The organism is Pedobacter sp. MC2016-14 (assembly GCF_020991475.1).
GTDB lineage: Bacteria > Bacteroidota > Bacteroidia > Sphingobacteriales > Sphingobacteriaceae > Pedobacter.
This window is the reverse complement of sequence record NZ_JAJMPA010000001.1, coordinates 2,479,872-2,537,542: the sequence shown is the minus strand read 5'-3', so window position 1 is coordinate 2,537,542 and position 57,671 is coordinate 2,479,872. Positions and strand designations below refer to the sequence as shown.

42 protein-coding genes and 1 tRNA gene (2 of these 43 cut by a window edge) are annotated in these 57,671 nt (G+C 40.0%); 10 read left to right on the top strand and 33 right to left on the bottom strand.

Going from position 1 to position 57,671, the window contains the following annotated elements; translation table 11 throughout:
• The 3 genes from LPB86_RS10510 to pta all read right to left on the bottom strand — a co-directional run.
• On the bottom strand, positions 1 to 1,353 hold the 5' portion of the coding sequence (locus LPB86_RS10510; RefSeq protein WP_230643377.1) for a hypothetical protein. 39 nt of this gene lie to the left of the window's left edge; 1,353 of the gene's 1,392 nt are visible here — the first part of the coding sequence; the start codon lies at positions 1,351 to 1,353; the stop codon falls past the left edge of the window.
• An 80-nt stretch (positions 1,354 to 1,433) separates the two neighbouring features.
• Entirely contained in the window at positions 1,434 to 2,573 is a 1,140-nt protein-coding gene (locus LPB86_RS10505) for an acetate/propionate family kinase (protein ID WP_230643375.1), read from the bottom strand.
• A gap of 32 nt (positions 2,574 to 2,605) precedes the next feature.
• Positions 2,606 to 4,699, bottom strand: a complete 2,094-nt coding sequence (pta, locus tag LPB86_RS10500; protein ID WP_230643372.1) for a phosphate acetyltransferase — start codon at positions 4,697 to 4,699, stop codon at positions 2,606 to 2,608.
• A 339-nt stretch (positions 4,700 to 5,038) separates the two neighbouring features.
• Between pta and LPB86_RS10495 the strand changes: the two genes are divergently transcribed.
• Positions 5,039 to 5,122, top strand: a tRNA-Leu gene (locus LPB86_RS10495).
• A 76-nt stretch (positions 5,123 to 5,198) separates the two neighbouring features.
• On the opposite strand, the gene LPB86_RS10490 is transcribed toward LPB86_RS10495, so the two are convergent.
• Together LPB86_RS10490 and LPB86_RS10485 are read right to left on the bottom strand one after the other, a co-directional pair.
• On the bottom strand, positions 5,199 to 5,627 hold the full coding sequence (locus LPB86_RS10490; protein ID WP_255695514.1) for an EamA family transporter: 429 nt from the start codon (positions 5,625 to 5,627) through the stop codon (positions 5,199 to 5,201).
• A 106-nt stretch (positions 5,628 to 5,733) separates the two neighbouring features.
• Complete coding sequence (locus LPB86_RS10485) at positions 5,734 to 6,282, bottom strand: hypothetical protein (RefSeq protein ID WP_230643365.1); 549 nt, start codon at positions 6,280 to 6,282, stop codon at positions 5,734 to 5,736.
• Between the two features lie 163 nt (positions 6,283 to 6,445).
• On the opposite strand from LPB86_RS10485, the gene LPB86_RS20855 reads away from it, so the two are divergent.
• From LPB86_RS20855 to LPB86_RS10450, 8 genes are all read left to right on the top strand, one after another.
• The gene (locus LPB86_RS20855) at positions 6,446 to 6,574 is read left to right on the top strand and encodes a hypothetical protein (protein WP_255695512.1); all 129 of its coding nucleotides are present in this window, start codon (positions 6,446 to 6,448) and stop codon (positions 6,572 to 6,574) included.
• 1 nt (position 6,575) lies between these two features.
• Positions 6,576 to 7,205 carry an ABC transporter ATP-binding protein gene (locus LPB86_RS10480; protein WP_230643362.1) on the top strand — a complete coding sequence of 210 codons (630 nt, stop codon included), beginning with the start codon at positions 6,576 to 6,578 and terminating at the stop codon, positions 7,203 to 7,205.
• Positions 7,202 to 8,407, top strand: a complete 1,206-nt coding sequence (locus tag LPB86_RS10475) for an FtsX-like permease family protein (RefSeq protein WP_230643359.1) — start codon at positions 7,202 to 7,204, stop codon at positions 8,405 to 8,407. The genes LPB86_RS10480 and LPB86_RS10475 overlap by 4 nt, the downstream gene beginning before the upstream one ends.
• A gap of 1 nt (position 8,408) precedes the next feature.
• Positions 8,409 to 8,846: a DUF3299 domain-containing protein gene (locus LPB86_RS10470; protein ID WP_230643356.1), complete on the top strand. Its 438-nt coding sequence runs from the start codon at positions 8,409 to 8,411 to the stop codon at positions 8,844 to 8,846.
• Position 8,847: 1 nt separating this feature from the next.
• Complete coding sequence (locus LPB86_RS10465) at positions 8,848 to 9,270, top strand: Fur family transcriptional regulator (RefSeq protein WP_230643353.1); 423 nt, start codon at positions 8,848 to 8,850, stop codon at positions 9,268 to 9,270.
• Between the two features lie 538 nt (positions 9,271 to 9,808).
• Positions 9,809 to 11,350: an ankyrin repeat domain-containing protein gene (locus tag LPB86_RS10460; RefSeq protein WP_230643350.1), complete on the top strand. Its 1,542-nt coding sequence runs from the start codon at positions 9,809 to 9,811 to the stop codon at positions 11,348 to 11,350.
• Between the two features lie 3 nt (positions 11,351 to 11,353).
• The gene (locus LPB86_RS10455) at positions 11,354 to 11,845 is read left to right on the top strand and encodes a DUF2271 domain-containing protein (protein ID WP_230643347.1); all 492 of its coding nucleotides are present in this window, start codon (positions 11,354 to 11,356) and stop codon (positions 11,843 to 11,845) included.
• Between the two features lie 14 nt (positions 11,846 to 11,859).
• Positions 11,860 to 14,061 carry a PepSY domain-containing protein gene (locus LPB86_RS10450; protein WP_230643344.1) on the top strand — a complete coding sequence of 734 codons (2,202 nt, stop codon included), beginning with the start codon at positions 11,860 to 11,862 and terminating at the stop codon, positions 14,059 to 14,061.
• A gap of 11 nt (positions 14,062 to 14,072) precedes the next feature.
• Here LPB86_RS10450 and LPB86_RS10445 read toward each other — a convergent pair whose 3' ends face one another.
• Complete coding sequence (locus LPB86_RS10445; protein ID WP_230643341.1) at positions 14,073 to 15,059, bottom strand: FAD:protein FMN transferase; 987 nt, start codon at positions 15,057 to 15,059, stop codon at positions 14,073 to 14,075.
• Between the two features lie 60 nt (positions 15,060 to 15,119).
• Between LPB86_RS10445 and LPB86_RS10440 the strand changes: the two genes are divergently transcribed.
• Entirely contained in the window at positions 15,120 to 16,382 is a 1,263-nt protein-coding gene (locus tag LPB86_RS10440; protein ID WP_230643339.1) for a sodium:proton antiporter, read from the top strand.
• 188 nt (positions 16,383 to 16,570) lie between these two features.
• Here LPB86_RS10440 and LPB86_RS10435 read toward each other — a convergent pair whose 3' ends face one another.
• From LPB86_RS10435 to LPB86_RS10305, 27 genes are all read right to left on the bottom strand, one after another.
• Positions 16,571 to 17,335, bottom strand: coding sequence for an SDR family oxidoreductase (locus LPB86_RS10435; protein WP_230643337.1), 765 nt, complete (start codon positions 17,333 to 17,335; stop codon positions 16,571 to 16,573).
• Positions 17,336 to 17,403: 68 nt separating this feature from the next.
• Entirely contained in the window at positions 17,404 to 17,796 is a 393-nt protein-coding gene (locus tag LPB86_RS10430; protein WP_230643334.1) for an AraC family transcriptional regulator, read from the bottom strand.
• 36 nt (positions 17,797 to 17,832) lie between these two features.
• Complete coding sequence (locus LPB86_RS10425; RefSeq protein WP_230643332.1) at positions 17,833 to 19,251, bottom strand: TlpA disulfide reductase family protein; 1,419 nt, start codon at positions 19,249 to 19,251, stop codon at positions 17,833 to 17,835.
• Positions 19,252 to 19,294: 43 nt separating this feature from the next.
• Entirely contained in the window at positions 19,295 to 20,677 is a 1,383-nt protein-coding gene (locus LPB86_RS10420) for a RagB/SusD family nutrient uptake outer membrane protein (protein WP_230643329.1), read from the bottom strand.
• Positions 20,678 to 20,689: 12 nt separating this feature from the next.
• Entirely contained in the window at positions 20,690 to 24,052 is a 3,363-nt protein-coding gene (locus tag LPB86_RS10415; RefSeq protein ID WP_230643326.1) for a SusC/RagA family TonB-linked outer membrane protein, read from the bottom strand.
• A 182-nt stretch (positions 24,053 to 24,234) separates the two neighbouring features.
• Positions 24,235 to 25,260 carry a FecR family protein gene (locus LPB86_RS10410; RefSeq protein ID WP_230643322.1) on the bottom strand — a complete coding sequence of 342 codons (1,026 nt, stop codon included), beginning with the start codon at positions 25,258 to 25,260 and terminating at the stop codon, positions 24,235 to 24,237.
• A gap of 65 nt (positions 25,261 to 25,325) precedes the next feature.
• Entirely contained in the window at positions 25,326 to 25,919 is a 594-nt protein-coding gene (locus tag LPB86_RS10405) for an RNA polymerase sigma factor (RefSeq protein WP_230643318.1), read from the bottom strand.
• A 203-nt stretch (positions 25,920 to 26,122) separates the two neighbouring features.
• Complete coding sequence (locus LPB86_RS10400; RefSeq protein WP_230643315.1) at positions 26,123 to 28,417, bottom strand: Gldg family protein; 2,295 nt, start codon at positions 28,415 to 28,417, stop codon at positions 26,123 to 26,125.
• A gap of 6 nt (positions 28,418 to 28,423) precedes the next feature.
• Entirely contained in the window at positions 28,424 to 29,362 is a 939-nt protein-coding gene (locus LPB86_RS10395; RefSeq protein WP_230643312.1) for an ABC transporter ATP-binding protein, read from the bottom strand.
• 29 nt (positions 29,363 to 29,391) lie between these two features.
• Positions 29,392 to 30,882 carry a RagB/SusD family nutrient uptake outer membrane protein gene (locus tag LPB86_RS10390; protein ID WP_230643310.1) on the bottom strand — a complete coding sequence of 497 codons (1,491 nt, stop codon included), beginning with the start codon at positions 30,880 to 30,882 and terminating at the stop codon, positions 29,392 to 29,394.
• 18 nt (positions 30,883 to 30,900) lie between these two features.
• Positions 30,901 to 34,392 (bottom strand): SusC/RagA family TonB-linked outer membrane protein, encoded by a 3,492-nt coding sequence (locus tag LPB86_RS10385; protein WP_230643307.1) that lies wholly within the window; start codon positions 34,390 to 34,392, stop codon positions 30,901 to 30,903.
• Between the two features lie 223 nt (positions 34,393 to 34,615).
• Positions 34,616 to 35,800 (bottom strand): FecR family protein, encoded by a 1,185-nt coding sequence (locus LPB86_RS10380; RefSeq protein ID WP_230643304.1) that lies wholly within the window; start codon positions 35,798 to 35,800, stop codon positions 34,616 to 34,618.
• Between the two features lie 108 nt (positions 35,801 to 35,908).
• Positions 35,909 to 36,484, bottom strand: coding sequence for an RNA polymerase sigma-70 factor (locus LPB86_RS10375; RefSeq protein WP_230643302.1), 576 nt, complete (start codon positions 36,482 to 36,484; stop codon positions 35,909 to 35,911).
• The gene (locus tag LPB86_RS20960; protein WP_230643300.1) at positions 36,485 to 37,750 is read right to left on the bottom strand and encodes a TonB family protein; all 1,266 of its coding nucleotides are present in this window, start codon (positions 37,748 to 37,750) and stop codon (positions 36,485 to 36,487) included.
• Positions 37,740 to 38,315: an RNA polymerase sigma factor gene (locus LPB86_RS10365; RefSeq protein ID WP_230643297.1), complete on the bottom strand. Its 576-nt coding sequence runs from the start codon at positions 38,313 to 38,315 to the stop codon at positions 37,740 to 37,742. The genes LPB86_RS20960 and LPB86_RS10365 overlap by 11 nt, the downstream gene beginning before the upstream one ends.
• Positions 38,316 to 38,357: 42 nt before the next feature.
• Positions 38,358 to 41,033 (bottom strand): hypothetical protein, encoded by a 2,676-nt coding sequence (locus LPB86_RS10360; RefSeq protein ID WP_230643294.1) that lies wholly within the window; start codon positions 41,031 to 41,033, stop codon positions 38,358 to 38,360.
• Positions 41,034 to 41,035: 2 nt separating this feature from the next.
• Positions 41,036 to 43,441, bottom strand: a complete 2,406-nt coding sequence (locus LPB86_RS10355) for a Gldg family protein (RefSeq protein ID WP_230643292.1) — start codon at positions 43,439 to 43,441, stop codon at positions 41,036 to 41,038.
• A 10-nt stretch (positions 43,442 to 43,451) separates the two neighbouring features.
• On the bottom strand, positions 43,452 to 44,390 hold the full coding sequence (locus tag LPB86_RS10350) for an ABC transporter ATP-binding protein (protein ID WP_230643290.1): 939 nt from the start codon (positions 44,388 to 44,390) through the stop codon (positions 43,452 to 43,454).
• Between the two features lie 72 nt (positions 44,391 to 44,462).
• Positions 44,463 to 45,905, bottom strand: coding sequence for a RagB/SusD family nutrient uptake outer membrane protein (locus LPB86_RS10345; protein WP_230643287.1), 1,443 nt, complete (start codon positions 45,903 to 45,905; stop codon positions 44,463 to 44,465).
• Between the two features lie 10 nt (positions 45,906 to 45,915).
• Positions 45,916 to 49,257, bottom strand: a complete 3,342-nt coding sequence (locus tag LPB86_RS10340) for a SusC/RagA family TonB-linked outer membrane protein (protein ID WP_230643285.1) — start codon at positions 49,255 to 49,257, stop codon at positions 45,916 to 45,918.
• A 246-nt stretch (positions 49,258 to 49,503) separates the two neighbouring features.
• Positions 49,504 to 50,643 carry a FecR family protein gene (locus tag LPB86_RS10335; protein ID WP_230643282.1) on the bottom strand — a complete coding sequence of 380 codons (1,140 nt, stop codon included), beginning with the start codon at positions 50,641 to 50,643 and terminating at the stop codon, positions 49,504 to 49,506.
• Positions 50,644 to 50,710: 67 nt separating this feature from the next.
• Positions 50,711 to 51,280 carry an RNA polymerase sigma-70 factor gene (locus tag LPB86_RS10330; protein ID WP_230643280.1) on the bottom strand — a complete coding sequence of 190 codons (570 nt, stop codon included), beginning with the start codon at positions 51,278 to 51,280 and terminating at the stop codon, positions 50,711 to 50,713.
• Between the two features lie 147 nt (positions 51,281 to 51,427).
• On the bottom strand, positions 51,428 to 52,267 hold the full coding sequence (locus LPB86_RS10325) for a TraB/GumN family protein (RefSeq protein ID WP_230643277.1): 840 nt from the start codon (positions 52,265 to 52,267) through the stop codon (positions 51,428 to 51,430).
• 27 nt (positions 52,268 to 52,294) lie between these two features.
• Entirely contained in the window at positions 52,295 to 53,722 is a 1,428-nt protein-coding gene (locus LPB86_RS10320; protein ID WP_230643275.1) for a TlpA disulfide reductase family protein, read from the bottom strand.
• Between the two features lie 10 nt (positions 53,723 to 53,732).
• Complete coding sequence (locus LPB86_RS10315) at positions 53,733 to 54,869, bottom strand: DUF4369 domain-containing protein (protein ID WP_230643273.1); 1,137 nt, start codon at positions 54,867 to 54,869, stop codon at positions 53,733 to 53,735.
• Positions 54,870 to 54,874: 5 nt separating this feature from the next.
• Positions 54,875 to 56,365, bottom strand: coding sequence for a RagB/SusD family nutrient uptake outer membrane protein (locus LPB86_RS10310; RefSeq protein ID WP_230643269.1), 1,491 nt, complete (start codon positions 56,363 to 56,365; stop codon positions 54,875 to 54,877).
• A gap of 14 nt (positions 56,366 to 56,379) precedes the next feature.
• On the bottom strand, positions 56,380 to 57,671 hold the end of the coding sequence (locus tag LPB86_RS10305) for a SusC/RagA family TonB-linked outer membrane protein (RefSeq protein ID WP_230643266.1). 2,257 nt of this gene lie beyond the right edge of the window; the window shows 1,292 of its 3,549 coding nt (coding positions 2,258-3,549); its start codon lies off the right edge, out of view; the stop codon is at positions 56,380 to 56,382.

Below are 57,671 nucleotides of genomic sequence, written 5' to 3'. Positions count from 1 at the left end.
GTGAACAAACCGGACTACTCTTTTGTACAATTGCTGTTCATTTCCTTTTTCCTCCATCAATATACCATCGCACAGTAGCTCCTTGTAAGCATTTTTAAACATCTCTAAACCACTGATTAAATTTTCTTTTAAAACCGGGTGAACTGTAGGGCCGGAGCCGGTAAGTTCAACTAAACGCTTTATGAAATATATTTTTTCTGTAGAATAACTTGAGCTGTAGACCTTATTATACATAAAAAAGGGCGTCAAACTCACTGCCACGGAACTTTCTATATGGCCGTATTCAGAATTATCACTCAACATCTCAATATATGGTTGCATGTAAAATGGAAAACTTAACTGTGTCCTTAATTTAGGTTGCAAATCCGCTAATGCAGCCAGGCCCAAACCTGACAAAACCTGATCAATTTCGTCTTCGGTCAACAATGGAACGTTACTAATTTCGTTTTCATTGTAATGAGCGCCCTTAAACCATTTTTGCTCAAGCCCATGTTGTTTTAGCATACAGGACTTAAAATTAGTCCAGGTATTTGAACGCATGCTCATCACCAGCTTGATACTTTTTTGCTGACCAATTTTAACAATGAAATTGATGATTGTATCAAAAAGTGCCGTAATTTTATCCTGTTTTAGTGCAAGTTCAACCAAGCCATCAATAAAAACAATCAATTTACCTCCAGTGGCCTCATAATGCTCATTGGCATACTTGATTAAGCTATCCTTCTTTGCAATCCCCAACTGACTTTTAAGCTGATCTTCAAAACTTTCGCAGATCCCAAATTCATCGACAATATTTCTTACCGAAAGAAAGAGCAATGTAGACCTGGAAGTAATACTAAGTTTTTCCTGCAGGATTTTTTTTGCCAGACGCCCCATAATTAATGTTCTGCCTAAACCTGGAGGAGAGATAAAACTCATAAAGCTGCAGTCGCTGCTAAAGAATTCTACGAAGTCTTTTTCAGCAAAATTCCTGTTCACCGTATGTTCAAAGGGAATTTCGGATCGGTTTTTTATACATTTTATAGCCAGCTCAGTATGTCGTGTTGCAGCTTCATGTATATTTCTCCAACTAAACGGAAGATTTTCTACACCAGCAGAGCCATCCAAGCCATTACAGCCAACAAAGGTTTTGCCAGCATACTCAGATAATGCAGTTAGCGTATAACTGGAAAAATGATGCTGCATGCAAGCAAATCCAAACAGACGTTTTAGCGTGGTTTCACTTACGCTTTTATTTAAATTTTTACTGATTTCCCTTGATATACTTTTACAATCGCCAGGTGTTATTGCCGGGATCTGAGCTTTGTGTAATATCAGGTTTTTTAATTCGGATAGTGTTGAGATATGTTCCATAATGGCGTTAATTAAACATTACAGACATATATACGGAATAAAATAACCCTTGGTTTCTGAAAATTACACTTTAATTTATTTTATTTCAGCTGCTCATAGCACTGGCTCGCAATTTCGTATTCCTCATTAGTGGGCACCACCAAAATCTTAACCCTGGATCCGGAAGTACTGATGTCCGAGATTTCACCTTTGTACTCTTGATTCTTCTCCTGATCCAGTATAATATTCAGATAGTCCATTTCTGCGCAAACTGCATCCCGCATCGCCTTGTCATTTTCACCCACTCCTGCAGTAAATAAAATAGCATCAACACCATTTAGTACTGCGCTGTAGGCACCAATAAACTTTTTGATGCGATAGGCATACAGTTCTAATGCAAGCTTAGCTTCCTCGCTGCCTTGCTCCAATCGACGGCGAATGTCGCGCATATCACTGGAACCGCCAACACCAAGTAAGCCCGATTGTTTATTAAGCAACGTACTCAGTTGTTCTAGTGTATAACCAGAATGCTCCATCAAATGAAAAATTACCGAAGGATCAATATCTCCTGAACGGGTCCCCATCATTAATCCGCTTAAAGGGCCAAAACCCATACTGGTATCTACAGACTTACCTGCGTTTACTGCCGATATACTGCAACCATTACCTAAATGTATACTGATTATCTTTGCATCTGGCTTATTCAGCCATTGCATAGCCTGTTCAGTAACATACTTATGGCTGGTACCATGAAAACCATACACACGGATACCATGATCTTTATAATAGGGTTCTGGAATTGCAAAACGATAGGCTTTTTCTGGAATACTTTGATGAAATGCGGTGTCAAATACAGCAATTTGTTTTGCCTTTTTAAAAGTATCCTCTGCCACCTCTATACAGGTATAATTTACGGGGTTATGCAAAGGTGCTAATGAAAATAGTTTCCTGATTTGCGCTTTTACGGCTTCAGTAATCAACGTCGCTCCTGAAAAATGTTCACCACCGTGTACAACTCTATGTCCAACAGCATCAATTTCATCAGGACTCGCTATTACCGCCTGTTCTCCTTCAGTAAGTAAACTCAAAACCTGATTTAAAGCATCATTATGGTTGGCAACAGGTGATCCTTCAAGACCTATTCGTTCTACTAATCCACTACTTACAGGATTTTTTGAAGGCATTTTAAACAGCTGATATTTGAGGGAGCTGCTCCCGGAATTGATCACTAAAATATTCATATCTCAAAAGAAAGCATTGAATTAAAAAAGAATTAAATGTCCTGGCACTGGATAGCTGTAATGACCACCGTATTAAAAATATCATCAACCGTACAACCACGACTCAAATCATTAATTGGCTTGTTGAGGCCTTGCAACATTGGCCCAATGGCTAAAGCACCAGTTTCACGCTGTACAGCTTTATAAGTATTGTTCCCTGTATTTAAATCCGGAAAGATCAATACACTGGCTTTGCCAGCTACTTCAGATCCCGGAAGCTTTTGCCTACCTACTAATGGATCTACCGCCGCATCGTATTGTATTGGGCCTTCAATCTTTAAGTCAGGTCTTCTTTCTTTTACGATCATTGTAGCTTCCCTAACCCGTTCCACATCTTCTCCTTCGCCAGAACTTCCAGATGAATAAGAAAGCATAGCAATCCTCGGTTCAATACCAAAACGCTGACTTGTTTCTGCAGAGGATATGGCAATTTCTGCAAGCTGTTGCGCTGTAGGATTTGGGTTTACTGCACAATCTCCAAAAATAGCTACCCGCTCTGGCAGACACATAAAAAATACAGAGGATACCACTGATACTCCTGGTCTGGTTTTGATGAATTGCAAAGCAGGACGTATTGTATGCTGTGTGGTATGCACCGCTCCCGATACCATGCCATCTGCATCTCCTTTATACACCATCATAGTCCCGAAATAGGATACATCAGTCATCATATCTCTGGCCATTTCCTGATTTACATTTTTATTTTTACGCAGTTCATACAGGGTATCTACATAATCATAATACTGGGCTGAGGTAGCTGGATTATGGATATGGATGGCATTGACGTCCAGGTTTAACCCAAGCCTTTTGATGCTGTTGCCAATTTCCTGTGGATCTCCCAGCAAGGTTAGCGATACCACGTCCTGGCTAATTAGTTTTTCAGCTGCCTTTAAAATCCTTTCATCGTTACCCTCAGGTAATACAATATGTTTTTTCTGACTTTTAGCCCATTTAACCAACTGATACTGGAACATATGCGGAGTAATCCCCTGATATTGGAAGGTAATAATTTTATCATCCAGCCCCTTACTATCTACATATTTTTCAAAAAGATCAATGGCAAGGGCTATCTTCTTTTTATTTTCTGCTGTAATTCTGGAATGTATTGCCCCTATTGCCCTGGTCGTTTCAAAAGTTCCTTTTTCTACAGAAATAATGGGAATTACCGATTGCAAACCCTCAATTAAACGAATCATGGGTTCATCTGGCAAACTGCCTGCCGTGAGCACAATCCCAGCAACTTTAGGATAATTTGCAGACAGGTTTGCTTGTAAAGACCCAATGATGATGTCTCCCCTGTCGCCCGGCGTCACAATGAGTACATTGTCCTTAATGTGCCTTAAAAAATTGGGTAGCATCATTGCACCAGTAACAAAATTATCTACCTGGTTATCCATCAAATCCTGCCCAAACAAAATTTTCGCATCCAATGTGCTCGCAATTTCTTTCATGGTTGGACTTTGAAGACCGCTTTCCATTGGGATCGCAGTTACCATCAGATCTTGTGGCACCTGCGAACTAAGCATTGATTTCACCTGCTCTAAATCTGCCTGACTAACCATGTTGGCTACGATACCAATTACCTGAACATCCCTTAGTAAAAAATTTCGGTAAATGTTTACAGCTGTATTCACCAACTGACCCACCGTTTTATTTTCTCCGCTAACCACTACCATCACAGGTGCGCCCAGATTTTTTGCGATGAGCACGTTTGACTCAAATTCAAAAGCAATTCCTTCTCCTAAAAAGTCACTCCCTTCAATCACCGTAAAATCATAGTTATCTTCCAGTTTTTTATATTTACTGATGATGGTATTAATCATCTCCCCACTATTTTCAGATTCAAACTGATGCAAAACCTGTTGTCTGGTGAAAGCAAATGTATCGTTATAGTTGATGGGCAGGGCAAAATAATCCAGTATCGCTTCAATGTGTTGCTCTTTCTGTAGCGGATCATCCTGAGCTATAATAGGCTTAAAATAACCTACTTTCTGAGTTTTCCCCAAAAGCATATTGACCATTCCGAATGCAATTACTGATTTTCCGGTATAGGGCTCTGCAGAGGCAATAAAGATATTTTTTGTCATGAATTCAGGCGTGCTTATTGATACTATAACGCACATTGCCAAATTAAGTTATTAAATATTAAAATTTGCTAAAAAAAACAGAAATAGCCAAACTCAATTCTTTTTTTAATCAATCCCACATAAATCACACATGTATCGCACATATATCGCACATCAATCACACACAAAGACTGTGATTGATGTGCGATATATGTGCCTTTGATCTGAGATTTATATGTGATTATATGAAACTTGATTCGAACAAATCGAGAAAAATTCTCAGAGATTTTTCAATAGGTAATGATCGAAAAAATACTATCTTTGCCACCGAAACAAGGAAAACCTTCGAAATTTGTCAATGCCCGGATGGCGAAATTGGTAAACGTTGCGGTCTCAGAAGCCGTTGGAGTACAATCCTTGAGAGTTCGAGTCTCTCTTCGGGCACACGAAGTTTTTAAGCAAAAAACCCTGAAAATCGATGATTTTCAGGGTTTTTCATTTCTCAACCTGACCAACCAAATTATTCATTTTCTGCTGACAAGGCAATTAAAATTGCTCCGGATAATATCAGCACTGCACCAGCAATCAATTGCCAGGTTAATTTTTCTTTAAGAAATACAACGGATAATATTAATGTAAAAACGAGTGAAGTCCTCTCTATTGTCACCACCATAGATGATGGCCCCATAGACAGTGCCTTATAAGAGAATAAAGTAGACAACGAAGTTGCTACTCCTGCTAAGATGAGTATGATCCATGTTTTTTGATCGATATTTTTTACATTGCCACTGTTACCCTGTGTAATCACCACAGTCCAGGTAATAGCTAAAATAAGTACCGATTGAATGGCAAAAGCCAGACTGGAGTCTACATTCTTCAAACCCACTTTCGTTAATATCATAACAGTGGCCGCTGTTAAGGAAGCCAGAATTGCCCATAAAATCCACATATAATAATTCAGTAAGTTAAGTAGTGATTGTAGAATTGCCAAGGTATTGCAAAGCATTAACGTTTTGGGTTACATTTTGTTTGTCCCATTCAAGTTAGATTTCTATTTACTGATGACTTCCCAAAGCTTCTATTTCGTTCATATATCCTATGTAAATTTCCTTATAGGTCAATCCCTTACGAAGTGGGTCAGAGATGTAAATTTTCAAGTCATCGAGATCGTTTACTGTAAAGCCCATTTTTACAAAAAATGCTTTATCTGTCTCCCAGTCTTTCAGGTCCACTTGTTTATTTTCCAGTCTTTTGTAAAGCATTAAGCCCTCAATAAAATCTCTGTAAGCCGCCGTTTTTTTATAGTTATTGATGTATTCTATTAGTGTTCTGTAGGTAGCAGGCTTACCGCCCCTAACTTGATCCAGCATCAAAGTACCAAGAATGGTTCCCTTTAGTAAAACCGTATCTACACCTTCAAAATTTCCACATTGCTTCAAAATCCTGATATCGCGCATAAAAAGAGAATCGTGTGGCTTGGGCTTATGTGTAACAAAATAAGGTTCTTGATCAAGCAGCGATGCACAATCTATTTTTTGCTGACCAAATGCAGCTAAACTAAAGACGAGTGACCATACAAACAGTAGTATTCTAAAATGCTTCATTACTTCCTTGCTAATTTTACAAATAGCGTTAATTAAAATGAAAGTACATAATCCAATTTTCTAGTATACCAATTGTATCCTACACTTCTTAATCTATGAAAACGTTACGCAGGCATTATGCAATGTTATTGCATTTACTCCGTTTATCTTATAACTTTACACCATGAAAAGGAAAATCACATTTGGTCTTTTACTCTTAAGTGTTTCCGTACTGAGTCCGGCTTGCAAACATGAACAGCCAGATGCGGCAAAGCTGTATCTTAAATATCTAAACGGCCATATTAAAAAATAAGATGATTCATTTAAAAGCTGTAGCTCATAGTTATGCCGATGCACATCCGATTGACTTTAAAGATTGGGAAATAAACAGCGGTGAAAAATGGTTGTTATTGGGTGCATCAGGAAGCGGAAAAACCACCTTGTTACACATATTATCTGGCTTATTGAGGCCTAAAAAAGGAGAAGTAATTGTTGATGGAACATCGTTGTATACTTTAGAACCAAAAGCGCTTGACCATTTCCGGGGTCAAAAGATTGGTATTGTTTTTCAACAGCCACATTTAATCAAAAGTCTTACTATCGCAGAGAATCTTTTGCTTGCGCAAAGTTTCGCAAAGTTACCAGAAGATCAGCAACGGATTACTGAAGTTTTGGAATCACTGGACATGGTACAAAAACGCAATGCCTACCCCTCTCAGCTTAGTCAGGGTCAATTACAACGCATATCAATTGCGAGAGCAGTGATCAATAAGCCCGCTTTACTCATTGCAGACGAGCCTACGTCTAGCTTAGACGATAAAAATGCAACGGCTGTGCTTAACTTGCTTTTAAAACAATCAGAATTAAATACAACTACCCTCCTTGTGGCTACCCACGATCAGCGGGTTAAAGATACATTTACCAACAGGTACGAATTGACATGAGTCCATTAAAAATTAGCTGGAAAAGCCTTTGGGCTAAGCCGCTTTCTACAGCCTTAAATCTACTATTGGTAGCCTTTGGAACGGGCATTTTCACCATTCTGGTACTGGCATCAGCGCAAATTAGTGCAAAGCTGGATAACAATGCTAAAGATATTGACCTTGTTGTGGGCGCAAAAGGCAGCCCGCTGCAACTCGTGCTAAGCAGTATTTATTACATAGATTTTCCTACAGGAAATATTCCTTTAGAAGATGCACAACAGCTTGCCCACAATCCGCTGGTAAAACGAGCCGTGCCGCTGGCCCTTGGCGATAATTATAATGGTTTAAGAATAGTAGGAACGGATAGCAATTTTGTAAGCCTTTATGCCCTAAAAACCAATACTGGCAAGTTCTGGAAAGAAGATTTTGAAACCACCATAGGTGCTTCCGTTGCAGAAAGTCAACATTTAAAAGTAGGAGATGAATTTTTCGGTGCCCATGGCCTGGCCAGTACTTCTGACGTACACAAGTCTCATGCCTATAAGGTAAGCGGAATATTGGAACCACAGCACAACGTAACGGATAACCTAATCCTAACCAATATTTCCAGTGTTTGGAAAATGCATGACCCTGAAGAGGAAGGTCATGACCGTCATGAAAAGGGAGCATCAGAAATAGAGAATAAAGAGATTACTTCCCTGTTAATCCAGTACCGCTCACCCATGTCTGTAGTACTTTTCCCAAGAATGGTAAATGAAGCGACAAACCTTCAGGCAGCATCGCCCGCCGCAGAAAGTACAAGGCTATTTTCCCTGATTGGCGTTGGCGTAGATACATTACAATGGTTTGCCATCATTATTATGCTCATTGCAGCGATTAGCGTTTTCATTAACCTTTACAATTCACTGAAAGAAAGGCGTTACGACCTTGCTATTATGCGTACCCTTGGCGCTTCCAAAGCAAAGTTGTTCTTTATTGTCATTTGTGAGGGTATGCTCGTAACACTAACCGGTACTTTAATTGGAATGGTATTTGGACACTTGTCTCTGCAGCTTATAGGTCATTTACAGGAAAGCAACCAAGCCAGGTTAACTGGAATAAACTTTGTAACAGAAGAAATATACCTGTTGCCCGCAGGAATAGCAATTGGTATATTTGCTTCCGTACTGCCGGCCCTACAAGCCTACCAGTCTAACATCTCTAAAATTTTAGCCCGTAACTAATATGAAACATATCATCATTGCCCTATTTTTATTTGCTGGATTTTCTGCGAAAGCACAACACGATGGAAGCGATCAGATTAAATCTGCAAACTGGAGCGTAATTGGAAAAGTAGAATTTCAGCTTAAAGATGATAATTCTATGCTGGCAATCTTTACGCCTGAAATTAAAAAACTTGCCAATAAACCATTTGAACTGGAGGGCTACATAGTGCCTATAAAAAGCGGAATGAAACAAACCAAGTTTATGCTTTCTACCCTGCCTATTAACCAGTGTTACTTTTGCGGACAAAACGGAATACCGGCCATGATCCTTGTAGAACTTGCAGCACCGATAAAATTCTCTTACAATCCGGTAACCATTAAAGGAATTCTTAAACTAAATACGGGCAATACTTTAGATAATCCTGCTATTGCATTAACTGAAGGTAAATCAATATAAAATGAGACATTTAGATCCTGTACATATCTTAAAAGACCACGAGCTAAAGCATACCAGGCAAAGAGTAAGGGTATTGGAAGAGATTGCAATGGATACCGCTGCAATTTCTCAACCAGAGCTTGAAAAAAAACTTGGTAAGGAGATTGACCGTGTAACTTTATACAGAATTCTAAATATATATGAAGATAAAGGCATCCTTCATAGGGTGATGGACAGCAATGGAACTGCCAACTACGCCATCTGCTCCTCCGCTTGTACCTCGGGGCACCATCATGATGAGCATGTACATTTTAACTGCAATAATTGTCACAAAATTTATTGTCTGGAAGTAATGGTTCCTGCTATTAAAATGCCTGCGGGCTTCAGCTCAGATTCCTTAAGCCTAACCGCCTATGGCATTTGCGATAAATGTAAAGTAAAATAACTTCCAGAACCCTCATCAGAAAGTTAAATTATGCTACTGCTTTCTTCTTTTTAAAATGAACATGTATGATATGGCAAACAAGATCATTATTCCAGCATATCCTGAGAAAAGCGTTAAACTCGCATTAGCGAAAAAACCTTTTTCGAAAAACAAATAGTCCACAGTATTAGTTGCAAGGAGCAGAATAATATAGAGTATACACCCTCCGACAAAGTATTTCCAACTCATAAAACTATTTTTAGAAGCAGAAGAATTGTTTTTTAGCAGCATATCTTTAGATTTATTAGATTTGATTGCAATATACAACAAATCTGTTTAATTCGCTACCTCTCAACCCCATACCTCTTCCGCTAGTTGTGATGCCAAGCCGCTCAATTACAAATTATAGATGTAATAAATCTATGACCTTTTGTAAAAATAACATTATAGTCCAATAATATCTTTGGATTTAATCTTTATCTAGAATGATTCTTACTAGATTCGTCCCTCAAATAAACAAACTCCTGGATAGCATCACAGCAGGTAAAACAAACATTAAATGAAAAAACTATTTATTGCCCTAACGGCATTCATTTCTTTCTCTGCACAGGCACAGAAAAACACACTTCTGGAACAATCTTTTTGGCAAACAAAGCCTGATGTAGCTCAGATTAAAGCGGAAGTCGACAAAGGAAACAGCCCATCTGAATTGAACAGAATGAGTTTTGATCCCGTTGTGATGGCTATAAATGCTGAGGCACCTACTGAATCCATCAAATATCTTTTGGCACAGCCTGGAAATGAGATCGGAAAATTAACACATGACGCCAGGACCTATCTGCACTGGGCTGCTAACAGAGGTAATGTTGAGGTGATGGAATACCTGGTTTCTAAAGGAGCCAAACTAAATATAGAAGACAGCCATGGTACAACTCCGATGCTTTTTGCAGCTGGAAGCGGTCAGCAAAACACTAAAGTTTATGATGTATTTATTACCAATGGCATAGATCTAAAAAAAGAACTTGGCCAGGACGGCGCAAATATATTGCTCTTGTCAGTTGCCGGTGATAAAGACTTTGCTTTAACAAATTATTTTGTGTCTAAAGGTTTGAAGTTGAGTGATACCGATGCCGAAGGCAATAATGTTTTTAGTTATGCTGCAAGATCAGGGAACATTGAAATGCTAAAAGCACTCATTCAAAAAGGCGTAAAACCAAATGCTAATGCAATGCTTATGGCTGCCCAGGGCTCACGCCGTAGCGCTAATACTTTGGAGGTGTATCAATATCTGGAAAGCCTAAACCTTAAACCTACAGTAATAGGCAAAAACGGAGAAAACGTGCTGCATTCAATTGTACGTAAGCAGAAACAAAACGAAATCATTTCCTATTTTTTAGCTAAGGGAGTAGATATTAACCAGGCTGATGAGGAAGGTAATACTGTATTTATGAACGCTTCGGCCGCTAACCGCGACATTGACGTTATAAATATGCTACTTCCAAAGGTAAAAAACATCAACCAGGCTAATGAAAAAGGAATTACTGCACTGGCTTTTGCATTACGAAACAACTCTCCCGAAGTAGTAAACCTGCTTATTGCTAAAGGTGCAGCTATTAACGTTTCTGACAAAGCTGGCAATGGTATGGCCTATTATGTACTGGAATCGTATCGTACACAGAATGCTCAGGGATTTGGCGGGCAGGGTCCTGCTGCAGGACCCCAAGGCGGAAGAGCTGCCAACGGACCTAAAGCAGAAGATTTTGACACCAAATTAAACATCCTTAAAGAAAAAGGCCTTAACATAGCTGCACAACAAAAAAATGGCAATACACTATATCATTTAGCTGTAGCTAAAAATAGCCTGCCTTTACTGAAACATCTTAAGCCTTTGGCAATAGATGTTAATGCAAAAAATGCAGAAGGGATGACCGCTTTACACAAAGCTGCGTTAATTGCGAAAGATGATGTAATGCTAAAATACCTGATTTCTATCGGTGCAAAAAAAGAAATAGCAACTGATATGAAAGAAACCGCCTTTGATTTGGCTTCTGAAAACGAATCTCTTTCTAAAAACAACGTACCTGTAAACTTCTTAAAATAATATATGATGTCTAATTTATATAAAATTGCCTTTTTTTTACTGGCACTTACTTTTGCCAGGCCTGCTTCCTCATCTGCACAAAGCACCAGCAAATACAAATGTATGATCCAGATGACCAATTACATCGGCGAAGGCGCCTATGTTGTCATCTCCCTGATTGATAGCAAGGGAGCTTACGAGAAAACACTTTATGTACTTGGATCTGATAAGAAATGGTATAAATCTTTAAAAGAATGGAATAAATTTTATGCTAAAAAACCTGTAAATATCAGTGCCATTACGGGTGCTTCAGTTACGGGAGGCGACCGCAGCGTAAATGTTATTGAAATTGAAAGCGCTAAGATCAATGCAGGCTATAAATTGCGCTTTGAAAGTGCAGTAGAAGACAAAAACTACAATGTAAAAGACCTTGAAATTCCGCTAACCACAGAGGCACTTTCTGCTAAAAATGAAGGCACAGGTTACATCCGTTATGTAAGGTTCAGCGCCAACTAAACCTTAAAACTTATATGACCATTTCCATATGGAGATACAGCCATTTAGCTTTGGCTGTATCTTCTTTTTTATTGCTGATACTGGCTTCCATAACCGGAATCATACTTTCCTTTGAACCTATTTCCGAAAAGCTTCAGCCTTATCGTGCTGCGCAATTCAACCAGTTAACACTTGCAGAAACGCTTCCTGCATTGCGCAAAACTTACCCCGACATCAGCGGTCTTAGCGTAGATGCCAATGAATTTGTTCAGGTTACCGGCAGCGATAATGATGGTAATAAGTTACTGGCTTATGTTGATCCACAAACTGGTAAAATCCTTGGTGTTCCAGGTAAAAAAAATCCATTTTTTCAATGGGTAACCGCACTACACCGTTCTCTTTTTTTACACGAAACAGGGAGGTTTTTCATAGGATTAACTGCTTTTCTGCTGTTATTAATCACAGTTTCCGGAACTATTTTGATCATTCAACGGCAACGGGGAATTAAACGGTTTTTCACAAAAATAGTAAGGGACAATTTTGCACAATACTACCATGTGGTGCTTAGTCGTTGGTCACTCATCCCCATACTGATCATTTCCATAACCGGTACCTACTTGTCACTTGCGCGCTTTGGTTTTGTAAACATTGAAAAAACCTCTCCAAAGATTGATTTTGATTCCATCAAAGATCAGCCGGAAAGAAAAGCAACTGATTTTGAGATCTTTAAAAACACTAAACTTTCAGAGGTTGAATCCGTAGAATTCCCTTTTTCTGAAGATGTTGAAGACTACTATACCCTGAAGCTGAAGGATGCTGAAATAGCGGTAAACCAAATCACAGGCGACATAATTGCCGAAGTGAAATACCCTGCCGCCATAAAACTTACCAACCTGAGTTTAAGCCTCCATACCGGAAGAGCAAGCATTTTGTGGGCAATTGTCCTCGCAGGGGCATCGGTTAACATCCTGTTTTTCATCTATTCTGGTTTTGCTATGACCCTAAAAAGAAGGGCAAGCAGAACAAAAAACAAGTATACAGCAGCAGAAAGTAAGTTTATTATCCTGGTAGGATCCGAAAACGGCAGTTCTTTTGCTTTTGCAAAAGGTATTCATCAAGCCCTGATTAAAGCAGGTGAAAAATCTTACCTCACAGAACTCAACAACTATACTGTATTTCCAAAAGCAGAATACATGCTGATCCTGACGGCTACTTACGGTTTAGGGGATGCACCCACAAATGCATCAAAATTCAAATCATTGCTTGAAAAATACCCCCAGTCACAGTTTATTCGTTATGCTGTACTCGGATTTGGCTCGCACGCTTATCCAGACTTCTGCAAATTTGCTTTTGAGGTAAACAACCTGCTGTCTCACCAAAACTGGACTACCCCACTTACAGATATCCATACAGTTGATGACAAATCGCCCGCCGATTTTAATTTATGGATAGAAACGCTTTCGCAGCAGGAAGATATGCCGGCAATGGAACTTTCTGCTGAATTGTATACGATTGACAAAAGGCAGTTAGAAACGCTAAAAGTAAGTGCTAATACACCTGCGAATGAACTTATTGAAGGTACTTTTACCTTAAGTATGCAATTCAGGAAAAGGCTGCGCGTAACTTCAGGAGATTTACTGGCAATTTATCCTGCAAATGATCATCGGGAAAGATTGTATTCTATTGGAATTGTAGATAAACAAATCCGCTTAAGTGTACGGTTGCAGCCGGAGGGACTTGGATCAGGATTTCTACACCGACTACAACCAGGCGAAAAAATCACTGCAAAGGTAATTAAGAATGAACATTTTCATTTCCCGCTTGAGGCACCCGAAATTTTGCTCATTTCTAACGGTACAGGGATAGCGCCATACCTGGGCATGATCAGTCAGAATAATAAAAAAATACCATGCTGGCTCTATTGTGGCTTCCGTCAACAAGCCTCTTACAACATGTACAAAAGCCTGCTGGAAACCAACGCTGCTACAGGAAACCTAACAGGCATTCATACAGCTTTCTCGCGCGAGGGCGAAAAACTATACGTTAGCCACCTGCTCTCAAAAGATCAGGATAAAGTAGCAGCCTTACTCCAAAAAGGTGGGGTGATTATGATTTGCGGCTCACTTGCCATGGAAAAAGACGTTATGGATGTACTGGAAGTTATCTGCCAAACAAAAATGGATAGGGGGATTAGCTTTTACCAGTCACGCAATCAAATCAGAACAGATTGTTATTAGCTATATAACTGCTATAAGATATACTTTTTAAAGTTCAGCTCTGGCGAGGAAATCAGCTTTCCATCATCGGTGATCATGATGTAATGATAAGCTGGAAACTTTTTTATAAAGTGCAGACCAGCATCTTTTCCCAACACCATCATTGTGGTGCTTAACCCATTTGCTTTTTCGGCACTTGGTCCAAAAATAGTTACACTACATAAGCCAGTTGCCGGATAGCCGGTAGCTGGATTAATGATATGCGAATAACGCTTTCCATCAAAAACTACATATTTCTCATAACTCCCGGAAGTTACAACAGCACCCTTTTTTAGCGGCATCACCGCAATTATCGTATCTTCCTTCATAGGGTTAGTAATGCCAATGGACCAGTCTTTACCATTAGGTTGTTTGCCCCAGGTGCTCATATCTCCAGAGCCATTTACAATTCCCGCCTTAATCCCCCGGCTCAGCATTAGTTCGCGGCATTTGTCTGCCGCATAGCCCTCACCTAATGCGCCAAAGCCTATTTTCATGCCGGCTAACTTTAAAAAAATAGTAGAGTTGGCACGATCAAGAACAATATTCTTATAACCTACTTTCTCAACTGATTTTTTAATCCTGTCTGCAGATGGCATCTCCGTCATGGAGCCATCAAATTTCCAAATCCTGTCCATCGCCGCAAAACTAATGTCAAACGCCCCATCGCTAATCTCCGATAGCTCTAGTGCGCGTTCAGTCAGTTCAAATACCTCTCTGTCTACCTTAACGGGACGAATCCCGGAATTGCTGCTAACCTGAGATACCTGCGATTCTGGCTTCCAGTCGGAGATCAGGTTTTCTATTCGACTTACTTCCGCAATTACCACATCAATATTGTGCTCCGCTTCAGCAGTATCTTTGGCCACTATGGTTATATCCCACCTGCTCCCCATCAACTTTACGGTTCTCTTTTTCAATACCTGGGCGTTTGCGTTAAAACCCAGCAGGAGCATTAGTATAAGTAAAGCACATTTCATGGTATAAAATTATAAAATTCCCGATAAATCCATCAATTTGTACATTTCTCAATAGCAGGCATGATTAATGTGCAAGTGCAATTTATGGATACCTTTACCACTATTGCCGCACTTTTTACTGTTAGTTCCCTCATATCTTACATCAACCAACGATACGTTAAACTTCCCGGAACTATTGGCATTATGGTCATCTCCATCGTGCTGTCCATCATCATCCTAATTGCGGGTAAATCTCTCCCTACAGCTTTTCATTTCATTAAAGAGCTAAATGCGAGTGTAGACTTTACCCGGACGCTACTCGATGTTATGCTTGCCTTTCTTCTTTTTGCAAGTGCCTTACATTTCGATTTTGAAAAATTAAAACAACAAAAGTTCCCGGTACTCATATTAAGTACAGTTGGTGTTGTAGGTTCTACAACAATATTTGGCTTCCTATTTTACTATACACTCCCATTTTTCGGAATAGATGTCCCGATACTATATTGTTTACTTTTTGGGGCGCTCATCTCTCCTACCGATCCTGTGGCAGTACTTTCTGTATTAAAGAAATCAAGAATCCCCAAATCTCTTGAAACCATTATTGGCGGAGAATCTTTGTTTAACGATGGTGCCGGAATTTTGCTATTTGTAATCCTGCGCGAACTTACAGAAGATTCCAGCGTAGTTTTTACCTGGTCGCATACCCTTCAGCTGTTTACCCAGGAAGTATTTGGTGGTGTGTTGCTGGGTTTGGCTTCGGCATTAATTTGCAGCTACCTGATCAAAAGAATTGCAGATCTTCAAACTATCCTCATGATCACCATTGCCATGGTAATGGGTATAGCCGTATTAGGTGGCTTACTTCATGTATCCATTCCACTTGCCGCTGTTGCAGCTGGATTAATGCTGAGCAATGTTAAGCTGGCCAGTACAGATGATGCAGTACCATTAAACACAATTTTAAACAAAATCTGGGGTCTGATAGATGATCTTTTAAATACCATTCTTTTTGTAATGATAGGCCTGCAAATTGCAGTAATACACTTTTACGCTGCCTATTGGCTAATCAGTTTACTAGCTATTGTATTCGTTTTAATAGCCAGAGCAGTCAGTATAACTGCTCCTGCAATGCTGTTAGGTCGTCGCCTGGCTTTGCCGAACAAACGCATCATTATAGTCATCTGGGCAGGTTTAAGAGGAGGCATTTCCGTTGCTTTAGCCTTATCACTTCCTGATTCAGAATTTAAGCCGATGATTGTATCCATAAGCTACATTATCGTTGTATTTTCTATTATTGTGCAGGGTTTAACACTTAACAAAGTGGTAAATAAACTAACAGATTGATGAAAAGAAGTTCAATTCTGCACAGCAAAGCTAGTATAAGTCGGCAAATAAATCTGACTATCCAGCACATGTAATAGAGAGTAAAGGCAGGTTAAGTGAAAATGCTTATCATGTTATAATTGCCAATCAGACAAAAAACTCAATTAGATTTTCACCCAAACTGCCTTTAAAATAAATTTAGGATGGATCTACAAAAACATCCCGCCAGAAACTTCTATGCGCTGTGCATTGATCCACCTGGCTTCTTCAGTACACAAAAAGGCAACTACACCTCCAATATCATCTGGCAAACCAACTCTACCAAGAGAAGTTACAGAGGCAAGATGTTTGTTTACGTGTTCATTATCGCGTACCATTCCACCACCAAAATCTGTTTCAATTGCACCTGGTGCAACAACATTTACCGCAATACCCTTTGCACCTAATTCTTTTGCCTGATATTTTGTTAAAGTTTCTATCGCACCTTTCATCGATGCATAAGCGGCATACCCCGGCGTGGCAAACCTGGCCAATCCTGTAGAAATGTTTACAATCCTTCCTCCATCGGCTATAATGGCCAGTGCCTTTTGAGTTAAAAAGAATACCCCTTTAAATTGGATGTTTAATAAAGCATCAAACTGTTCTTCGGTTGTTTCTGCAAAAGCTGCGTTGATTCCGATACCTGCATTGTTGATCAGAAAATTGATTTGATTTGCAGAAAAAGTATCTGCTAATACTGTTTTCAGCTCCGAAATGAAGCTATCAAAGGTCTTTACCTCTCCTACACTGAGTTGTAATGCTGCCGCTTTGCGACCCAATTGCCTGATTTCAGCAACCACTTCCTCCGCTTCTTCTTTTTTACTGTTGTAAGTAATTACAACATCAATACCCTTATTTGCAATGGCCAATGCCATGTTTTTACCTAAACCGCGACTACCGCCGGTTACCAATGCTATTTTAGTTGAACTTTCCATGTCTTATTTTTTGTTGATACAAATTTGCACAATGTAAAGCCCTCAAAAATGGTGCAGTCTTCAGTATTTTATGTCGATAATTTTTCTTCCCTTATGCTTTTGCGGTATTTAAGTGGAGTGGTTCCCGTCATAGATTTATAGAACTTCACAAAGTTAGTGGGTTCAGTGTAGGCAAAGCGGTAGCCTATCTGAGCTATCGAGAGTTCTGTTTCCCTTAACAGTTGCTGCACTTCAGCGATCACCAGTTCCTCTCCCCAGTCACAAGGTGATTTCCCTGTAGTCAGTTTAATGGTATTCGTAAGGTGTCGCGGGTGTATAAAAAGGAGCTTTGCGTAATCGCTGGTATGACACATGTGGTTGACCTGCCCATTTTTCAGATCAGCCACATGGTCATGCACTAGCTTTATGAAATCATTGGTAATTTCATCTTTTCGGGATACGATTTTTTTAGGTAACGGCATGGCTCAGGATTTTAATCCAAAGATACAAATGCAAAATTATTTACCACTTTTTATCATATCTATCATCATAGATAATTCTTCAACAGCAGCTTCGTTACTACCATCAAAACCCATTAACTGAAATCGTATATCGCCATTACCATCAATCACAAACTTAGCAGGAATGCCCTTAACCTTGTAGTCACTTATCGTTTTGTTAATTTTTGTAACAGGATCTTTCAAATCCATCAGCACCTGAAAGTTATAGTTATTAGCTTTAATGTAATCTCTTGCATCTTTAACAGCCGTCTGAGTTTTCTCCCAAGTATGTATAAACAGAAATTTCACATTAGGATCCTTTTCATATTTATTTACCGCCATTTGCATGGCAGGAAAAGAAGCTTTACAGGGCGCACACCAAGTGGCCCAAAAATCAAGGATAACAATTTTTCCTTTTAAATCAGCCAGCGAGACTAGCTGCCCATTTAAGTCCTTAAGTGAGAAATTCGTCGCAGGTTCTCTAACCATCTTTTTCTCCAAATCCGCTCGCAATTTAGCTTTCAATGATGCGTAAAGTTCCGCTTCAAATTCCGTAAAACCATCATCAGTACCTTTTTCGGCAACATACGCATTTCTAAAACCTCCTTTTATTTCCGCAGATGCGGTGCCTTCTTTAATTCTAGCTACAATTAATGGATATGCATCCTTATATTGCTTATTCGAGATTAAAAGCTTCAGGAATGTATCATCAAAGGGTTTATCTTCCTTTTTATCAGCCTCCTTTACTTCCCGGGCATACTTCAAGCCCTCTTTAAACTTACTGTTTGCATATAATACCGCTGCTAATTGTTTGGCATAGGCATAGTAGGCAGGGGTCTTTTCTGAATTCCGATTACTTTCCTCAGTTATGGCTTTTCTGATCAAAGTTTCTGCCAAAGCATATTCTTTACGCGCGTATGTTTCCCGTGCTGCATAAGAGTAAGATTGAGTTTTGTATAAGCTATCCTGAACCAAGTTAAGGTAATAAATTACCTTTTTCGGGTTATTTCTAAACGTAAGTGCTACAAAGTGCCTGGAAAAATCAAAATATTTGTGACCAGCAAGTTCCGGAACTTTACCAAACTGGGAGATGAGTTGTTTATAGTTAGCTTCATTCTTTACAGGATCTGTTTCATAATATATTTTATCTGATAGTGCATCGAAAGCAGCAAAACCATTGGGGAATTTTTGAATGGCCAGTTTACGGATGGAATCTATCTTAGCTGGATTTCGTTTAGTAGTATAAAAAGAAATCAATAAGTTAAGGTTCGCCTCTTTATCCGTTGAAACAAGTGAATCAAGTATTTTATTGATTTGACTGGCATCCTTACCATCGATTAGTTTTTTTAGTTCAACAGGAACTGGTTGTTGTTCCTGAGCCACAACTGACACTGAGAAAAAGAGCAATAAGATGAAGTATAAAATTTGTTTTTTCATGAAGGTAGGGTGAAAGGAGAGTCATTTCTGACCCTCCGTAGATCTAATTTTCGTAGCCTAGATTTTGAGTCAAAGTTTTATTAATTAATCTTTGCTGAGCGGGTATTGGGTACAGCACGGCCGTAGATTTCCAGCCAGGCTTTTTGGGACCTAGTACGGCAGTAGCCCTGCCTGTGCGTTTCAAATCAAACCAGCGGTGTCCTTCTGTAAAGAGTTCATGGTAACGCTCATTTTCAATAGCTAGTAACATTCCGGGCTCATCAGTAGCTGTAACATTTCCTAAACCTGCCCTTGCGCGGACTGCCAGAAGATCTTCTGCAGCGCTGCCAATTCCCGTTAATTTTGACTGATGTGCACGGGCTTCCGCACGAATCAGGTATTGCTCAGACAACCTAAACATTACCAGATATTCGTTTCCTGCTGTAGTGGATGCTGGAAGTTTATACTTAAATGGATAATACGCCGGAATACCAGAAGCGGTTCCAGCTTTCATCCATTTTACCTTTCGCTGATCTCCTGCCTCGAAACTTGTTTCCAGAGAAACATAGATTACATTTTCAATAGCAGTACCAGCTGGAATATAATTCCTGCCATATATATTATATCCAAAGGGCGTAAATAACTGCCAGATCGTTTCCGAACTGGTATTAATAAAGGTGTTATCTATATTTGCTAGACCATAATTGGTATTGTTGATGATAGAAGAAGCCTGGCTTTCTGCAGCAGCCCAGTTTTGCTGATAAAGATATACCCTTGCCAGCAATGCTGTAGCAGCCGTTTTATTAATCCTTACCCTTAAAGCCGTAGGATACGCATCTGTGAGCAAAGATTGGGCGGTAGTAAGATCTGCAACCATCTGTGCATAAACAGCAGTCTGTGCGGTTCTTGGCATCGTTGCATTTGTAGCTACTGAAGAAGTTAGCACTAAAGGCACATCGCCATACATATTGGTCAGGTAAAAAAAGCACAATGCCCTCAATGTATAACATTCACCCAGCAATTGTTTTCTTGAAGCTTCACTAATGCCGGTACTTGCTGTCAAACCTTCTATTGCCACATTAATAAAATGAATCTCTTTATAGGCAGAATTCCACATATTATTGTTAAGGTTATCTGCTGCGGGAATTGTATTTGTCCTGAATGATTCATAATAAGGATAAACATCATATACTTCGTCAGCAGCCATTCCAGTGAGATAAGATACTGCCGATACAAGAGGATACTCAGGGTATCCGGTATGAGCTACAAAGTTTGGGTTATTATATAGACCGGATACAGAACTTAAGGCCGCAACCTCAGTGGAAAACGCAACCTTACTATCTACCTGATTGATAGGCGCGCCAACTTCCAAGTATTTTTTACAGGAAGAAAATAAAGTGATGCTGATTAAACAGCTTGCAAAAATGACTTTTATAAAAATTTTCATAAAGCTTTAAGATTAAAATGATGCATTTAAACCAATAACCATTGTTCTAAGGGCAGGCATGGATGTACCTGTTTCCGGATCATATACATATTTATTTTTTGTAATGGTCCATAAGTTCTGTGCTTGTCCGTAAACTCTTAAATTCGAAACTTTGATTTTTGAAGTTAGTCTTGAAGGAAATTGATAAGCTACATTTACGTTTCTAAGTTTTAACCAGGATGCATCCTGATAGAAAAACGTGGAGCTGTTATAATAAAATCCATAAGAATTGTAAACTGGATTAGCAGTCTGTGACGGTGCAGGGAATACAGCCTGATTTCCATCATTTCTCCAATGGTTTAATGTTGAAGAGTTTTGATTACTTAAGGAACCCAAAGTTCCTGTCACACTATTTACGCTACCATATGAATGGCTAAATTGAAGAAAAAAACCTAATTCAAATTGTTTATAGTTGAATGTATTGGTTAAGCCTCCATAGTATGGATGCCCCACTCTGGCCACAACCTGATCAGTAACAAAACTCGGTATACCATTGGCATTGGAAGTCTGATATAAAATTTTGCCTGTAGCAGGATCTATTCCGTTATAAACATACAATCTGCGCAGAGATGGAGATTCTCCAACAACAAATTGATTTTTGTAGGCTGTTGAAGACTCTAGATCAGGGAAAGATAATAGTTTTGTACTAGACTGCGTGTAATTGAATGAGCTGGTCCAGGTAAAATTATCAGACTTTATATTGGTGGTGGTAAACTCAAATTCAAGCCCTTTATTTTCTACTTTAGCATCAAAATTGCCCAAATACTCAGAAAATCCAACTTGACCTGCAGTATTGATATAAATGATCTGGTTATCTGAAATGTTTCTATAGTAAGCTGCGGTTAATAAAATTCTGTCTTTAAAAAAGCCAAGCTCTAATGCACCTTCAAACTTTTTAGTCCGCTCCCACCTGATGTCTGGATTTGCTAGTCTTGCGGGATATTGAATTGAAGTTCCCTGATACGCAGAGGAATTTCCAGCCGTTAAATACGTATTAATACCCTGATAATTACTTATTTGATCATTTCCAGTTACCCCGTAACTAGATCGTAATTTTCCATAACTCAAAAATGGAAGTTTTTCTTTAACCAGTTCTTCTTCAGAAAAAACATAGGCGGCACCAACTGCACCAAAAGTTCCAAATTTATAATTTTCTCCGAATTTTGAAGAGCCGTCCCGACGAAGTGTACCACTAAGTATATACTTACCATCCCAATTATAATTCAAACGACCGAATATGGAATTGTATCGATAAAAATCGTAGCTATTACCTAAACTAGTGGTAGAAGCTGCTGATAATACACCCAATAAACCATCATTACTGTACCCTGTGCCTGTATTGCTATATCCCTTTGCCTCATTTTGCTGCAAAGTAGTACCAATTAGTGCATTTAATTTGCCCTTTAAAATTTGCCTGTCATATTCTAATTGAGGCTCTATAATATAAGACCTTGAAGAATTATTTGCAAACGATGCAGAACTTACCTGAACAGCAGTAGCATTGTTTTTGGATGACGCCGGGAATCTTGAGTTTTGATCTAACGTGATGGTAGCATAACCAAGACTTGCCTTTAAATTTAATCCTTGCAAAATTTCATATCGCATATTTGCGTTAGTATTGAAATGAACAGTGGTTCCTTTATATTGCTGCTGTAAATAAGAAAATGGGTTGGTTATGCCACGAACATAATTTAAATCACCATTAGGTTTATAAGCATTATAATTTGGTGGCAGGTTATATAATCCCGCCAAATCTGTAGATGGCAGATCGGTTACATCATTTGAATATGTTGTAGAAAATAAAGCATAAAACTTTTTATTCGTTGAAGTATGCTGTACATTCATTCTACCTGAAAAGCGATCCTGACCACTATCACCGGGGTATACTGTCGACTCCTTATGATAACCTGTTCCAAAAGTAAAATTCGTATTTTCATTACCACCAGACAGGGTCGCCTGAGCGTCTGTATATTTCGCAGTGCCACCAATTAAAGTTTTTTGCCAGTTTGTAAATTCAGTTTGGCTCCAGGAAAGCAGGTCGGGTGCTGAGGTGATATTCGGTGCAACATTATCATTGGCAAAAGCTTCTTTTCTTAAAGCCAGATATTCTTCTCCACTAAGCATAGGAATATAATGTCCAACTTTTCCAATCCCGGAACTCACATTTAAATCAAGTTTGGTTTTTCCGGCCTTACCTTTTTTAGTCGTTATTAGCACTACGCCATTGGCTCCTCTGGCACCATAGATTGCTGTAGCATCTGCATCTTTCAATACACTAATGCTTTCCACATCGTTTGGATTTAAGCTATTGAAAGGGCTTATACCGCTGCTTGCAGCGTAAATTCCCGTTCCATTCAAGTTATCTGATGGAGGAGAGACAATGGAATTGTAAAAAGTAAAGGGTACCCCATCAACGATATATAATGGTAAATTACCGCTAAGTAAGGAATTACGACCTCTAATCGTAATAGATACACCAGAACCTGGCAAGCCATTGGATTGCGCAACTTGCACACCAGCCATTCTTCCTTGCATACTATTTAGCACATTACCTACGGGTTGTTTTGCTATAGTCTCTGCAGATATGCTGGAAACAGAACCTGTTAAATCTTTACGAACTGCGGTGCCGTATCCAATCACAACTACTTCATTTAAGCTTCCTGCAGATGCCTTCAACTCAACTTTTAAGGAAGTTTGATCTCCAATAACTACTTCCCTGCTGATGAAACCAACATAACTAAAAATAAGTACTGTACTTTTATCAGCGACATTAATGTTAAAATGACCATTTAAATCTGTAGCTGTACTAATAGAATTGTTTCCTTTAACTCTAATGGTTACTCCCGGCAAAGGTCCACCATCTTCATCTGTTACCATACCTGTTACCCGCACTTGTTGCAGCTCATTAGCCATGGCAGCAGGAGTTTTTGATTTAGAGATTAAAATCTGACTGCCAACTTGTTCGTAACTAAAACCATCCTTAACCAGGATAAGGTTTAAAAGTTCTTCTACAGAACGGCTTTCGGAAGATAAACTGATGCTTTTTAATGCTTTCAGTTCTGTATTTCTGTACATGAAACGGAACGGCGTAGATTGTTCAATCTTTTTTAACACAGACAATACGCTCTCGTTTTTAAATTCGAGTGTGACCTGAACCTTGCCCAGCGACTGGGCTTTACTATCCAGGGCAAACAGGCAATTTATTGAGGTTGACCATAGAATTGCTGTGATTAAGCTAATGCGCATAAGCTGACGAATTAAAAATCGTGACTTGGTGGAAGCAGCAAAGAATATACAATTCTCCCTACCCTCTGCTGTTATTGCAGAAAATTTCATAAATTTAAAAGTTTTAAATGATCATCGAAAAGTTGTTTAAACGGTTGTCTTACAGTTAGAGCTGCAAGCAACAGCATCAGGCTCCTTGTTTAGCGACAAGGAGTCTTTTCTTTTAAATACGTAGTTGGTAGTTTTTTTTCATTCTGATTGGGTTTTTGGTTGATTGATTAATTAATTATTATTTAGGATTCACATCCTTCGCCTTTGATGGTTATTCCTCCAGCGATGGTTCGGTATTGTGCATTGTTATATGAACAGATTAATCTTAGAATTTCATCAAGTGATTCTCCGTTTAAAAAGGTAGCCGTAAAACGGCAGTTTTTTGTTTTTTCATTCGCAAAAGTAATCTTTGTACCAAAGCGTGTAGACAGCATCGACATCGCTTGTTCCATAGAAACATCATCAAAGAATAAATCCTTTTCCTGCCATTGCACCACAGATAACGCCTTTACAGGTACAAGTTTAGACTTTTTAACATCCTTACTAAATACGATTTGCTGGTTAGGAACAATGATACCCAGCAATTGCTGCTCATTTTGAACACTCACCTTTCCCCTGGTTACGGTAACCACTACATCTTTGTTCTTGGTGTAAGCCTTTACATTAAAAGCAGTACCTAAAACTACTGTCTTAATTTTGCCGGTATGCACAATAAAGGATTTACTACTATCGTGAATAACATCAAAATAACCTTCGCCTCTAAGTGTAACCTCTCTTGTGGTACTTGTAAATTGGGCCGGATATTCTAATGTACTTTCATTGTTTAAAATCACTGTACTACCATCCGGTAGTTTTATCTTTTTATGTTCTTTTGCCGATGCCGCTACTAACGTTGCTCCACTTTCCTTAACTTGATTTTTAACCATAAACTGTGCAGCAGGTTTACTTGAAAAATTGTTAAAGAAAAACAACCCAGCAGTAAGCAAGATGATAACAGCAGCAGCCCAGGGTAACCACAACCTATATAAGGAAATACGTTTTTCTTTGATCTCCGGTTCTGCGGACAAAACTTTTCTTAAAATTTCATCGGCTTCTGCCTTAGCCATAGGAACAGGACCAACGGTATTCCAAAGATCGTCCATCAAGAGATCCAGGGGAGCAGCATATTTGCCCTCCTTCAACAGGCTCATTAATTCCGCTTGTTCTTTAGAAGAAGCCTCTTTATTTACATAGGCTTGAAATAAATACGTAAATCGCTGTTGTTCCATGATACAATTGTAATTAAAAGCTGAGCCCCTGTGATACCCCCTTTATTAACATGACAACTCAAAAACTAAAAGGGAGTAGTGAAGATTAAAAAAAATATAAAAGGTACGCCGTGCTGTTGCAAAAAGTTACGGATGTATTTTACGGCTTCGCGCAAATGTACTTTTACTGTTAATGGAGAAATGTTTAGTTGTTCAGCTACTTCTTTTTGTTTCATACCCTGCATCTGGCAAAGTTGATAGACTATTTTTTGCTGCGGAGACAAATTCGCAATCGCCTGATCAACCAATTGTTTGGTATCCCTGTATTCAATAGAATTTTGGGTATCTGAATTGACTTCTGTCCAATCTTTTTGGCTCAAACTAAAGTTTTTTTGTTCTATAGCAATCCTTTTTAGCTCATTTAACGTTTCGTTTTTAGAAATGACACGCAAATAACCGCCAAAATTGTCAACATTAGGCAGTACTTCTCTTTTTATCCAGATTTTAATAAATATTTCCTGAACAATCTCCTTAGATAGTTCTTCTGAATGGAGCAGTTTTAAGGCGTAAGCATAAACTTTGTTTCTGTAAAAATCAAATAGTATACTGAAAGCATGCTGATTACCCGTAGCGATTTGCGCCAGGATCAACTTTTCATCTTTCAGTTCCTTATTTTCCATATGGCTAATATATCAAATTAAGTGAACTTGCCATTCAATCTTACACAATCCTGCAGAGTCATGTAAAGACCTCAACTATATTTTCTGCTGTGGCAACAAAATGAATTAGCTAAAGAGATAAATGTTGACGCTAAGGTACATTTAATATAAAAGACCAGGACAGTTAACTGATCTGGTCTTTTATATTTAGTTGCGGTATAATGCTAATTCCTTTTCCTTCGGATCAGTAAAATGGCTCCAAAAACCCCAATTAGACCAGGGATGATGCCAAGGTAAATGATTTGAAAAATAGAAATATCTCCCCTACTTACGGTGAGTAGGTTGTCTATGGTTCTCGGTCTGCTTACATCTACAGGAAAACTTCCGCCAGTAAGCCAGCTAAATATATTGTGTGTAAATACATAATTTGCCTTGTTAATATTTTGCTTACTCAATTCTCCGTTACTGAAAAAAGAGGCATCACCAATTACCAGTATGTTCTGATTTTTCCCATTAACTTCCCTGTTTAGGGCATAAGCCAAAGGAATAACCCCTTTCTGATCTCCTTCATTGGGATTGTAACTTAACCTAAGCGAGTCTCCCAGCAAAGGGCTAATCCTGTTCCAGTTTTTATCAGGATCTGTTACCAGCATTGGCGCAACCTTAAAGGCTTTACCGGCTTGAGGTGTCGGAGTGCTATAACTAAGCGCCGCAGCATTAGGCAAGGCAACCGGAATTCTATAGCTCACCGTCTCTCTAAATGCAGGAATCACTCCGGCTTCGGCAGAAAACTGAGCCAGAGCGTAAGTAAGACCTATATCTTTTGTATTTTGGATGATGATTCCTTTTTTCAACTGAACACCCAATGGCGCAATTACCGGATTAATAAAAGACTGTCTACCCGGTTCACCTGCAATTAACATAGAGCCTCCTTTAGCAATAAAATCGTTTATTTTATCTAGTTCGGCAGCTGTAAAGGCTTTCCATGGGTCAGCAATTACCAGCACATCTACATCAGCAGGAATGTCTTTAGCCAGCGAAAGTGTAAATACACCATAACCAAGATTGATTAATGAAGAGCGGGAACCGAGATAAGAAACAATATCCTGATAGTCCTGTTCGGCCATTCCATCTATATTTGGTTCATCATGTCCGGCAATAAACCCTATTTTCGGCGCCTTAACCAACAACTGCTTTAGGGCAACAGAAATTTCCTGCTCACCTGGGTATGCCTGCGGATCATTAAACATCCGTAGAAAGGTAGTTTTGCCCTCGTAGTTTAACTGACGCACAAAGCGGTTTTTTTCGGAACGTAAATCAATGATTTTACGGATCTCTACCGGCGACAGGATATTTGAAAAGTTCATCCGTTCTGCTTCTGCTTTCCGCTTTGCCTGTTTCAGTAACTCGGCAGCATCTGCAGTTGAACGAGGATCTTCCAATGGCTGGTCATAATAATAAACATATTCCATCTCCATATCAGGTTTAAAACGGATAAACTTTTCAAAATTCTCCATGTCACTGATCTGGTTTGATGGCAAGCCTAAATATGCTGTAGGCTCTAGAATGTTCACATATGCCGTAATTTTTAAGGGCTTATCAAACTGCTCAATCAAATCCCGGCTGGTCTTGGTGAGTGTATTAGTTTTTTGAGCAGTTACATCACTATAAATTGTAAAAGCAGGCCTGGAGCTGACATAACCTAAAATAAGTACAGTTGCAATAAGCCCCACATAACGGCTCACAGCAGAAAACATTCCCCTGGCTCTTCTGTCATCCTGCAATTTTATAATGGCAAGCAATAAGAACAAGCCAATTACCAAGATAAAATACACTAGATCTTTACTGGATATTAAGCCAAAAAACAAGCGCCCGGCCCGGCCATTAATAGAAAGAAAATACGTCAAGTCTCTAACAAAAGCCACATTTTGCCATACTCCACCAATATAGCTAAGCACACCCAGTACCACCAAAGTACTTAGTGCAGCAATCATCTGATACGAAGTAAGGCAAGACATGTACAATCCTATTGCAGCGTAAGCACAGATCAATAAATACAGACCCAGCAGACTCGAAAACAGTATTCCATAATCTATATTCTGTATGGAGTAAATCCCGCCAACGCAAATCGTCATCATAATGATAACCAGCAGCAGGCCATATATCATCATGGATAAATACTTACCAAGAATAATAGAAGTTAGCTTAACTGGCGAAGAGAAAAGCAGTTTTATAGTCCCACTACTTGTTTCCCTGCTCATTAATCCCATGGTAACCAATGGAATATAGAGGTATAAATATTTCTGAAGCTGCGCAAAAAAACTACTGCTGCTACTAAACATATAAATGGTCAAATCTGACAATTGCGTACCACTATATTGACTAGACTCAAATATGGCCAGTTTATCAGTAAAGCTAATCCCACATTGCAGGGAAAAGATAATGAGGATTAACCAGGCTATAGGCGAGAAGAACAGTGTCTCCAACTCCTGCCTGGCTATTTTTAAAATTACTTTCATCGTTATTTAAGATTCAGATTTCTTTGATTTATTGGATAGTTGGGCAAAAATGGCTTCTAGGGAACTTTTCTCCAGACTAATTTCCCTAAGACGCCAATCATGGGCAGCACTTGTATCAATTACCATTTCGGTGATATCAGGGTCTTCAAGGAAATGCAATCGAAACTGCCCGTTCATTAAAGCTTCTGCTTTTGTAATGCCTGGGATGGCCAGCATTTCAGCAAGTGCTGGTGGCCTGCGCCAGCTCACCAGCAAACTATCTGGCTGGATGTAGTTGTTAAAAGCATCCATACTGTCTTCAAATACCATTTTCCCACCTTCTATCATTCTGATATGTTTACAGGTGGCCTGCACCTCAGAAAGAATGTGTGAGGAGAAGATTACGGAACGTTCTTCGGCAATCTCTGTAATCAATGCCCTAACTTCCAGGATCTGATTAGGATCTAAACCGTTGGTAGGCTCATCCAGCACCACTAATCTGGGTGTGTGCAAAATGGCCTGCGCAATACCGGCCCTCTGGCGGTATCCGCCAGAGAGGTTACTGATTAATCGTTTGTGAAAGTGCGCCACGCCACATTTTTCCATGGCCCTGTCTACAGCTTCACCTATTTGTTTTTCGGGAATGAGTCTAAGGTGTGCGCAATAAGTAAGGTACTCTTTTACTGTAAAATCAAAATACAGCGGTGGGTTCTGAGGCAAAAAGCCCAATAACTTTTTCGCTTTTTCAGGCTCTTTGGCCAGATTTATCCCACCAATGAAAATGTTTCCCGTAGTTTGCGTAAGTACACCACAAAGGATGTTCATGATGGTAGATTTTCCGGCGCCATTGGCACCTAATAATCCAAGGATTCCTTCATTTTCCTTAATTTCGAAATTGATGTCTTTTACAGCCCAATCCCTGCCATATCGGTGTGATAGGTTCTCTATTTTAACAATACTGTCCATTTAATATCTATTCTGCTCTATCGTGTTTGTTATGGATTATTGGGCATTCCTGGGTTGGCGGTGATGTACGGACTTGGCAAGCGCAGCGTCAACCTGGCTTCGCGTAAGGGATGTGTTGCGGATACATTTCCTTCGCTGTCATATTCAACATGCGACTTTAACGTATAACCCAACAATGGGTCATTGTGCAACCTGCGCATATCAAACCAGCGGTAGCCTTCTGCAGCAAATTCACGCACACGCTCATCAATTATAAATTGGAGTAAAGCAAGCTTATTGGATGCCGTAGCTGAAGGCACAGTTGCATCTGCCGCTGGCATTCGGTTATTTCGTAAAGTCATCAAATCCTGCAACCCACCGCTTAGATTACCCTCACGCACCCTGCTTTCTGCCCGCATCAGGTACAAATCAGGTAGCTGCAAACCAAACTTAATGTTGTTATAGCCATATTTACGAACCCTTTTTTGCTGGTTCGCCGGGTTTACAGGAATTGGATCTCCAGAGCTGAACAGGTCGGTATAAAAAAACAAACGCAAGTCGTTAGCACCGTACAAATTGTAGGCTGGGTCTGACAACAACAAACCATCGATGCCTATAGGCTGATATTCCCCCACGTACACATTTACTGCATACAAAGATTCTGTATAGTCGTTGGGGTTATTACCTGGCCCATTTGGCCCGCCATATTCATCAATTGGCAGAAATGAGCCTGTAGAATTGGCGTCAAATTCATCGTTATAATTGTAAAGTCTGGCAGGTTTAGTTTGCTTACTTAAATCTGTTATCGCCGCATCCAAATAAGGTAATGCTTCAGCGGATTTGTTCATAAATAGGTATGTTTTACCTAAAATTGCTTCAGCAGCAGGCTTGCTCATCCGGTTCGCAAATTTCTGGTTTAGGGGCAAATCAGGGATCGCCTCAGTAAGGTCTTTTAACATAAAATCATAAACCTCCTGTACCGTGCGCCTTGTAAAAGACTGGTGTGCAATATCTGCAGTTTCAATGATCGGAAATCCAAGGTCGTTTGCAGCACTTATTGCATTGTAAGGTTTAGCATACAAATTAATCATTTGCAGATAAATCCATGCCCGGGTTGCTTTTGCCTCAGCAATTAAGCTGCGCTTTTGCTGTGCTGTACCATCTTCTGTGGTAGGTACTTCAATGATGACCTTGTTGCAGGTATATAAATTATTTAAAAAATATTTTAAATCATAAGAGTCTTTTCCGTCATCGTATACCAAATCCGCATATCTAAACAAGCGTTGCGTTTCAATGGTACCATTGTCGCTCAAAAAGTTTTCTGCTGCCGACACCTCGTCTCCTAGTAATATGGCTACTTGTAAACCACCCTCATCCAGGGTATAAAACTTTCTGCTGTTCATCAGCAAATCATAGTGCTCCAGTTTGGTCGCTACAATACGTTGCTTTTGGTCTATTTCTACAAAGCTTTTTTTACAGGAGCTTAAGCCTGCGCAAACTAAAATCCCCACCAATAACAGGGTATAATAATATCTTTTCATGTCTTTTGATTATGATGATTAAAAGCTGATGTTTGTACCTAAACTAAATGAATGCTTAAAAGGAGGCAAACTTCTTCCACCACCAGATAAACTGGCATATTCAGGATCTATCCCATCCTTATTTTTGGCCCAGACCAAAAAGTTAGTACCCTGTACAAAAAACCTTGCAGAACCGATGTGCAACGCTCTCGTAATATTTGATGGCAAGGAGTATGACAAGGAAATATCGCGCAACTTCACATATGCAGCGCTTACCACATTAGCGTCACCTCTTGAATAATAATCTAGTTCCCTTTGCGAACTCTGCGAGCTATTTGCTATATAACGAGGAATATTCGTGATCAGCTCATCACCTGGGTTTCTCCAGCGCTCTAAAAACAACGTGCTAAGATTTCCAGAAAAAGAGCCTTCCGTACCGCTTAAACGGCCGGTAAAAAAGTCGATGGTTTCTTTACGCATTACGTTCCCGAGGTTATAAGACAAATTTGCACTGATGCTAAAATCTTTATAACTAAAAGTATTAGACAAACCGCCATTAAATTTCGGTATGGTAGTGCCCATGTATACAATATCATCTACTTGTGCAACATTCCTGTCTTTGGTAACTGTTCCGTCATTCAGTCGTACCATAGGATCTCCTGCAGCATCTAGTCCGGCATATTGGTATGCAAATAAAGAAGACATGCTATGGCCAACGTAATAATTTGAGCCTACTTTACCCAATGCTGATAATAATTCGATAGGTACTACTTCATACGAAACCAGTTTATTGTAATTGTAACTGAAGTTGAATGTTGTACTCCAGTTAAAATCATTGCTCTGAATATTCTGGCTCGTTAAACTCAATTCTATTCCTTTGTTTGATAATTGACCGAGGTTACCAGTAGCATCTTTAACCCCAACAAACGGGTTGCGCAGTACGGTGGCTAGTAGATTGGTGGTGTTCCTGTCGTACAGGTCAATACTACCATTTAGTCGGGATTTAAGGGTAGAAAAGTTAATTCCAATATTAATGGTGCGGGTGGATTCCCAGTTTAAACCTCTGTTTGCCGGGATATCGATATAAGCCCCGTCACCAACGATAGCATTGTAATTTTCAAGTGCTAAAACATCTTTTGATGAGTTTGCGCCAGAAGCAGGTGCATTTCCGGTCATCCCATAGGTTGCACGGATACCAAGATCATCTAACCAGGTTAAATTTTTCATAAATGGCTCTTTGATAATCTGCCATTTTCCACCTACGCTCCAGATAGGCTTGTCCTGAACTGCGGCATCACCACCCACCTGTGTATTGCGGTCTACTCTCCAACTTCCATCCAATGTATATTTACCGTCGAAAGTATAACTTAATAAGGCAAAATAGGAGGCAAACCTGCTAACCAGGTCTGTTGTAGAAAATGGAGCTTCTGCCAATCCACCACGACCGCCAGGTACAGTTGGAAAAATCCCCCGTTTTAAGGCTGCGTAATCCAGGAGTGCATAGGTTTGCTTGTCTAAATCGTAACCCCTAAGCACGGATATTGTACTATAACCGTGCTGCTCGTTGCCTTCCTGGCCCAACTGTACCGATAAGTAATCTTTTCCATCACGTACTCTTGAGTTGTAAATTAACTGGTTACGTACGGTCCAGTCTTTTTGAGTACTTTCACCCACACTGTAAGTACCACCTGTAGTAGGCAGATAATAAACAGGTACATCATCTATAGTTGGCGCCACGGTTAAATTTAACAATTGCCTTCTTGAACTGTAACTCCTGTAGTCATTATAATTATGGGTAGTACCCGGGGATTTCTGAATGCCATAATTCCCTTGAAAAACTAAACCTTTAAATAGCTTTAGCTCAACTCCACCAATGACATTGATGGCCGTTCTGTTGGCATCGTTAAAACCGAAATCGCGTTCATTCAATGGATTATAATCCAAATTAATGCGGCTACGCGCTTCCCAATCTGCCTTATCTTCCGCAGCAATAGCCTGGATATAATTTAAGTTTAAATTATTGCCCTGATTGTCTTTAAATAACTGGTAAGGAAGTACATCAGCCGGTACTGTTGGTGCGTTATCTCCTTTGCTAATGGAATTGTTCAATCCTGTGAACAGCGTAAAAGTTAAGTATTTGGTGGGGTTAAACGTTTGGTTCAGGTTAAGCCTGTAAGTTTCGCCTTTTTGCCCCGGCCTGTTGCTGCGATCGTTGGTATAAGAAACCGAGGTATAGGCAGAATAAAGTTCCGTACCACCACCGATGGACAGGGTATGGTTACTAGTGATGGCATTTTGTGACCAAAGTTCATTCAGCTGACTGGTATTGTCTATAGCCGCCAGACTATCCAATTTGGCACTGGCAGCACTTGTAATGCTCCTGGTATTTCCAATTCGTCCATCGTACAAGATCTGCTCGTGTGGCGCCACAAAACGGAATGGAGAGTATGCGGGGTAATTAGACTGGCTAAATAATTCCCTTGCTGTTTGAATGTATTGCGCTGAATTCATCAGTCGCATATAATCCCGGTCTGGTCTTCCCTGGATATTTACAAATCCGGAATAACTGATATTCAGCTTTTTTTCTTTTGCACCAGATTTGGTGGTTACTACAATCACCCCATTGGCAGATTTAATTCCCCATATGGCTGCCGCAGCGGCATCCTTAAGCACGGTAATATCCTCAACATCATCCGGATTGATATTGGAAAAGTTTTCAACCCTCATTCCATTAACTACATACAAGGGTTCTGTATCTGTCCTTACGCTCCCTTTACCTCTTACTAAGGCTTTTTGTGTTCTACCCTTCTCATCATTTCCATCTAAATTATTCGGGCCGTTAAAAATGGTTAAGCCCGGCACCAAGCCGTCCAGGCGACTCATAATGTCCATTGATCCTGTACGTTTTTTAAATATCTCCATATCTGGCTTGGCAAAAGATCCAGTAGCCCGTTCTTTAGAAATTTTCTGGTAACCGGTATTGTAAGTGATGTTCACTTCCTGAAGTTTACTGCTGGCCAATTTCATCGCTACAGCCATGTTGGGCTCTACCTTAACTTCCAGTTTTTCATAACCTAAAAAGGTAATGACCAGAATAGCTTCCTCATCAACATTGTTCAGGCTAAACTCTCCTTTATCATTGGTTTTTACAAAACGGCTGCTGCCTTTTACGGTTAAAGTAGCACCGGGCATAGGCATGCCATTTTCATCCAGCAAAAGCCCCTTAACATCAATATTAGCAAATACAGATGAGATTTTTTCCAGAATGGAGGGCTGCTTTTCTTTCACAATAATTGTCTTTTCCTGAATCACGAATGTAAACGGCTGACCAGAAAAGGAGCGCTCTAAAGCTTCCTGTAAACTTGCATCCTTAATGTAAATATCTACTGCTTTTGCCTTTTTGAGCAGGTTTCTGTTAAACAGAAAATCATACCCGCTCTGCAAACGAATCTTATTAAAGATTTGTTCTAAGGCTGCGTTCTTTTCGTTTAGTGAGATCTTCTGCGCATAACCGGCTGCGCTGACCTGCATTATGGTTGCTATTAATAAAACGGTGGTTAGTCGCATAATGAGCATAGTTTTGCGGACATACCGCAAAGGTATACCCAAGTTCCTTGTGTAAATTTTGTACATTTGTATTGGTTCTAAGTTGATACTGTTGTCTAAATATTATTGACGGAACTGATCATCGCCAGGAGTGTTCGTAGCACCTCTGGCTTTTTTATTTAAGCTTCGTCATTTCAGGTTTTGGTAACTATTTACTCACTGTTATCTTCCTCCCTTCTACTTTAAAATGAACAGCTCCTGTTTCTTCCATAAGGTTTAACAGCACAGAAATATTTTTAGACCTTGAAACCAGTCCTCCTAACGGGATGTCTAAAGGTGCGGAAGCATCATATATGATTTCTACGTCGTACCATCGGGCTATTTTACGCATTACATTTCTAAAGTCTGCATTTCTGAAAACGAAATCACCTTTTTTCCAGGCAATGGCCTCCTGCAAATCTGCATTTTGCATTTTTATTGCTTCCCTGCGGTCAAATATTGCCTGCTGACCAGGCATTAAAATTAGATCTCTCGTTGCTTCGTGCTGTCGAGATGACGGCATAACACGGGCGGAACCTTCCACCAAAGTAGTTTTCACTACTGGTTCGTCATTGTAGCTGTTAATATTAAATTGTGTACCTATATCTTCTACTACCTGGCCTGCGGTTTCAACTCGGAAAGGCTGTTTAGCATCATGAAAAACGTCAAAATATGCCTCACCACTTAAAATTACCTTTCGCTCTTTTAAATTGGCAAAACTTGCCGGAAATTTTAATGATGAGGCCGCATTCAACCAAATCTTTGATCCATCCGGTAAATTAACCTGATACTGGCCACCTCTGGGTGTAGAAATCGTATTGTAACTCCGCTCATCCTGAATTTTCAGGTTTTGCTGAACAACAGTATAAACCACCTGTCCATCTGCTAATTTCACAATACTAATACCCGATTCTTTAGCAATCTCTCCCTTACCTGCACCAGAAAGGTCTATTTTTTTACCGTTAGCCAATGTTAATATTGCCCGGTTGTTTCCGGCAGGAATATCACTTTTAGCATCAAGTTGTTGATAGCGATCTTCTTTAGGACGGTTCAAAATGATCGCTAAGCCTATGATTAATAGTATAGATGCCGCAGCAGCAATCTGGTACCAAAGCTTTAATGAAGCTCCCTTAATTTCTTTTACTACAACTTCTAGAGGTGCTTCTATACTGGTTTTTTGCGCCAAAATATCCCAGATTTTGTAGATATCCGTTAAGCGTTCCTCTTCAGAAACTGCTATCGGGTTTAAAACCCTATGTTTCAGATACCAGGTCTCTACAATAGATTTTTCTTCTTCTGTACACAAGCCTTGCTGATACTTCTCTAGTAATTCTTTAGCTTTTGTTGTTTTCATTTACAGCAAACGGAAGGTTTTATGCCTCCAATTAAAACAAAGACAAGCAAGATGGCCTTAGGGCCCAGACAAAATTGAAAATAATTGAAATAAATTAAAAAAAGACAACTAATTCATCAAAACAAGAAACACAAACAAAGGGCCGAGCTTCCCTTTTAATGCTTTCAAACTATTATTCACTTGATTTTTGACTGTTTTTTCAGACAAACCTAATTTTTCAGCAATCTCCTTATGAGAAAGCCCTTCTTTTCTACTCAATTCAAAAACAGCACGCATTTTTTCGGGCAATGCAGAAATTTCCTTTTCAATAATCAGCCTTAGCTCTTTCTCCCTCACCAAATGATCCGTTAACGCTTCTCCATGGTCTATAAAATCCTGCAAAGAAGTGATATAGTCAGAAGCTACCTTTTTATGGAGTATAACATTTAAAATCCTGTTCCTAACCGCTGTATATAAATAGCCAGATAATGTAGTGTGGATGACGATGCTTTCTCTTTTCGTCCATAATGAAACAAAAAGTTCCTGTACCAGGTCAATGGCCTCCTCCCTGTCTTGTAATTTCGAATACGCATGGCCCTGCAATACATTGGTATACCGTTTATAAATTTCAGTAAATGCCAAGTGATCACCAGACCTTAAAAGATCCGTTAACTCTACATCAGTATAGTTACGGTAAACATCCATCTAATGAAACTTAACCTTAAGCTTAATTTCTTTATCGTTCATCCCTTTGCCAGGATGCCATTTTGATCCATTGGTAATCAATTCAATTGCCTTTTTACTCATTGCATCGCCATCACTTTTCACAACCTTCAAATTTAATGGTTTTCCTTCAGGCCCGAGCGTAAAGGTAAGCGTCACTTTTCCTTTGCTTTTATCGCCAAGTGTAGCTTCTTTTTCTAAATAGTGCTCATAAACCTTCCAGCCCACTAAAGGTTCAGGTTTTTGCTTTTTTACAGCTCCATGGGCAGCAACAACTACCTCATTAAGGGTATTCGTAGTAGTTATAATAATCACACCATTTGCAGCCCTGGATCCATACAACGCAGTTGCAGAAGCATCTTTTAAAACCTCAAAGGACGAAATCACCTTCGGATCCAGCGCATTGATATCTCCATTGTAAGGCATTCCATCCACAATAAACAATGGTTTCTGATCACCTGTTAAGGTACTCATCCCCCTAATCCTTATGCTATTTTCAGCATCTTTTTTAAGTGGCTTAGCCTCAGACCTCTCTCTTTTACTTTTTGACACACTTATACCAGCCAAACGACCAACCAACGCATCCTGCAAGGTAGCCTTTGCCTTCAAAGAGGTATCTATCGTGGAAACCGAACCCGTAATTGATGTTTTCTTTTGCACGCCATACCCTATAACCACTACTTCGTTCAAAGCCTCTGCGTTGTAAATTATAGAATCTTTTCTTGCCAAATCAGCCATGGCAATACCTGGTTCTACACGCGAGCCTTTAACTTTTCTACTTGTTTTCTTTCTAACTGCTAATAAAGTTGGATTAGATTTAATCGCCTCCATTTCAGGCAAGGGTACTTCTTTGATAGCAACAGAAGTATCTGGTTTTGCCTGTTCAATTACCTCTTTAGATTGAATTACCTCTTTAGACTGCGTAACCAAAGCCACATCCGCTGGCTTATCCAGCATAAAAAAGGCAATAAACCCAATACCTATCAGCAAGGATGCCGCTATGGAAAAAGTTTTCCAGGAAATCAACTTTACAGAACGTTTTTCAGCAATACGGTTTGTAATTAGCTGGCTGATTTCCTCAAATTGTTTTGCATCCCCATTTCTATCTCCCATTTCCATGCCCGTAATCACATCCATCAACATAGGATCATCCTGTGCCTGCCTTTCCAGCTGGTACATAGCAGGTCCATCAAGCTCTCCGTTAAGATACTTCCTGATTAATGATATGTCGGGATGATTACTCTTCACGATTTTTTTCCATGCAAATTTTTAAATTCCTCTTACCATTCTGTATGTAGCTTTTAACGTCATTTAAACTAAATCCGGTATGGTCTACAATATCCTTATAGCATTTTTCCTGCAAAAAAAACAATTGAATGCTTTGCTTTTGCCGCTCAGGAAGCTTTTCCAAACATTGTTCCAGTGCAGTCAGTTTCCTTTCCTTCCCTTCTGGATCCTCTTGATGCGAAAAGTCAGGAGATTCCACAAAATCTTCAAAAGGAACTTGGGGCATTTTTTTGCCGGCACGTAATTGCATCAAACAATGGTTGCGGCTCAACCCATATAACCAGTTCCCGAAATGCTTAATTTCCTGCCTTTTAACTTTGGTAATCAGTTCTTCAAAAATCTGCATCACTGCATCTTTACTCGCCTCTGCATCCTGCAGATAGCGTAAACAAACGTAATATACCATAGATGAATGATTTTGAAACAATTCTGAAAGCAATACCAAATCATCAGTCTCCTGATATCGCTTTAACAGCAACTCCTCGTTTACAGGATCTGATTTTTTAGTGCTACTTAACCAATTCATCTAGGCATAAAAGTAGTTTTTTTCTGTTGATTATGGTAGGTACTAATTTAAAACTTCCAAAATCCCCTCATTTTCAATAATCATCATACCTTGTCTATCAGTGGTTATACCTTCCTGCAGTACATAAGTATATGTAGGCTTGTTTCCCTCCATTACCGTAGGTAAATAAGAAAACTGCAAATTACTATCTTCTTCTTTTAAGGCTGTTCCAACTTCTATGATGTGCGTAGAAATGATAAAGGAACAGTTCCTATACTTAGCAAAAGATCTGCTTACCTCTAACGTGCCATCGTAAGCATCTTTTACATTGGTTCCTTTAAACAACTCGTCAAATAATACCAACATATTTTTTCCGCTGGCCACTTCTTCTGCAACATGTTTTACCCTCAATACTTCAGCGTAGAAATGACTATAGCCCATGTTTAAGTTATCAGGAACATTAATAGAAGAATATAAGCCATCCAAAACTGAAAACTGCATATCCCTGGCTGCAACAGGGAATCCTAAATGGGCAAGATAAACAGCTATTCCAGCAGCTTTCATAAAAGTAGACTTCCCTGCCATATTTGCGCCGGTCAGGAAAATCATATTACGCTGCTGGTTAAATGAAACCGGATTAGCTATTCCTTTTAATAAAGCCGGATGCCATAAAGCAGTACTTCGGATCACATTTAACTCCTTCGGTAAAGCATTTGCGTAAGCAAAGCCCCTTTCCTTTGCAACATTAGCTACCGAGATAAATACATCCAGACGATAAACAGAGGTTAATAAAGCGGCTAACTTTTCCCGGTGCTTGTGTTTCAGCAAGAAATCATATCTAGCCACCTTAGCTATCGAAAGATTTGCCTTACTGTGTTCCAATTTTATCCATTGCAAATCAGGCTCGGCAAACAGCAGCTCCAGCAGCTCAACTTCCTTTTTATAAGGATGATCCACTTGATTTGTTAATTGCTGTGCAGCACTTAGCCGCTTCACGAAATCATAACAAACATTTAAAAATTCAACCGTTGCCAGCAAACCGCCATAAATCAAATCAAATTGCCCATCGTGTAAAAACGATGCTTTGCCTTTTGCAACAAGCATATCAACCAGTACTGCAAGATAATTATTTCCGGCAGCCATTCCAAGATAACTTTCTGCTTGTTCAAACATATGCTGTTCAAAAGGAAATTCGAGGTCCATTTCCTCAAAACACTTAAAAAGCGTACTCCGCTCATTGATAAGATCTGCATCTAACAAAGGATGTTGAAACATCTCCTGAAGCAATCTTTCTCCTCCCTTAGTATGTACTTTATTAAAGATATTGTAAATGGAATGCTGTTTGTATTTCCCTAAAAGGTTCAGGTCCGTTAGCGTTTGTTTATCAACTATAAATTCATTCCAAACCGAAGGAAGGGTGCCACGTTCCAGCAATTCCAAAATGCCCTCATTTTTAATAATAACCATTCCATGCCGGTCTGCAGTAAGCCCTTTCTCCAATTTATATGTATAAACCGGCTTTGTCCCTTCCATTCTGGTAGGTAAATACACAAAATTAATGTTTTCACATCGCGTCTTCAATATTTCCCCTGCTTCAATAATGTGTGTAGAGATCATAAACATACTGTCTCGCTTTTTTGCAAATGCTTCTGTAAAAGCTATTGTAGCTTCTGCTGCATCTTTTACATTGGTACCACGAAACAACTCGTCAAAAAGGACAAACAAGTTTTTAGTTTTCAATTCGTTTGCTACTTTTTTTGCGCGCAACACCTCTGCATAGAAATGGCTGGCCCCCATCCCTAAATCGTCAGGCAGGTTTATGGTGGTAAAAATCCCATCTAATACCGAAAACTCCATCGTTACGGCGGCAATTGGGAAACCCATGTGCGCCAGGTACAAGGCCACGCTCAAAGACTTCATTAAGGTAGACTTACCTGCCATATTTGCCCCTGTAAGGAAAATCACATTGCTGTTTGGCGTAATTTCAATGGAATTGGTGACCGCGTTTATAATTTGTGGGTGATATAGGCCTTCTAACTTAGCATAATGATGATCTCCAGGTAATGCTTTAGGAAAACAAAATCCTTTTGAATTGGCAACCTTGGCGAGCGACAGATAAACATCCAGAAAGTAAATCTGCCGAAGTAATTTCTGCAGCAAGTCACGCTCCCGAAAGCGAAAAAGCACATCAAGTTCAGCATCTTCCATTGCAGATCGTTTACTTTTGCTAAGTGCAACAGCCACACTTTCAAAAACTGCCGAAGACAGTAAATGTCTTATTCCATCCATCTCCTCCTGGTAAGGATGCCCGGCTTTCAACTCAAACGATGTCACGAAGCCTTGCAGCCCCCGAATCAAATCTACTACTGCATCAATTCCCTTATGGATAATTAAGGTCTCTGTATCCATAGCAATCAAATTGCTGAGCCTTTTAGTAGCCGACTGCTCCTGCCCCAGCAATTTAGTTCGCTCATCAGTATTCAGCAAATACTGCTCAATTGCGTCAAAAATAGCCGTATCAAAAGGAAAGGCTAAATTGGTCCCGGCAAAATATTGAATAATGCCACTTCGGCGGTTAATGACCTTTTCGTCAGTTAAAGGATACCTAAACATCTCCTCTAACAAAGCTGCACCCCCTCGTGTTACGGTTTTATTAAAAATGGCAAACACAGAATTATTTCCGTGTTTACCAAAAATATTCAGGTCCTCCAGCGTTTGCCGGTCTGTTGCAAATTGCATAGCTATTTTCTTTTACGCCTCATTAAAAATATAGAACCAATTACCAGTAATATTCCTGGCAATACGCCCATGTAAACTATTTTTATCGTTTTTAAACCCGCAGAAGTCAAATTAAATCTATTGTCTTTCATTGGCTCATGACGGGTATCTACCGGAAACTCATTGTTCGCAAACCAGCTAAACAGACCAATACCCAATGCCATATTTGCCGGTTCCGTCTCCATTCGTCTCATTAAGCCCCCATTACTGAACAAATCAACACTTCCTGAGATCACGATACGCTGTTCCCGGCCATTAACTTTACGGTTTAAAGCCAATACCGTAGGGAAACTTCCTTTAACATCCCCATCTGCCGGCACAAAAGCAACGGTGCCAGAATCCGCAACCAATTTGCCTTTTTTTAACCAGCTTACCCGTTCGTCTGTTACCACAAGTGGCTGTATCGTAAAAGGTCCCGTTTTTACATAAGATAAAGCAGTTGCCCCCATCATACCAATCACCGAACCATTCTTTACCGGTTCCTGCAAATGCCAGGAATAGCTTGCAGCAGCATCAGTTAGTTTAGCCTTAATCAACTCGTAAGTAAATCCATCATTGCTAGCACCCATAGACTGTCCATTGATAGAAATGCCCACGCTTCCCATGCTTGGTCCCTGGTTGCCCTTTGGTTTACCCACATTCAATAGATTGTCGTCTTGCACCAGCTGACCATCCATTAACTGGACACCCAAACCCTTAAGTAAGGGGTTAATGACAGTTTGTTTTCCAGGCTCAGCCGTAATTAATAAATTGCCTCCACCATCTATATAGCGCTGAATTTGGGCCATTCCCACAGGACTGAAATCCTTACGTGGACCAGCAATCACTAAAACAGAAGCATCCGCAGGAATCTCCTGTTCAGTTAAAGAAATGCTTTCGGTATCAAAACCCTGGTTAATTAATGACTCTCTGGTACCAATGCCATTGCTTAGAATTCCATAGTCCCTATCTCCCTGAGGATTTCTGCCACGCTCCATTTCACTTTCTACAAAAACAATCTTCGGAAAGCTTTTTGCCGTTAACCTGTGTAAAGCTGCAGCAATCTCCGTTTCTGAAGGAAAAGTTTTCATATCATTATACAATCTTAAAAAGGTTGATTTTCCTTTGGACTTTAGCTGAATAACATAACGGTTATTTTCTGTACGCAGGTCTACCTCTTTTCTGATTTCTTCCGGAGTTTTAAATTTATCCATACTCATGTGAAAAGACTTGGCAGAATTTTCAGCAATTTGCTTCAACGTTTTCCCAGGATTATTCTCCATCAGCTGCTGTTCCTTTCCAGGCATGTCATAATAATATACGTACTTTAAAGTCACATTATGCTTAGCCCTCAGGTAAGGCTCCCAACGGTCCAGGTCCGTATTGCGCTGATTCGGTAAACCCTGCCATATAAATGGATCAAGTAAGTTGATGTACGAAGTAATTTCTAAAGGTTCATCGCCCAATTGTTCTACCCCTTTCAAGGCATTTGGATGGAGTGTAAATACTTTTGTACCTGTGCCATCGTAAGAAGCGATAAACCTAGGCATACTGCTTACGTAACCTATAAGAAGCGCCAGAGCAAAGGTTGCTGAATACTTTATAACAGCATGTAAAGTAGAAACCGTTTTCCTGTCAGATTGTAACCTGAAAAATGTAAACATCAGGAACATGGCAATAATTACAACAAAGTAAATCACATCTTTACTACTCAGCAAACCAACAGTCATATGATCCGTTCTTGAGGTAATAGAAAGAAAGTAAGTCAGACTTCTGATAAAATCAATATCCTGCCAAACCGTACCAATGTAACTGAATACACCAAATACCACCAGCGTACTCAGTGCCGCTACTACCTGATATGTGGTCAATGCCGACATAAACAAACCGATAGCAGAATAGGTACACAGGAGCATAAAAATACCAAACAAGCCCACCAGCATGGAAGATGTATCGGCAGATTTAATGATAAATGTACTGGTGAATACAAATATAGAAAGGACCAGGGTTAGCAAAAAGCTATAAAAAACCATAGCAATATATTTACCGCCCACAATCTCTCTTAGTTTAACAGGAGAAGAATACAGTAATTTGATGGTGCCACTGTTGGTCTCACGGCTAATCAGGCCCATGGTAATCAATGGAAGATATAAAAAGATTTTTTTGACCATTGCTCCGTAAAGCCCGTAAAACCCAAATACATTATTGGTCAAATACCCAACGGACCGAAGATAGCCACCGCCCAATTCCTGTTTAGTGAGCCATTCTTCTACAATAGAGGTATACGTTAATGAACTTTGAAAAACAAAGATAATGGTCAGAAACCAGGCAATAGGTGAGTAAAATAAGGTCTTCAGCTCAGCGATTGCAATTTTTAATGAAGTGTTCATTACAATATGATTAGGTAGTTTTAATTTTTGATTTATTAGACAACTGTGCAAATATTTCATCTACAGAACTTTTGTCGAGACTAATTTCTCTCAACTGCCAGCGGTTTTGAACGCTGGTTTCTACAATGCGTTCCGTTACTTCCTGATCGCCGTTAAAGAAGATACGCAGCTGTCTTTCGGTCAACACATCCACACTCGTAACGCCTGGTATTTTTAGCAATTCAGCTACTGCAGGCGCATTGTGCAACTGTACCACTACACTATGCGGCTCTACATAATTGTTAAAAGCTTCCATGCTGTCAGCAAAAACAATCTTTCCACCCTCAATCATAGTGATGTCGTTGCACAGCAATTGTATTTCAGAAAGCACATGAGATGACAGGATAACTGCCCTGTCGGCCGCAATCTCCTTAATCAGCAAACGGACTTCCACAATTTGGTTGGGGTCAAGGCCATTTGTAGGCTCGTCCAATACCACCAGCTTAGGGCGATGAATAATGGCTTGCGCTATCCCCACACGCTGTTTATACCCCCCAGACAGGTTTTTAAGCAGCCTGTTGCTAAAATGGGCAATTCCACATCGCTCCTTAGCCTCTTCTACCGCCTGCTTAATTTTATTCTTCGCAATTAAACGGAGCTGGGCACAATAAACCAGGTATTCATCTACGGTATAATCCAGGTATAGTGGCGGGTTTTGGGGTAAAAAACCAATGCGTTTTTTTGCCTCCTCAGGATGCATACTCATGTCTATCCCATCAATGTAAACCTTCCCTTCCGTATTGTTTAACACGCCACACATGATGTTCATTGTGGTTGATTTACCAGCACCATTGGAACCCAGCAGACCTACAATACCAGTCTCATTAATTTCCAGGTTGATGTCACGGATAGCCCATGAAGTACTGTACCTGTGAGATAAATTTTCAATTTTTAAAATCGGATGTTTCATATATTTTTTAAAAAAGAGTACCTGCCCGCCTGCAAAAGCAGACAGGTACATCATGAAATCTATAGGTGTTATTTATTTATAACCCAGGTTCTGGATCAGAAAAGGATTCAATTGTATTTGGGTCCTTGGAATGGGATAAAGCAGATCGTTATCTTCAAAGTCAGGCTTAAGCGTAGTTAGTACAGTCACAGCCTCACCTGTTCTCTTCAGGTCAAACCATCGGTTGCCCCATTCACACATCAGTTCTATCCTTCTTTCCTTCGCCACAGCTTCCAGGCAATCCGCTTTAGAAATTGTCCTGGAATAAGCAGGCAGTGCAGTAGTTGTTCCTCGGGCACGTTCCCGCAGCTCGTTGATGTCATCAACCGCATCCCCTACCAGGTTAAGTTGAGCCAGGGCTTCTGCACGGATCAGGTATTGCTCGCCCATGCGCAACATCATATAATCCTCAATCGTGCTTGCCTTTGTATCCCAGTTTTTATATTTATACGGTGCATAAATATCTTCAAAAGTTGTTGCTCCAGTCTGAATTCGGGTAAGGTTTAGCCATTTTTCCTTTCTCGGATCACCAATTTCAAAAGCATTCAACAGTGCATCCGTAACCTGATAACTTGGCAACTGACCGGGAGCGTAGGGGTAAGCAAGAAAAGCACGTGCTTCTGCAGTTTGTGAAGTGATTAAGCTAATTGCGGGCAATTGCCAAATCGCTTCATTACTTCCTGTAAGAAAAATATTGTCAATGGGCACCAGCGAATAATGACCAGAACCAATCACCTCAGTCGCAAGATCAGCAGCCTTTCTCCATTCTTTCCTGTAAAGATATACCTTCGCAAGCAAAGCTTTTACTACATAAGTGTTTGGTCTGGCACGACCAGAAGACGGATAATCTATACTGATGTCCCTTTCCGCATCCAAAAGATCAGAAAAAATTTGAGCATAAACCTGATCTACCGATGCCCTTGGCAGGGTTCTGGTTAATTTATAATCAATGCTGGTCACCAACGGCACACCACCGTATAAGTTAACGAGGGTAAAATAATACAATGCCCTTACCATTTTTAACTCAGCCAGCAGTTGTTTCTTTAAGGAAGCACTTATTCCGGTGCTGCCATTTATACCTTGCAAACAAGCATTTACAATATACAGCTTCTCTGTACCATAGGCACCATTCCATAAGTCACTAACCGTATAATTATCTGCCAGGATATTATTGTTCTGAAGTTGCACAGCGCCCTCGTCCCAGCCTTGTGTCGTATTCAACTCATCAGATGATAAGCCTGTTGCCGCAGTCATTGCCCCACTTAAAAAAGAAGGATTTCCAGATGAGGCACCAATACCATTGTAAACGCCTGCCATAGCACTCATTACATTGGCACTATCGGTAAAAACAAGTGCATCTGCCACCCTGTTGGCAGGATTATCAGGAATCTCTACCAACTTTTTACATGCATTGTTAACCAAGCATATGATGATTAAAAGAGTGGTTATTTTTAAATATGATGTATGAAATTTCATTTTCGTTGCTTTAATAGTTAAAGGATAAACCAAATGCAATGTTGCGCTGAATCGGCATGCCGTAAGTACTTCCTGCAGCTTCCGGATCACCTACTTTATAACCGGTTATCGTAAATAAGTTCTGCGTATTCACATAAACCTTAAAGTTCTGCATACCAGCTTTTCTAAATACAGCCTGAGGAAGTGTATACCCTAAAGACACCGTTTTTAACCGGATATAAGAAGCATCACTAATGGCACCAGAAGATATCTGGAAGGCACCTGCAGCAGTAGAAACCTCGCCATACGTGGAAGTTGCTTTCTGAATATCACTGATGTCGCCAGGCTTTTTCCAATGATCCAGCGCTATAACAGGAATATTGCCCAAACCGCCGATTCCAGTTCTACCCTGTGAATAGAGTCCTCCAATATAGTTTATACCCAGCGTTTTACTGAATTGGAGAAATACAGATAAACTGAAATTTTTATACGTAAAATTATTGCCTAAACCTCCGAAAAATTTAGGTTGCAAATCAGCAATTATGCTTTGATCGCCACCCTTAGAAGCCAGGTTATAGTCTGGGTTGCTGGTCACTTCTCCATTGGCTTTATAAAATTCAAACAAACCTGTTTCCGGGTTAACGCCCTTATAATTAAAGCCAAGCACCGCACTGGTAGACTGCCCAATAAAATAACTATAATTATATGCAGAGTTTTCTAAGCCGGGAAAAGCAATGAGCTTGTTACGGTTAAAGCTAATGTTAAATGAAGAGTTCCAGTTAAAATCCTTCGACTTCAAATTGGTTGAAGTCAGTGTAAATTCCCATCCTTTATCCTGCAATACAGCCTGGAAATTTTCTGTAACATCGTTAAAACCAACCTGAATTGGCAAGGCACTCGCAATCAATTGGTTTCCCGTTCTATTTCTATACCATGTACCGTTAATGATCAGTCTGTTGTTTAAAAATCCAAGATCCATACTGATGTTCAGGGATTTCTTTGTGCTCCAGCTGTAATCGGGGTTATATAAATTATAAGGAATATACGAACGTACACCCTGAAACAAGGGGGCAGTGGTGCCAGATATCCAGTATGGTTTGTAACGGTATGCTTCTACACCATCACCTCCTGTGGTACCGTAACTTCCGTAGAGTTTGGCATAACTTACAAAAGGCAGTAGGTTTTTAAAGCCCTGTTCTTCTGAAAAAATCCAACCCAATGCTGCTGAACCAAAATTGCCAAGCTGGCGTCCAGACCCAAAATTACTTGAAATGTCTCTCCTGGCAGTTAAACTCAGGATATACTTCTGGTTGTAAATGTAGCCGAGCCTTCCAAATCCTCCACTATATTTATAAATGGTATTATTGTCTCCAATTTGAAAACTGGTCGCCCCGCTTAAAGATCCCATCAATGCTTCACTTCCATACCCTTGTGCCATAATATTGGTACTGTAATCCAGGCTTTTCTTATAGGTAGAACCCAAAAGCACATTTAAAACACCCCTGCCTAGATTGCGTTCAAAATCCAGTTGCGGCTCGATGTTAAGGGTTTCAAACTTCTGATCTCCAACCTCAACCCTGGATATCGCATTATAAGCCGGGTTTACCGAACTTTTAGGATGTGTGGTATACTGTGTAGTATTAAACCGGCTATATCCCAAATTCGTGGTAAACTTAAGCCCGTTCATGATTTTCCAGCCTAGCCTTAAAGAAGTATTTAAATTATAAGATTGTGCCAAACTGGTTTCTTTTATATAAGCGTACTGTTGAAACTGGGTAATATCTACCCCTTTGTAATTCCAGACCAGGTTTCCCGATGCATCCAGCATATCCGGCAGGTTTGGCGGAGTAAGGTAAATTGACGTAATGTTAGGATTCCCTGAAGTATTATTTCTATTATAAGAATAATCAGTCCCGAAATCAAAGGTTAACCTGTTATTCCATACGCCATGATGAACGGCAGAGTGCATGGTAAAAGTCTTCTCCGCGTAATCACCCGGGAAATTATAATCCGATTTTGAATATCCACCACTAAATACAAAGTTTGTATTTTCAGAACCTCCGGTCAAACTCCCGTGCGTGCGTGTTGTACTAGCTGTATTGTTAAAGAATTCGTCGTAGAAATTAGTATACTTATTCTGGTCAAAGACCACCAAATCAGGGAAACTATACATATCATATTGGTCTGGTGCGATCCCATCGTTGGTAGCAGCTTCTTTTCTTAATTCCAGGTATTGCTGGGTATTCAGCATTTGCAATGGCCGTGCTACCCTGTTGATACTTTTATCTACAGTTGCCGTAAAACTGGTTTTACCACCTTTACCTTTTTTGGTCGTAATCAATATTACACCATTTAAACCCTGAGTGCCATAAATTGAAGTCGCGTCAGCATCTTTAAGCACAGTTATTGACTCAATATCGGCCGGATTAATGTTATTGAATGGACTTACACCCAGTTCCATTCCGTCACCAGTACGGGCTGCACCAAGTGCAAAATATTGATTAATATCTCTGTTTTGAGGTGCAAAAGGTACGCCGTCAATAATGAACAGAGGTTGGTTGTAAAGTTCATCATCACTGCCAAACGCAAAAGAAGATCTCAAAGTATTTTGTCCCCTGATCTGAAGTTTAACCGAACTTCCGGGTGCACCACTGCTTTGTCTTAACTCAAGACCTGGAACGCGTCCCTGTAGGGCTTGTAAAACATTGGTCACAGGTTGACTGGCAATGTCTTCAGCAGTAATGGTTACCGCAGAGCCTACGCTAAAGCGCCTGGTATTGGTACCATAGGCAATAACTTGTACAGCGTCCAGATTGGCATCAAAACGCTCCATTTTAATCTCGCCCATATCTGGTTTAACTTTAAGGCTTTTAGTTTTAAAGCCTACATAGGAAATTGTTAACACAGCCTTTTCATCTAAGCCAGGCAAGTAAAATCTTCCATCACCATCTGTATTGGTCACCATATGGCCTTTCTCCCATAAAACTGAAGCCCCGGCTAATGGAATACCCTCTTCGTCTATAACACGTCCACGGACATTAATTTTATTAAAATAATTCACTACATCCTCCAGCAAAGAAGTCTTTTTCTTTCTTGCAATAATGGTCTGATCCTGGATCGTGTAACTCATATCTCTATTCTTAAAAATATCATCAAGCACATCCTTAAGTAGCAGATTATTAAAATCAGCATCCATCTTTTCAGAGCTTTTAATGGCATCCAACAGGAACACGTTATAACCTGTTTGCTTTCTGATTTCAGAAAACACCTTATCCAGCGTCACATTTTTCTCTGAAAATGTGATTCGCTGTCCGTAAGAGGCAGCACTCACCTGCATTATCGCAGCAATCAATATGACAGTGGTTAACTTCATAATCAATAGAAATTTTGTCATGCAGCGCGGCAGGCTGCACGAAATCTTGGTATAAATTTTATACATTTACGTGTCTTTAAATCGTGAATAATTGTCTTCTTCAATCGTTCTCCCATTCAATGGGATAGATTTTCAGGTATTTTAGAAAAGGGGTGTTAGCGCACTCCTTTTTTTATACAAGAAACCTTTGGGCTTGCCTACGTTTTTTCTTTGAGAATTTTCATGTGGTTTGGTTTTAGTTGATTATTAATTGGTTGATTTTATGATGGTAATGGTTTTTTCTTTGACTTCAAATCGTATTGAGCCGGCCTTTGCCATCATTTGAAGCACTTTACTTAAAGAATTAAATTTACTTATGGTTCCGTAGGTAGATAACTGTTCCAGGACCGGATCTTCAAAAATCACTTTAACACCGTACCATCTGGATATTTTTCGCATCGCTTTTACAAGTGGTTCATCGTAAAACATAAACATGCCATTTTTCCAGGCTATAACGTTATCTGTATTTACCTCCCTCACAGATAACGAATTAAGCGTAGCAATAGACTGCTGTCCTGGTTTTAGTAATTTGGAATACGCCGTATTTCCTGAAAGGGACACTCTGGCCGCTCCTTCTATCAGCGTTGTGCTCACAGTTAGCTCATCTCCATAACTGTTGATATTAAAGGTAGTGCCAATATCTTCTACAAGCTGCCCCTTACTCACTACGCGAAAGGGCTGAGCGGCATTATGCTTAACTTCAAAAAAAGCTTCACCTACCAACTCTATTTTTCTTTCTTTTAAAGCAGCAAAACTAACAGGGTATTTTAAAGACGAAGAGGCATTCAACCAAATGTTGGTGCCATCAGGAAGTTTCAACTGATATTGTCCACCAGCCGGAGTCTCTATAGTGTTGTATCCTCCAATATTTGCTGTATGCTGATCTTCTGCTAAAGTGTAAACAAGTTCCCCATCTTTGGTTTTGGTGATGGTGATGCCAGACTCTATAGCCAGCTTACCATTCGCGCTAGAATTTAAACTGATTCTTTTTCCATTGGCCAGCTTTAAAAAGGCACCATTTAATCCGGGTTTTACATCACTACCCTGTGCAATGACCACACTTTCTACGGGCTGCCTGTTTAGGAAAAATAACCCTATTCCGATGACCAAAACAACAGACGCAGCAGCTACCAGTCCTGGCCACAATTTTATAACTGGCTTTCTTTTAATATCCTGTACTAATTTCTCCCAGCTTTCCAATTCGTCCGCAGCAATCTGCTCCTGAGCTACATTGCTAACTTTATCTTCAAAACGAGCATACCAGGTTTCAACCCAGGCATTTTCCTCTGGGCTTGCTGTACCTGCGATGTAACGTTCTAATAGTCTTTCTGCCTCTTGTTTTTCCATTATAAAAGGATTTAATAACCCCTATTACTCAATAGACAAATCACAGGCGGGGATGGAGTATCGGAAACTAAAAAAAAGTTAAAAATAAATTTGCCCCTAATTTTGAGCGAAGGATTTTAAGTGCATTTTGCACCTGCTTTCTTACCGTTAGCGGACTGGTATTTAACAACGTCGCTATTTCATTGTGCGATAAATGTTCATTCCTGCTCAACTCAAATACACGCCTCATTTGGGGTGGTAAAGCCGTGATTTCCCGCTCTATTAACGCAGCAAGCTCTTTTTCTCGCAGCCTCCAGTCCGTTACATTTTCGCCGGCAACTAAATAATCTTGTAAAGAGGCCGCATAAGCTGTCCGTACTTTTTGCTTCGTAAAAACATTAATTACCCGGTTACGAACAGAGGAATATAAATAGGCCGCAAGTCCTGAAGTAAGTATCAAAGACGCTCTGTTATTCCATAAAAAAGCAAATAATTCCTGAAGAATATCCTTTACCTCTTCCCTATATGGTAATCTTTTGAAGGCATGGTTATACAAAAGCGCATAATAACGCTTATGGATTTCATTAAATGCGGCCTGGTCACCAACCTTTAATAAGGATGTTAACTCTACATCTGTATACGTACTATATGCGGCCATTTTGCTTAGAGAAATCTAAATATACCAAAATCAAACGCCAATATTAGTTAAAATTTGGAGAATTTTGATGTAAAGATCTTAGAACGCTAAGTAAATTAGCGTATATTGAGTGCCGTAGCAGCCTCAATGGTAAATTTACCATGATAACTAATCTCTTTTAACCGGCTCCAGCAAATATCCAAGCTTGCTCAGGCTTTTAATTAAACCCATTTCAGCACCAAGATGTCCTGCGCCAACTACAAACAAGGTGCTTTCCTTTTTCATTAATCCAGGCATCACTTTTATCCAATTTGCATTACGGACATCCAGCATCCATTTTTTCGCATTCTGGTCGTCGACAATTGAGTTTAAAGCCTCTATGTCCTCCTGCTTATACAGGTCTACCATCTTTTGTAACAAAATTTCACTTTTCTCCGTATCCAGCATTTGACTTATCAACACACTGTCTGTAATTGCCTTGTTAAAAAAAACCAACTGCTCTTCTGGAGACTCCAATCCAGCGATGGTTTTATGCTTCGCCCTGGCCAGAGCCAAAAGCGAAGCTTCATAAGATTTAGGCTGCCCACAGGCCATCATTCTGGAAGACAGAAAACTGCTGATGGCCATCAGGTTCATATACTCAAACTGCTGTAATGGAACGGAAGCCTTAACCTGCATAAGTGAATCCAGTAAGTGGTAATTTTCAGGACTTAACCTCTTGCGCAAAGAAACGGGAGAATACATCAGCCGCTGTATTTTTTTATTTAAGACCGAATCTGCTAAATTTAGTTCAAAGACAAGTCCGTCTACCTCTTCTACCGCAGCTTTTAACGATCCGGACAGGTAAAAATCATTTTCACAAATCATGTGGATCGTACCATAGAGATAAGAGGGTTTAGCCAAGCCATTTCCGCTAATCCTCCAGAGCAGGGCCTGGCCTGGTTTTTTACTTTGTGCAATCCCCTGAACTGCTAAAAGCAGCAATATTGAACTTAAAATCCTTTTCATAATCAGCATAAATATATCAAAAGGAACTTAATAGGATAACTTTCTCTGATCTCTCAACAAGAGGTATTTTTGATAACTGGTTTTGCCTAACACCCCTCTTAAAAAGCTGATCTGCCTCCGGTCAATTGATTGCATGCCCGAAAGCTTTTCCTTTTCGGATAAATTCCGGGATTGTAATACCTCGATATAATTATTGTAATAAGTTTCTAAAGACCAACCTAATTTTGACAACTGATAGGCTTTAAGCGTCAGTTGCTCATTTAAGTTTTTAAGAAATGTGGTTTTATAATTTGCCGCAGTAAGTCCTTTAAAAAAACGCTGATAGTCCTGAAGTGAATAGGCAGTTACAATTTTTTGGATCATTGCTTCCTCTTCCGGACTGCGATAAGCCGTACCTTCATCCTCTACCTCCATGTTAACCTTATCAGGCTCCCCCATGAGTTCTTTTAATTTGTGCTCCAGGGCTTCGTGCTGTAAATTCAGCGCTACAATATTGCCATTCTGGTCAAATAATGCCAAATACGGAATTCCATTAAAGCGATAATCCAGCATTGCCCTACGTCCGCCATCCTCAGTACGGCCTTGTGGCCAGGGCATGGCCTCCTCGGCTAGCGATTTCTTCCACATATCATCCTTGGTATCCAATGAGATAGCCAACACTTCTAGCCCTTTGGAATGATATTGCGCATACAACTTCTTGATACCGGGAATGCCCGCCCGACAAGGCACGCAATAGGTGCCCCAAAAATCAACGAGTGTATATTTAGCCTTTCCAAGTACACTTTTTAACGATTCTTTCCCGCCGGCCGTGTTCAGATAAGCTACATCAGTTGCAGGCTGTCCCACATTTAAACGCGTAATGTCAAAAACATAATTTTTAACGGCAACATGATCAGGATTTGCCTGTAGCAACTTCGCTCCTGCTTCCTGTAAAAATTTCGCATCCCTGTCAAAATCAAACTGACTTAATACATGGATAACAGCAGGAACCGTGGCATATTTTTCTGCCATAGACAAGAGTTGGGTTTTATAGTCCTGCTCAGCTTTGGCTCTGTCCAACTTAGGGTCTCTGGATGATAGTTTGACATGATATTCGGAAATCGTATGGTTAAATACATCCATCAGCTCATTGTTTACATCGCCCTTAATGACCGGAAGTGCTGCTGCAGAAAAATTAATTTCTACAGCTTTCTGATCTGCCCAAAAAGGACTCAAATCTGTTTCTGAAAAACCAACCAGGTATACTCCAGATTTATTTACGGTTAGCACCTTACTATAAGTTCCATTTTTCAGTTTACAAGAATCGATTATAGACGGCCTGCCCGGGCCCTTTTCGTAAAAAAATAAAAGCGTTTTGTTGTTGGCGGCAGTTGATTTACCACTTACTTTAACCGTAATTTGAGCAGTAGAGCATAGCGGAAAAAGAGAAATCAGTAGGACAAAAAGTTTTTTCATGGGGTTATAGTTATTTAATAGCATCTTGAATTTTTGAGAAGAGCGCCGGATCCATTACCGTTCTTTCCATTACAATCATCCCGGCTGGATCTATTAAAAAGCAATAGTTCAGCGCAAAAGTCAGGTTATATGCTTTAGCCGTCGGGCTGATCAGCGTACCTGTAGGACTGTCGATCTTGTTAAAGTCTACCACACTGGTCCATTGGGAAGATGCTGAATGCTGCATACTGTTCCATAAATCCATGTTGTTGGTAATGGTAACGCTATAAATACTAAAATTTTTCCCTACCATCTGACCGAAAATCCTTGCTAAATTCCTGGTATCCGGGCTTGGAGAAAAGCATAACAATACATACTTTCCTTTTAAGGTGCTTAACGAGACCATTTTTCCTGTCGCGTCCGGCAAATTGATCCCTGGAGCCGGCATTCCTTTTTTGAGGGTTTTTGCGGTCTCAATTTTTGCAGCAAAAACCTTTCCTAGCTGAGAATTTCGGATTTCAGGGCTAAAACGACCAAATAAAGTTGCTATGGTGGCATCGCTGTATTTAGACAATACCTCAGCAAACCTTAACTTATGAAAGGCCACAAAGCTATCCGGATGAGTCGCAATAAAAACGCTGTCCAACTTTTCCTTATCTTTAATGATGGTTACCGATCTTATTCTCAAAGAATCCAGACCTGTCTGGTTGTTTTCTGTGCGGTATTTTTCACCCAGGTCATTAAGGGCCCACATCTGCCGGGCCACAGCAAGTTCAGCTGCCTCTGACTCTTCAAAATATTTTTGTTGTTTTCCTGCCGTGATGGTCGCTGCCTTTAATCCTGAATCACTTTTAATCAGCGTTTCTCTACCTTCCAGATAAAATTCGCGCATGTCCTGGCGCATCCGCTCTTCGTAAGTTGGCCTGCCATAAATGGGATTAATTTCAAGTGTAGCATCAGCCGGGGCCTCAATTAGCCCTTTAAATTCAAAGGAACCATTTTTAAATTGGACAGAATCTACCACGTTCTTTCCCATGTTAAAATAAGTCAGCCTTATCCATCCGCTTTGGCTTTTGTTGATCTGGCCTCTGACGATAAATTGTTTCTGTGCAGATGCTGCCGATCCGAAAACCAGCAGCATGAGCATTATATTAATATTTTTAAACATTGTTTTTAAGGGTTATTATTAAATGAAGGGTTAGCCGCCATAATATTCGGGGGCAGTTGTAAAACCAATCTTTCCGGTTGTTTAAGGGTAATGATTTGTGCCTGGCCAGATGCCGGGTATATTTTATGTGTAAACACCGCTCCTGCAAATTGCAGATCTACAGAAAGTCTTCTCATGTCGAACCACCGATAGCCTTCGGCTGCAAATTCACGGATCCGTTCTTCCATCACAAAGCGTAACAAAGTGGGGCCATCTGCCATAGCTGCAGCTGGAACCAATGCATCCGGCACATCATTTCCCAACTCGTCTTTAACCCGGATTCTCTTCTTCCGCAAAAATTCAAGATCATCCTTTGCACCACTTAGATCGTTCAACCTCGCTTTACATTCCGCACGAAGCAAGTAAAGTTCAGATAAAGTTACACCAAACCTGCTGTAGGAAACCCCATATTTACGGAGCCTGCCTCCCGGGATCATTGAACCATCGAAATATTTGTTGGTGTAAAAATTAAGCCTAAAATCAGTTGCCCCATATAATTGGGCAGTTTCCGGGGTAATCACAATACCATTATTCCCATTGGCATAAGGGTTTGAAAAAGTTTTTGACAATACAGATTCGGTAAAATCAGTATAATTATTTCCCGGAGATGCCGGACCAGTTTGTGCACTGACCGGCAAAAATGAACCTCCGGGAGCAAATGTAATGTTGTAATCATACAACATCGCTGGTGTACTGGCACTGGCATTATCGATAAAGGCGGCATTTAACAATGGTAGCGCTAGATCTGGCTTACCCATAAATAAATATACTTTTGCCAGGATACCTTCGGCAGCAGCTTTAGACATACGCGTTTTTCCAGCAGCATTCAGCGGAAGGTTGGGTATTGCAGTTTTCAGGTCATTGATGATAAAATCATAGTTTTCCTGAACAGTTCCCCTTGAGTAAAAAGTCTCCACAACATCGGCTTTAGTAATGACAGGAAAACCTAAATCACTTCCCGCAGTAGCGGCAGCATAAGGTTTGGTATAAAAGTTAACCATTTGAAAGTAAATCCATGCCCTGGTTGCCATTGCGTCGGCCTGAAGTGCCAGGTTTTGTTGCGCAGTCCCTCCTTTAGCCTGCAATACTTCATTGATAACCAGGTTACAGGCGTATACGTTCTGCAAGAAAATCCTCAAATCAGAAGCAATATCCGTTACCTGACCATATAAAATTGCATCCCATTTAAAGAAACGCTGCACAAGAGGTTGGGAAGAATTAAAATAATTCTGTTCTGCACCAATTTCATCACCCATTAATACGGGGCCCTGCCAACCGCCGCCTTGTAAATACTGGTATAGTGCAGGACTGTTCATCAGCAGATTATAATCTTCCGTGGTTTCTGCAATTTGCTTGCCTTTTGGGATCACCTCCAAAAAATCCTTTTTGCAGGAACTCAGCAAAATCAGTGATGTGAAAAGGACGAATATGGATAGTTTGTTTTTTAAAATCATCATTTCTAGTTTTAAGATTAGAATGTAATATTAGTACCAATGCTGTAGGAGTGCTTAAACGGAGGGATACTCCTTGCACCTGTAGACAGGTTATGAAATTCAGGATCTATATTATACTTATTTGCTTTCCAGACCATGAAATTTGTGGCCTGTACAAATACACTTGCCGAAGCAATTTTGACCGCTTTCAAAACTTCCTTTGGTAAAACGTAATTTAAGGTAATGTCCCTCAATTTGATATATGACGCATCTACAACATTTCCATCGCCCATTAAATAATAATTCATGTCCCGGTTGTTATAGTGATCGTTCATATTGGCCACGTAAGCTGGAATATCCGTGAAGGCCTCGTCACCCGGCTTCTTCCATCTGTTGTTAAATTCAGGGCTGATGTTACCGTTAAATGAAGTGGCAGAACCGCTCAACCTTCCGGTATAAAATTGATTCACATCCCTTCTCATCACATGCCCCATATTGTAGATCATGTTGGCTGTAACGGAAAGATTTTTATAACTGAATGTATTTGAGAATCCCCCGTTAAAGACCGGCATAATAGTTCCCTGATAGACTACATCATCGCCCTGGGCAACATAAAGGCTCTTGGTAACGGAACCATCCTGCAGCCTGATCATAGGACTTCCTGTATTGTCCAGCCCGGCATATTGGTAGGCAAACAGCGGTAACAAACCATATCCGGCAAAATAGGAAGAATAGATTTTACTCCCTGCCTGATTGGCATAAGGACTTGGCACACCGTAATCCACCAGTTTGTTTCGGTTATAACTAAAAACCAGGTTTGAGGACCATTTGAAATCGCGTGATTGTACATTCAGCGATCTTATTGAAAGGTCTACCCCCTTATTGGTCAACTCCCCTATATTTCCAACAACCGCAGAATATCCGCTTAGAGGATTTAAAATCAAGCTACCTAAAAGATCTGTAGTATGTTTATCATAAATATCCAGGCTAAATCCAAGGCGGTTTCTAAATACCGAAACATCCAGACCAAGGTTTTTGGTCCTTGTTGCCTCCCATATCAATTTATTATTTGAAGGCGACTGCACGCTGATACTGGTTCCTCCCGGATTGGTACCATAATCTGCACCTAAGATGTTAAAATTTGAACCCGCAGCAGCCTGGGGTGAATTTCCGGCAATACCGTAGGTAGCACGTATCGATAGCTCATTCAACCAGGAAATATCTTTCATGAAATTTTCCTTTGCCATCAGCCATTTACCTCCTATACTCCATACCGGCTTATTTTGAGCAGACTTATCCTTACCAAATAAATTACTTTGATCTATTCTCC

What these genes read in the sequence shown, in the direction of transcription:
- LPB86_RS10390 (WP_230643310.1), bottom strand. Translation starts at nt 30,882, where the DNA reads ATGAAAAGATATTATTATACCCTGTTATTGGTGGGGATTTTAGTTTGC.
- LPB86_RS10430 (WP_230643334.1), bottom strand. Translation starts at nt 17,796, where the DNA reads ATGCCGTTACCTAAAAAAATCGTATCCCGAAAAGATGAAATTACCAAT.
- LPB86_RS10375 (WP_230643302.1), bottom strand. Translation starts at nt 36,484, where the DNA reads ATGGATGTTTACCGTAACTATACTGATGTAGAGTTAACGGATCTTTTA.
- LPB86_RS10355 (WP_230643292.1), bottom strand. Translation starts at nt 43,441, where the DNA reads ATGAACACTTCATTAAAAATTGCAATCGCTGAGCTGAAGACCTTATTT.
- LPB86_RS10460 (WP_230643350.1), top strand. Translation starts at nt 9,809, where the DNA reads ATGAAAAAACTATTTATTGCCCTAACGGCATTCATTTCTTTCTCTGCA.
- LPB86_RS10340 (WP_230643285.1), bottom strand. Translation starts at nt 49,257, where the DNA reads ATGAAGTTAACCACTGTCATATTGATTGCTGCGATAATGCAGGTGAGT.
- LPB86_RS10450 (WP_230643344.1), top strand. Translation starts at nt 11,860, where the DNA reads ATGACCATTTCCATATGGAGATACAGCCATTTAGCTTTGGCTGTATCT.
- LPB86_RS10330 (WP_230643280.1), bottom strand. Translation starts at nt 51,280, where the DNA reads ATGGCCGCATATAGTACGTATACAGATGTAGAGTTAACATCCTTATTA.
- LPB86_RS10465 (WP_230643353.1), top strand. Translation starts at nt 8,848, where the DNA reads ATGAGACATTTAGATCCTGTACATATCTTAAAAGACCACGAGCTAAAG.
- LPB86_RS10360 (WP_230643294.1), bottom strand. Translation starts at nt 41,033, where the DNA reads ATGCAATTTGCAACAGACCGGCAAACGCTGGAGGACCTGAATATTTTT.
- LPB86_RS10470 (WP_230643356.1), top strand. Translation starts at nt 8,409, where the DNA reads ATGAAACATATCATCATTGCCCTATTTTTATTTGCTGGATTTTCTGCG.
- LPB86_RS10425 (WP_230643332.1), bottom strand. Translation starts at nt 19,251, where the DNA reads ATGAAAAAACAAATTTTATACTTCATCTTATTGCTCTTTTTCTCAGTG.
- LPB86_RS10310 (WP_230643269.1), bottom strand. Translation starts at nt 56,365, where the DNA reads ATGATGATTTTAAAAAACAAACTATCCATATTCGTCCTTTTCACATCA.
- LPB86_RS10490 (WP_255695514.1), bottom strand. Translation starts at nt 5,627, where the DNA reads ATGTGGATTTTATGGGCAATTCTGGCTTCCTTAACAGCGGCCACTGTT.
- LPB86_RS10315 (WP_230643273.1), bottom strand. Translation starts at nt 54,869, where the DNA reads ATGTTTAAAAATATTAATATAATGCTCATGCTGCTGGTTTTCGGATCG.
- LPB86_RS10335 (WP_230643282.1), bottom strand. Translation starts at nt 50,643, where the DNA reads ATGGAAAAACAAGAGGCAGAAAGACTATTAGAACGTTACATCGCAGGT.
- LPB86_RS10480 (WP_230643362.1), top strand. Translation starts at nt 6,576, where the DNA reads ATGATTCATTTAAAAGCTGTAGCTCATAGTTATGCCGATGCACATCCG.
- LPB86_RS10485 (WP_230643365.1), bottom strand. Translation starts at nt 6,282, where the DNA reads ATGAAGCATTTTAGAATACTACTGTTTGTATGGTCACTCGTCTTTAGT.
- pta (WP_230643372.1), bottom strand. Translation starts at nt 4,699, where the DNA reads ATGACAAAAAATATCTTTATTGCCTCTGCAGAGCCCTATACCGGAAAA.
- LPB86_RS10395 (WP_230643312.1), bottom strand. Translation starts at nt 29,362, where the DNA reads ATGGACAGTATTGTTAAAATAGAGAACCTATCACACCGATATGGCAGG.
- LPB86_RS10325 (WP_230643277.1), bottom strand. Translation starts at nt 52,267, where the DNA reads ATGAAAAGGATTTTAAGTTCAATATTGCTGCTTTTAGCAGTTCAGGGG.
- LPB86_RS10405 (WP_230643318.1), bottom strand. Translation starts at nt 25,919, where the DNA reads ATGGAAAATAAGGAACTGAAAGATGAAAAGTTGATCCTGGCGCAAATC.
- LPB86_RS10435 (WP_230643337.1), bottom strand. Translation starts at nt 17,335, where the DNA reads ATGGAAAGTTCAACTAAAATAGCATTGGTAACCGGCGGTAGTCGCGGT.
- LPB86_RS10400 (WP_230643315.1), bottom strand. Translation starts at nt 28,417, where the DNA reads ATGAAAGTAATTTTAAAAATAGCCAGGCAGGAGTTGGAGACACTGTTC.
- LPB86_RS10320 (WP_230643275.1), bottom strand. Translation starts at nt 53,722, where the DNA reads ATGAAAAAACTTTTTGTCCTACTGATTTCTCTTTTTCCGCTATGCTCT.
- LPB86_RS10365 (WP_230643297.1), bottom strand. Translation starts at nt 38,315, where the DNA reads ATGAATTGGTTAAGTAGCACTAAAAAATCAGATCCTGTAAACGAGGAG.
- LPB86_RS10350 (WP_230643290.1), bottom strand. Translation starts at nt 44,390, where the DNA reads ATGAAACATCCGATTTTAAAAATTGAAAATTTATCTCACAGGTACAGT.
- LPB86_RS10455 (WP_230643347.1), top strand. Translation starts at nt 11,354, where the DNA reads ATGATGTCTAATTTATATAAAATTGCCTTTTTTTTACTGGCACTTACT.
- LPB86_RS10420 (WP_230643329.1), bottom strand. Translation starts at nt 20,677, where the DNA reads ATGAAAATTTTTATAAAAGTCATTTTTGCAAGCTGTTTAATCAGCATC.
- LPB86_RS10385 (WP_230643307.1), bottom strand. Translation starts at nt 34,392, where the DNA reads ATGCAGGTCAGCGCAGCCGGTTATGCGCAGAAGATCTCACTAAACGAA.
- LPB86_RS10380 (WP_230643304.1), bottom strand. Translation starts at nt 35,800, where the DNA reads ATGAAAACAACAAAAGCTAAAGAATTACTAGAGAAGTATCAGCAAGGC.
- LPB86_RS10415 (WP_230643326.1), bottom strand. Translation starts at nt 24,052, where the DNA reads ATGAAATTTTCTGCAATAACAGCAGAGGGTAGGGAGAATTGTATATTC.
- LPB86_RS10345 (WP_230643287.1), bottom strand. Translation starts at nt 45,905, where the DNA reads ATGAAATTTCATACATCATATTTAAAAATAACCACTCTTTTAATCATC.
- LPB86_RS10445 (WP_230643341.1), bottom strand. Translation starts at nt 15,059, where the DNA reads ATGAAATGTGCTTTACTTATACTAATGCTCCTGCTGGGTTTTAACGCA.
- LPB86_RS10410 (WP_230643322.1), bottom strand. Translation starts at nt 25,260, where the DNA reads ATGGAACAACAGCGATTTACGTATTTATTTCAAGCCTATGTAAATAAA.
- LPB86_RS10475 (WP_230643359.1), top strand. Translation starts at nt 7,202, where the DNA reads ATGAGTCCATTAAAAATTAGCTGGAAAAGCCTTTGGGCTAAGCCGCTT.
- LPB86_RS10505 (WP_230643375.1), bottom strand. Translation starts at nt 2,573, where the DNA reads ATGAATATTTTAGTGATCAATTCCGGGAGCAGCTCCCTCAAATATCAG.
- LPB86_RS10440 (WP_230643339.1), top strand. Translation starts at nt 15,120, where the DNA reads ATGATTAATGTGCAAGTGCAATTTATGGATACCTTTACCACTATTGCC.
- LPB86_RS20855 (WP_255695512.1), top strand. Translation starts at nt 6,446, where the DNA reads ATGAAAAGGAAAATCACATTTGGTCTTTTACTCTTAAGTGTTTCCGTA.